Annotated in this window: 47 protein-coding genes and 1 tRNA gene; 8 read left to right on the forward strand and 40 right to left on the reverse strand. The window is 32.8% G+C overall.

Going from position 1 to position 48,011, the window contains the following annotated elements; genetic code table 11:
* Nucleotides 1-27: 27 nt before the first annotated feature.
* Both DER71_RS07125 and DER71_RS11955 read right to left on the reverse strand, forming a co-directional pair.
* Nucleotides 28-822: an L-serine ammonia-lyase, iron-sulfur-dependent, subunit alpha gene (locus DER71_RS07125; protein WP_114458393.1), complete on the reverse strand. Its 795-nt coding sequence runs from the start codon at nt 820-822 to the stop codon at nt 28-30.
* Nucleotides 823-966: 144 nt separating this feature from the next.
* The gene (locus DER71_RS11955) at nt 967-1,128 is read right to left on the reverse strand and encodes a hypothetical protein (protein WP_158531740.1); all 162 of its coding nucleotides are present in this window, start codon (nt 1,126-1,128) and stop codon (nt 967-969) included.
* Nucleotides 1,129-1,722: 594 nt separating this feature from the next.
* On the opposite strand from DER71_RS11955, the gene DER71_RS07130 reads away from it, so the two are divergent.
* From DER71_RS07130 to DER71_RS07160, 7 genes are all read left to right on the forward strand, one after another.
* A tRNA-Glu gene (locus tag DER71_RS07130) sits at nt 1,723-1,798 on the forward strand.
* Nucleotides 1,799-2,098: 300 nt separating this feature from the next.
* Nucleotides 2,099-2,998: an acetamidase/formamidase family protein gene (locus DER71_RS07135; protein ID WP_114458394.1), complete on the forward strand. Its 900-nt coding sequence runs from the start codon at nt 2,099-2,101 to the stop codon at nt 2,996-2,998.
* A 33-nt stretch (nt 2,999-3,031) separates the two neighbouring features.
* Nucleotides 3,032-4,222: an ABC transporter substrate-binding protein gene (locus DER71_RS07140; RefSeq protein ID WP_114458395.1), complete on the forward strand. Its 1,191-nt coding sequence runs from the start codon at nt 3,032-3,034 to the stop codon at nt 4,220-4,222.
* Between the two features lie 64 nt (nt 4,223-4,286).
* Nucleotides 4,287-5,063, forward strand: coding sequence for an ABC transporter ATP-binding protein (locus tag DER71_RS07145; protein ID WP_114458396.1), 777 nt, complete (start codon nt 4,287-4,289; stop codon nt 5,061-5,063).
* Nucleotides 5,064-5,115: 52 nt separating this feature from the next.
* Nucleotides 5,116-5,850, forward strand: a complete 735-nt coding sequence (locus DER71_RS07150; protein ID WP_199505647.1) for an ABC transporter ATP-binding protein — start codon at nt 5,116-5,118, stop codon at nt 5,848-5,850.
* A 19-nt stretch (nt 5,851-5,869) separates the two neighbouring features.
* Complete coding sequence (locus DER71_RS07155; RefSeq protein ID WP_158531741.1) at nt 5,870-6,763, forward strand: branched-chain amino acid ABC transporter permease; 894 nt, start codon at nt 5,870-5,872, stop codon at nt 6,761-6,763.
* 6 nt (nt 6,764-6,769) lie between these two features.
* Nucleotides 6,770-7,798, forward strand: coding sequence for a branched-chain amino acid ABC transporter permease (locus tag DER71_RS07160; RefSeq protein ID WP_114458398.1), 1,029 nt, complete (start codon nt 6,770-6,772; stop codon nt 7,796-7,798).
* Nucleotides 7,799-7,880: 82 nt separating this feature from the next.
* Here the strand turns inward: DER71_RS07160 and DER71_RS07165 are convergent, their stop codons facing one another.
* The 35 genes from DER71_RS07165 to DER71_RS07335 form a co-directional block, all read right to left on the reverse strand.
* On the reverse strand, nt 7,881-9,458 hold the full coding sequence (locus tag DER71_RS07165) for a glycosyltransferase family 39 protein (RefSeq protein ID WP_114474471.1): 1,578 nt from the start codon (nt 9,456-9,458) through the stop codon (nt 7,881-7,883).
* A 224-nt stretch (nt 9,459-9,682) separates the two neighbouring features.
* Nucleotides 9,683-9,943, reverse strand: a complete 261-nt coding sequence (locus DER71_RS07170; protein ID WP_114458400.1) for a lipid-A-disaccharide synthase N-terminal domain-containing protein — start codon at nt 9,941-9,943, stop codon at nt 9,683-9,685.
* Nucleotides 9,944-9,946: 3 nt separating this feature from the next.
* Nucleotides 9,947-10,666, reverse strand: a complete 720-nt coding sequence (locus DER71_RS07175) for a glycosyltransferase family 2 protein (protein ID WP_114458401.1) — start codon at nt 10,664-10,666, stop codon at nt 9,947-9,949.
* Nucleotides 10,667-10,708: 42 nt separating this feature from the next.
* Nucleotides 10,709-11,656, reverse strand: a complete 948-nt coding sequence (locus DER71_RS07180; protein WP_114458402.1) for an NAD-dependent epimerase/dehydratase family protein — start codon at nt 11,654-11,656, stop codon at nt 10,709-10,711.
* The gene (locus DER71_RS07185) at nt 11,653-13,314 is read right to left on the reverse strand and encodes a glycosyltransferase family 39 protein (RefSeq protein WP_114474472.1); all 1,662 of its coding nucleotides are present in this window, start codon (nt 13,312-13,314) and stop codon (nt 11,653-11,655) included. Before DER71_RS07185 ends, DER71_RS07180 begins: the two co-directional genes overlap by 4 nt.
* A gap of 12 nt (nt 13,315-13,326) precedes the next feature.
* Nucleotides 13,327-14,139: a lipopolysaccharide kinase InaA family protein gene (locus DER71_RS07190; protein ID WP_114474473.1), complete on the reverse strand. Its 813-nt coding sequence runs from the start codon at nt 14,137-14,139 to the stop codon at nt 13,327-13,329.
* 136 nt (nt 14,140-14,275) lie between these two features.
* A complete protein-coding gene (locus DER71_RS07195) occupies nt 14,276-15,391 on the reverse strand; it encodes a glycosyltransferase (RefSeq protein WP_114474474.1) in 1,116 nt (371 codons plus the stop codon).
* A 54-nt stretch (nt 15,392-15,445) separates the two neighbouring features.
* Nucleotides 15,446-16,585, reverse strand: coding sequence for a glycosyltransferase family 4 protein (locus tag DER71_RS07200; RefSeq protein ID WP_114474475.1), 1,140 nt, complete (start codon nt 16,583-16,585; stop codon nt 15,446-15,448).
* Between the two features lie 14 nt (nt 16,586-16,599).
* Nucleotides 16,600-17,748: a glycosyltransferase gene (locus DER71_RS07205; protein WP_233487387.1), complete on the reverse strand. Its 1,149-nt coding sequence runs from the start codon at nt 17,746-17,748 to the stop codon at nt 16,600-16,602.
* A gap of 11 nt (nt 17,749-17,759) precedes the next feature.
* Nucleotides 17,760-18,950, reverse strand: coding sequence for an O-antigen ligase (locus DER71_RS07210; protein WP_114474477.1), 1,191 nt, complete (start codon nt 18,948-18,950; stop codon nt 17,760-17,762).
* Between the two features lie 12 nt (nt 18,951-18,962).
* Nucleotides 18,963-19,799 carry a lipopolysaccharide kinase InaA family protein gene (locus DER71_RS07215; RefSeq protein ID WP_147269415.1) on the reverse strand — a complete coding sequence of 279 codons (837 nt, stop codon included), beginning with the start codon at nt 19,797-19,799 and terminating at the stop codon, nt 18,963-18,965.
* 16 nt (nt 19,800-19,815) lie between these two features.
* On the reverse strand, nt 19,816-20,931 hold the full coding sequence (locus DER71_RS07220; RefSeq protein ID WP_114474479.1) for a glycosyltransferase: 1,116 nt from the start codon (nt 20,929-20,931) through the stop codon (nt 19,816-19,818).
* A complete protein-coding gene (locus DER71_RS07225; RefSeq protein WP_114474480.1) occupies nt 20,928-21,686 on the reverse strand; it encodes a glycosyltransferase family 2 protein in 759 nt (252 codons plus the stop codon). Before DER71_RS07225 ends, DER71_RS07220 begins: the two co-directional genes overlap by 4 nt.
* The gene (locus tag DER71_RS07230) at nt 21,683-22,714 is read right to left on the reverse strand and encodes a glycosyltransferase family 9 protein (protein ID WP_114474481.1); all 1,032 of its coding nucleotides are present in this window, start codon (nt 22,712-22,714) and stop codon (nt 21,683-21,685) included. The genes DER71_RS07225 and DER71_RS07230 overlap by 4 nt, the downstream gene beginning before the upstream one ends.
* Nucleotides 22,715-22,748: 34 nt before the next feature.
* Entirely contained in the window at nt 22,749-23,807 is a 1,059-nt protein-coding gene (gene waaC / locus DER71_RS07235) for a lipopolysaccharide heptosyltransferase I (protein ID WP_114474482.1), read from the reverse strand.
* Nucleotide 23,808: 1 nt separating this feature from the next.
* Nucleotides 23,809-25,113 (reverse strand): 3-deoxy-D-manno-octulosonic acid transferase, encoded by a 1,305-nt coding sequence (locus DER71_RS07240; RefSeq protein ID WP_114474483.1) that lies wholly within the window; start codon nt 25,111-25,113, stop codon nt 23,809-23,811.
* Between the two features lie 14 nt (nt 25,114-25,127).
* A complete protein-coding gene (locus DER71_RS07245; RefSeq protein WP_114474484.1) occupies nt 25,128-25,988 on the reverse strand; it encodes a lysophospholipid acyltransferase family protein in 861 nt (286 codons plus the stop codon).
* Nucleotides 25,989-26,003: 15 nt separating this feature from the next.
* Entirely contained in the window at nt 26,004-26,993 is a 990-nt protein-coding gene (locus tag DER71_RS07250) for an SIS domain-containing protein (RefSeq protein WP_114474485.1), read from the reverse strand.
* Between the two features lie 29 nt (nt 26,994-27,022).
* Nucleotides 27,023-27,856, reverse strand: a complete 834-nt coding sequence (gene kdsA, locus DER71_RS07255) for a 3-deoxy-8-phosphooctulonate synthase (protein ID WP_114474486.1) — start codon at nt 27,854-27,856, stop codon at nt 27,023-27,025.
* Between the two features lie 28 nt (nt 27,857-27,884).
* Nucleotides 27,885-28,619, reverse strand: a complete 735-nt coding sequence (gene kdsB / locus DER71_RS07260) for a 3-deoxy-manno-octulosonate cytidylyltransferase (RefSeq protein ID WP_114474487.1) — start codon at nt 28,617-28,619, stop codon at nt 27,885-27,887.
* A 47-nt stretch (nt 28,620-28,666) separates the two neighbouring features.
* Nucleotides 28,667-29,770: a tetraacyldisaccharide 4'-kinase gene (gene lpxK, locus DER71_RS07265; RefSeq protein WP_114474488.1), complete on the reverse strand. Its 1,104-nt coding sequence runs from the start codon at nt 29,768-29,770 to the stop codon at nt 28,667-28,669.
* Between the two features lie 26 nt (nt 29,771-29,796).
* Nucleotides 29,797-30,450 carry a lysophospholipid acyltransferase family protein gene (locus DER71_RS07270; RefSeq protein WP_369834962.1) on the reverse strand — a complete coding sequence of 218 codons (654 nt, stop codon included), beginning with the start codon at nt 30,448-30,450 and terminating at the stop codon, nt 29,797-29,799.
* Between the two features lie 22 nt (nt 30,451-30,472).
* Nucleotides 30,473-32,245, reverse strand: a complete 1,773-nt coding sequence (locus DER71_RS07275; RefSeq protein ID WP_114458418.1) for an ABC transporter ATP-binding protein — start codon at nt 32,243-32,245, stop codon at nt 30,473-30,475.
* On the reverse strand, nt 32,223-32,693 hold the full coding sequence (locus tag DER71_RS07280) for a HutP family protein (protein WP_114458419.1): 471 nt from the start codon (nt 32,691-32,693) through the stop codon (nt 32,223-32,225). Before DER71_RS07280 ends, DER71_RS07275 begins: the two co-directional genes overlap by 23 nt.
* 235 nt (nt 32,694-32,928) lie before the next feature.
* On the reverse strand, nt 32,929-33,549 hold the full coding sequence (gene cobC, locus DER71_RS07285; protein WP_114458420.1) for an alpha-ribazole phosphatase: 621 nt from the start codon (nt 33,547-33,549) through the stop codon (nt 32,929-32,931).
* Between the two features lie 58 nt (nt 33,550-33,607).
* On the reverse strand, nt 33,608-34,357 hold the full coding sequence (gene cobS / locus DER71_RS07290) for an adenosylcobinamide-GDP ribazoletransferase (protein ID WP_114458421.1): 750 nt from the start codon (nt 34,355-34,357) through the stop codon (nt 33,608-33,610).
* Entirely contained in the window at nt 34,354-34,944 is a 591-nt protein-coding gene (gene cobU, locus DER71_RS07295) for a bifunctional adenosylcobinamide kinase/adenosylcobinamide-phosphate guanylyltransferase (RefSeq protein WP_114458422.1), read from the reverse strand. Before cobU ends, cobS begins: the two co-directional genes overlap by 4 nt.
* Nucleotides 34,944-35,879 carry an ABC transporter substrate-binding protein gene (locus DER71_RS07300; protein WP_114458423.1) on the reverse strand — a complete coding sequence of 312 codons (936 nt, stop codon included), beginning with the start codon at nt 35,877-35,879 and terminating at the stop codon, nt 34,944-34,946. Before DER71_RS07300 ends, cobU begins: the two co-directional genes overlap by 1 nt.
* Entirely contained in the window at nt 35,872-36,660 is a 789-nt protein-coding gene (locus DER71_RS07305; RefSeq protein WP_114458424.1) for a hypothetical protein, read from the reverse strand. The genes DER71_RS07300 and DER71_RS07305 overlap by 8 nt, the downstream gene beginning before the upstream one ends.
* Nucleotides 36,657-37,403 (reverse strand): NAD+ synthase, encoded by a 747-nt coding sequence (locus tag DER71_RS07310; RefSeq protein WP_114458425.1) that lies wholly within the window; start codon nt 37,401-37,403, stop codon nt 36,657-36,659. The genes DER71_RS07305 and DER71_RS07310 overlap by 4 nt, the downstream gene beginning before the upstream one ends.
* Before the next feature lie 152 nt (nt 37,404-37,555).
* Nucleotides 37,556-38,989 (reverse strand): glucose-6-phosphate isomerase, encoded by a 1,434-nt coding sequence (locus DER71_RS07315; protein WP_199505589.1) that lies wholly within the window; start codon nt 38,987-38,989, stop codon nt 37,556-37,558.
* A 67-nt stretch (nt 38,990-39,056) separates the two neighbouring features.
* Nucleotides 39,057-39,989 (reverse strand): pseudouridine-5'-phosphate glycosidase, encoded by a 933-nt coding sequence (locus tag DER71_RS07320; protein WP_114458426.1) that lies wholly within the window; start codon nt 39,987-39,989, stop codon nt 39,057-39,059.
* 141 nt (nt 39,990-40,130) lie between these two features.
* On the reverse strand, nt 40,131-41,273 hold the full coding sequence (locus DER71_RS07325; protein ID WP_114458427.1) for a PfkB family carbohydrate kinase: 1,143 nt from the start codon (nt 41,271-41,273) through the stop codon (nt 40,131-40,133).
* A 158-nt stretch (nt 41,274-41,431) separates the two neighbouring features.
* On the reverse strand, nt 41,432-41,788 hold the full coding sequence (locus tag DER71_RS07330; protein WP_114458428.1) for a desulfoferrodoxin family protein: 357 nt from the start codon (nt 41,786-41,788) through the stop codon (nt 41,432-41,434).
* 98 nt (nt 41,789-41,886) lie between these two features.
* Nucleotides 41,887-42,444, reverse strand: coding sequence for a rubrerythrin family protein (locus DER71_RS07335; RefSeq protein WP_114458429.1), 558 nt, complete (start codon nt 42,442-42,444; stop codon nt 41,887-41,889).
* Between the two features lie 252 nt (nt 42,445-42,696).
* Between DER71_RS07335 and DER71_RS07340 the strand changes: the two genes are divergently transcribed.
* Nucleotides 42,697-44,988, forward strand: coding sequence for a family 65 glycosyl hydrolase domain-containing protein (locus DER71_RS07340; protein WP_114458430.1), 2,292 nt, complete (start codon nt 42,697-42,699; stop codon nt 44,986-44,988).
* Between the two features lie 227 nt (nt 44,989-45,215).
* On the opposite strand, the gene DER71_RS07345 is transcribed toward DER71_RS07340, so the two are convergent.
* The 3 genes from DER71_RS07345 to DER71_RS07355 form a co-directional block, all read right to left on the reverse strand.
* On the reverse strand, nt 45,216-45,704 hold the full coding sequence (locus DER71_RS07345) for a GAF domain-containing protein (protein WP_114458431.1): 489 nt from the start codon (nt 45,702-45,704) through the stop codon (nt 45,216-45,218).
* Between the two features lie 133 nt (nt 45,705-45,837).
* Nucleotides 45,838-46,761, reverse strand: coding sequence for a lysine exporter LysO family protein (locus DER71_RS07350; RefSeq protein WP_114458432.1), 924 nt, complete (start codon nt 46,759-46,761; stop codon nt 45,838-45,840).
* A gap of 5 nt (nt 46,762-46,766) precedes the next feature.
* On the reverse strand, nt 46,767-47,840 hold the full coding sequence (locus tag DER71_RS07355; protein ID WP_114458433.1) for an alanine/ornithine racemase family PLP-dependent enzyme: 1,074 nt from the start codon (nt 47,838-47,840) through the stop codon (nt 46,767-46,769).
* Nucleotides 47,841-48,011: the final 171 nt, after the last annotated feature.

The raw sequence follows: 48,011 nt of genomic DNA on the forward strand, positions 1-48,011 counted from the left end.
TTATTAGCTAAACATAATAATTGAAATTCAAAACCGTCTGCTATTTTCTCGGGGCAAGCCCACGAGGTTTGCTAGCAGACTATAACTTCTATCACTTTCGCCTGCCAAATATAGTAAAGCAGCCAACACTCCGGGGGCAGCAGCATAAAAAAGTCCACACAGAGCTGAAAGTCTTCCTACATATATTTTAGAATAATGTCCAATCATATGAGCAAGCATAGTTGCTTTATATATTTCTTCATCTCTTATACCATCAAAAAATAGTTTGGCAGCATAATAGGTAACAAGAGAAATAAATATGCCCTGATTACCGCTTCCAGAAGATGCAAGGGCAGGGTATGAAACTCCAGCCATTCTTGCTCCGGTTCCATCAGCAGCTTTAGCAGCTATTTCGTTGACTTCATTAAAAAATTTACTGCTGCGATAGCTGTTTCCTATCCCACATCCAGTTCCTTTTCGCCCAGCTTCTGCTATCTGACTGTTTAACTTAAATCCATCTTCCAGTAACTGAAAGTGTTTTTGCGAAAACTCTTTTTCGATCAGATCAATCATATCACTTACACTCATTTTTTTTAGTCTGCGGTCAATAAGTGATGATTCTCCTTTTTCTTCACTATTATCATCATTTTGATAAAAAATTTCTTTATCTGTTTTAATATACTGAAGATCATCATGTTTACCTTTAATTAAAGCTTTCACTATATTGTCTGCCTCAACAACTGCCTCAACATGTACAGGTTTTTCTTTATCTAAAATTTTAAATTCTATTTTATCTAATATTTCCAGAGCATATTCCAGCTTATCTTCCAGATCAGCTAACACAGTTAATTTTTTCTGCAGAGGCTTATAATTTTTTCTGCAATATTTTCACCTCTATATTTTTTGAATTTAGAATTTTTCAATTATTAATATTATTCTTCATTAATATGTTATTTCCTCCCACAAATTTATGCTGCTGCAGATCCTTTAATTCAGATATTTATCTTTTAAAAAACCAACTACAAGGTGATTTGCCTGTCTGCTGAGATCTAATATATTATCATCTGTAAAATTTACTATATTCAAATCAAGCATCTGCATTTTTAAGTTTTCAATATCAAGCAAAATTTGTACATCTTTTTTATTCACAGTAAATCTCCTCCATAAATTTTATTACCAAAGCTGGCAGCCATACTATAGAAAATTATACCATTTAATACATATATTATCAAGCTATTATTTGTATTTATTCTATTATTTTACAATTTTTATTTAATAATTGCTGATATATCAGTATTTTAAAAAAACAGAACTTTAGTAATAAAAACATAGTATTTTTATAAAATAATACAAATAATATATATTTTAAACCCTACAAAACTGCAGAAAAAATCAGAAAAAAAACTATATTTTTACAGGAGTTTCCCCAAAATTTATTTTCAAGCTGCAAAAAGGGGGCTTTAGTCATCAACGAAATTTTTAGATTTAGCTAAAACTCAATTCGGGTGTGAAATAGGGCACACTAATCAATGAGTCCTCCTGACTCATGATTAGCTCACTCCATCCTGCAGTTCAACCCTATTTCTTCCTTCATTTCGTTAAGATTCATTGACTAAAAATTTCAATATTCCTGCATCTCCCCTTTTTGCAGCAGTATATAAAAAATGGGGAAAGTCCAGATATTTTTATCCTTGACGATATAGAAATCTTGTGGTATTATTTTAAATGCAGTTAAAAATTTGTGCCCTCATCGTCTAGGGGTCCAGGACACCAGGTTTTCATCCTGGCGGCAGGGGTTCGAATCCCCTTGAGGGTGCCATTATATTGAGATTAAGACAGCTATTTAGGCTGTCTTTTTTTATACAGAAATTATGCCAATATTCTTATATTTTAAAGGATAAATTTTATTTCTAAAGAAATTGAGAACACAGATAAATTTAACCAGTGTGGATGTAATAATATGGAATCTATCCGTAATAAAAATAATATTATTCACAATATTAGTCTAATTTTGTATTGTCTTTACAATTATTTTTTTATGTGTTATAATTTATAAAAATTTAAAGTACTAAAAACTATTAGATTTGACGTAACGGCCAATTTGAAAGGAGGTGTAATTATGAAAATAAGTGCTGATAATGTTATTTACAACATGTCTGCAGAAAATAAAGCTGCTGCTTCCTGTAAAGCTGGAGATACAGTAATTTTTGAAACAAAAGACTGCTTCAGCAATCAGATTCAGAATGAGGATGAGCTGTTTGAAACAACTGACTGGGACACAATTAATCCGGCTGCCGGACCGTTAAATATAGAAGGTGCAGAACCGGGTGATACACTTAAAGTTGAAATTCAAAAGCTAAAATTAAATGATTATGGTGTCATGGTAGTTGCTCCTGAGATGGGGTTTCTCGATAACTTTGTTAAGCTTTCAGAAACAAAGATTATACCAATTGAAAATAATAAAGCTATATTTAATGATAAAATTAAAATAGATTTAAATCCAATGATTGGTGTAATAGGAACCTCTCCCGGAAAAGATGAAGAAGCTGTCCCCTGTGGTACACCTGCCTCACATGGTGGAAATATGGATACTAAAGTTATTACCGAAGGAGCCATTTTATACTTGCCTGTAAAAGTTCCCGGTGCAATGCTGGCAATGGGAGATCTCCATGCTGCAATGGGAGATGGAGAAGTTTCAATAAGCGGAATAGAAATAGCTGGTGAAGTAACTGTTAAAGTTGATGTTATTAAAAATAAACCTATCACTGATCCAATGGTAGAAGATAATAATGCTTTTTATACAGTTGCATCAGGCCCTTCTCTCGGTGCAGCAGCCAAAAAAGCCAGTGATAATATGTTTGAATTCCTAAACGAAAGACTGAATCTTTCAGCAAATGAAATTATAATGCTGATGAGTGCAATCTGTGATCTACAGGTCAGTCAGGTAGTAGACCCGGAAAAAACAGCCCGCATGAGGGTTGACAAAAATGTTCTGTCAGAATATGATTTAAAATTTTAATAGATAAAAGTAAAATATCAGGAGGAAAATAACATGAAGAAGCGCGTATTGAGTATTTTGGTATTAACAATCTTATTGCTGGCACAGTTTTCTATCTTTACACTAGCAGCTGATACAATTAAAATTGGTGGTACATCAAGTATGGTTGGAATTTTAGGATCTATTGGAGAAATGGTGCTGAAAGGTGCACAATTAGCTGTAGATATGGCAAATGAAGATGGCGGTATTCACGGTCAAAAAGTCGAGTATATTAATATTGATGGTCAGAGCAGTCAGACTGTTATTTCTAATGCTGCCATTAGATTGATTGAAGAAGAGAATGTATTAGCAGGTATTGGACCTGTAGATATTAACTACCTCTCAGCAGCAGCACCAATATTTGAAAACAATAAAACTGTACTGATGGATCCTACTGCTACAACTCCAAGTATTGCTGCCATGGGAGACTACATATTTATGACTCCCTTTGGAGACGATGCTCAGGCAAGAGCCCTGGCAAAATATGTAGCTGAAGACTTAGGCTTTGACAGCATTGCGATCATTAAAGATGTAAATGCAGATTACAGTATAACACTGGCAGAGCACTTTATTGAGGCTTTTAAAGAATTTACCGGCAGTGATAATCCTATAGCTGTTGAAGAAAATTATCAAACTGGAGACCAGGATTATACAGCTCAAATGACAAGAATAAGACAGCACAAAGATATTGATGCTCTATTTATTATTCCACCTCTTCCCCAGGATGCTCCAGTTATTGCCAAACAGGCAAGACGTTTTGGAATCGATGTTCCCATTATCTATCCTGATGCTGGAGACTTTGACGAAGTAATCGAAATTGGTGGAGAAGCTGTGGAAGGAGCTTATATTTCTTCTCATTTTGCTGTTGAAGAAGCTATGACAGACCTTGCTTCAAAATTTGTGGAAAAATTTGAAGCTAAATATGATTACACACCAGGTGGCTTTGAAGGTTTAGGCTTTGACTCTGCACAGATTATTTTAGAAGCTATCAGAAAGATAGATGCAGATGAGTGGAAATCCATGAATCTTGCTGCTAAGAGAAAGGCTATCCAGCAGTCACTTAATACCAATGAGTTTAATAACCTGATAGTACCAATAAAATATCAGCCAAATCTTCCACCAACAAAACCTGTAGTTATAAAACAAATAAGGAATGGCGAAAGAGTTTTTATAAAAACTATGTGGCCGGAAGATTTTGCAAAATAAAAGTTATTTCAAGGTGAGCAGTTTATCTGTTCACCTTCTCTATTAAATTAAGAAAGGAGCAATAATGGACAGACCTTTACTAAAACTTGATAAAGTAAGCAAAAAATTTGGTGGGTTAACAGCTGTTGAAGACTTTTCTATGACTTTAAATGAAGGAGAATTACTGGGCTTAATTGGTCCTAATGGAGCTGGAAAAACTACCACTTTTAATTTAATCAGCGGAAATCTGCCTGTCACTTCAGGTAGAATTATATATAAAGAAAAAGATATTACAGATTACCGTCCTGATCAGATTGCTGAGATAGGTATTGCAAGAACTTTTCAGAATATTAGACTTATGTCAGGTCTTACGGTACTGGAAAACATGCAGCTGGCTTTTCATATCTGGAATGATTACACAATCTTTGATTCATTTTTTAGAACTAATAAATTTCTTAAAAAAGAAAAAAAGTATTTAGAAGAAATTGATCAGACACTGGCTCACTTTAAAATATTGCAGCACAAAAACGATATTGTTGATGATCTTGCACCTGGTATACAGCGCAAAGCTGATATTGCCAGAGCACTGCTTTTAAAACCGAATTTAATTTTACTTGATGAACCTACTGCCGGTATGAATCCAGCCGAAACAGATGAGTTAGCTGACGTTATAAAATGGATAAATGAGGATCTGAAAATTTCTACCATACTTGTTGAACATGACATGAGGGTAATAATGAATATCTGTCCCAGGATAATAGTTATGGAACAGGGAAATATTATTGCAGAAGGATGTCCGGAAGATGTTCAGTCAGACAAAAATGTTATAGAAGCATATCTCGGTAAAAGTTATCAGATTTAATAAAATTTTAAATTAGTTTTTAGCTATTTATTTTTTAGAAGGGAGCAGTTTTATGTTTAAGGATTCTAAAGACAACAGTGATTTGTTAGTATTAAAAAATATAGAATCTGGTTATGGACATGTAAAAGTATTACATAATGTTTCCCTCAGAGTAAAAAAGGGACAGATTGTTACTATTGTGGGTGCCAATGGTGTTGGCAAGTCAACAACAATTAAAACCATTATGGGTCTCTTAAAACCGAATAAAGGATCTATAGAATTTAAAAATAAAGATATAGGTGGTCTGCCTGCATATAAAATAGTGGATCTGGGTATAGGTTATTCTCCAGAAGGTAGAGAAATTTTTGGTAATTTAAATGTTTTTGAAAATCTACGTATTGGGGCTTACACAGTTGATAAAAATGATTTTCCGGCCAGACTAAAGGAAGTATATAATCTTTTCCCCAGACTTCAGGAAAGACAAAACCAGGAAGCCGGTTCATTGTCTGGTGGAGAACAGCAGATGCTTGCCATTGCGAGAGCCCTAATGCAGGATCCGGATCTCTTAATTCTGGATGAACCCTCACTTGGACTTGCCCCTATTATTGCTGAAGAAATTTTCAGCCGGCTGGAAGAGATAAATCAGAAGGGTACTACAATTCTGCTGATTGAACAGAATGTAAATTTAGCTTTACAGCTTTCTGACCATGCTTATGTTATGGAAAAAGGCAGGATTGTTCTTGATGAAAAGGCATCTTTACTGGCGGAAAATAATTATGTACAGAAAACATATATGGGTATTGCTTAAAGAGAAGGGAGTATTTAGAATGGATTTAACTTATATTTTGCAGCAGGTTTTGAATGCTTTAAGTTTAGGAAGCATGCTGGCCCTGCTTGCAGTTGGTTATACAATGATTTATGGTATACTGGGATTGATAAATTTTGCCCATGGTGAGGTGTTTATGATAGGAGCTTTTACTGCTATGTATGCAATTACAGGTCTAAATCTTCCCTTAGCAGCTGCACTTCTTCTGGCAATTTGCGCTTCTGTAATTACAGGAGTCCTGCTGGAAAGATTATGTTATCGACCTGTTCAGGAATCTGGTGATATAACCCTATTTATTACATCACTGGCAGCATCCATAGGAATTAGAAGTCTTTTTATTATGCTGCTGGGAAGCCGTTCCCGTCAATTTCCAATGCCCGAATATCTCCAGGGAATTCATTTCTGGGGAGAAATTTTGGTAACAGATCTAAATTTAATAATTTTTATTTTCACCGTTATTATTACGATTGTTTTGAGCATATTTATTAAAAAAACAAAATTAGGTATTGCTATGAGAGGTGTTTCCTACAGCAAAAAAACTGCTGAAACAATGGGAATTAACAGCAATTCTATTATTGTAGCAACTTTTGTTATTGGCTCTGCTCTTGCTGCTGTTGCTGGAGTTGCCTGGGGACTTCAATATGGAAATGTCAGACCAGCTATGGGTTATCATCCAGGCATAAGTGGTTTTATAGCCGCTGTTCTCGGCGGAGTTGGCAATATTACTGGAGCAGCTATTAGTGGATTTTTACTTGGAATAGGACAGGTGCTTTTTGTAGCATTTCTGCCATCTGCTTATTCCGGCTTTAGACCACTTTTTGTATGGATTGTTCTATTTATAATTCTTTTCTATAAACCAACAGGACTTTTCAGAGCCAATATTAAATGGGAGTAGATAACTATGAAACTATTAGATATATATGATGACTTTTTTGCAAACCGCAAAAAATCTGCATTAATTGTACTGTTTCTTTTTCTTATTCTCCTTTTTGTACTGTCCAGAACTTTAAGTGGATATTATCTCAGAATTCTGCTGCTTTTTGGAATTAATGTAATACTTACACTGAGCTTAAATATTACAAATGGATATGCAGGTATATTTTCACTTGGACACGGTGGTTTAATGCTGGCCGGAGGTTATACCACCGCCTTACTAACTCTTCCGGTTCAGTTTAAATCAACTGCTCTTGATCTGCCATTATGGCTGGAGCAGGCACAGCTGCCTTTTTTGTTATCAATGCTGACTGCTGGATTTATTGCCATGATTGTTGGACTAACAATACTGCTGCCTGCATTTAGATTAAAAGGGCATTATTTTATCCTTGCTTCTCTAGGAATAAACATAATTATGATCAATATTGCAGAAAATGTTAGGTCTATTACAAATGGAGCAACCGGACTGAGAGGGGCACCTCCATATACTAATATCTGGTGGATATTTGGGATAGCAATCTTTCTAATTTATCTGATGTGGTCTCTTCTCAGCTCAAGATTCGGCAGAGCAATAAAAGCGATAGGAAAAGATGAAGGATTGGCTAAAGCTATGGGAGTAAACACTGTAAAATATAAAGCTTATGCTTTTATGATAAGCAGTTTTTTTACCGGTATAGGTGGAGCATTATGGACCCATCTTATTTTAACAATAAGTCCATCTTCTTTTGATCTGCTGGTCGTTTTTCAGATAATTATGATGCTTGTCATCGGAGGAGTTTCAAGTATAAGTGGATCAATTCTTGGTGCAGCGGTAATTACCATGATATTAGAACTGCTGCAGCCTCTGCAGGAAGGTATGAATATCTTAGGTTTTGAAATACCGAGGATGTTTGGTTTGACACAGGTTTTACTGTCAGTATTTTTAATCATTGTTATGATATATAAACCTAATGGACTAATGGGAGAAAAAGAAATCAAACTGTTTTCAACAAAATAATGAAGTTAAAATTTTATCTAAACAGCCTGAGTTTTTTAAAGAGGAACTCAGGCTGTTTTTTCATTTTCTGCTTATACCATATTTATTTTTCAATTAAAAGAATATACTCATTCTGCTCATATATTTCTGAGAATTTATTTTTTATTTCTGTCGTTAATTCCTGCCATTCAATTTTTTTAGCAAAAAGCAATAACTTTCCTTTTCTTTCAAGATACTTATTAATATTTTTTTTGCCATCTATGTCTTCAATAAAAAAATCTGTATAAATAGCAAAGCTTTGTGATTCTCCAAATTGAAATGATAAAACATCTTTTACTTCACCTTTTTCCACTAACTTTTTTATCTTTAGTGCAATATCTTTTTTAGCATAATTATCACTTACTGAAGGCAAAACACCTAAAGAAAAATTTAAAAATATTATAAAAAATAAAAATGGAATTATAAAAATTGATAAAGATAATTTTTTATTTTTATAAAAAATTAATAAAATGATTACTGCCAGTACTATTATTATTTTTCCAAATAACAATGATGATAAATCAAAATTTTCAATTTGCCCAGGGATAAATATAAAAGGTAAATAAACAGCTATTGACAAAATTACAGCAGTATTAATTTTATTTACCTTAACAATATTATCAGTTAAATAACCGGCAGAAATTAAGGCTGCAGCAGGAATTATTGGTAGTGTATAAATAATTAATTTACTGCTGAAAAAGGAAAAAAGAATAAGTGGAGATAGCAACCAGGTATAGAAAAATAATTTTTCACCCTTTATTTTTCTAAAATTTCGTAAATCTTTAAATACTGCTGTTAATAATACAAATGTCCAGGGTAAGAAGCTGAGTGGGAAAAGTTGAAAATAATAGTGAAATGGCTGCTGATGATCAAAAGCATCTACTGCTCTGCCAAATGTCTGTACTATTAAAAGTTTATACATATACTCCTGGCCGCCAATCCAGAAAGCAGGTAAAAGCCATAAAAGTAGTATCACAATAAAAGTTATTGAACCTTTAAGCAGTGGGAATTTAGACCAATTGGCATTATTTTTATCCAGCATATAAAAAGCAAAAACTGTAACAAATGGAATTAAAAAACCTGCTGGCCCTTTTATCCAGACGGCAAAAGCAGAAAAAGAGAAAAATCCATAATAATATCTAATACCTTTATTTTTAAAATATGCTAAATAGAAACAGTATAGAGAAACGGTTATTAAAGCCGCCATCATCATGTCCATTCTAACAACAACAGCCATAGCACAAAATAAAATATTGCTAATTAAAATTAAAAAAGTTATTATACCATTTTTAAAATCTTTATTTTTGGCCATAAGAAATGTAATAATAGAAATAACAGCAGAAGAAAATATTCCTGGTAATGTAAATACCCAGGTTTGATAAGTTTTAAAAATACTGTACATAAACTTTAAAATAATAAAGTAAAAAGGTGGTTTATCAGTATAAACTTCACCTGCAAAATAAGGAATAAGCCAGCTGTCGTTAACTTTCATTTCTCTCGCTACTTCTACATATCTCATCTCATCACGATAATGTAATTCTCTAACAATTGATGAGGGAAAATATAAAATAAAAACAAAAATAATGATCATCAAAAAAATTAATATTTTCTTTGTTCTATAATCTAATAATTTATCATCCATTTTTTAAGTCTCCTCCGGGACAGACCACTAATTGCTTTTGTCAAGCGAAAAATATACCACCCTACCAATCGAATTGTATACCACCTGGTTTAAAAAAACAGAGATAAAAGTCCTTTTACTGGACTACCTTTTACCCCTTTTATCTAAAACAGCCAAGAAAACTCCATCTAAATCTTGTTTTTGCTTTAGGTGGAGAGGTTCACTGCTCTGATATATGTTTTAGCTTATTTTTTATTTTCACTTTCTTTTTTAATTAAATATAAATTTCGCAAATATATAAATGAACCTGTTGATTGTCCGACAATAAATACTGGATCCTGACGGTGTATTGCATAAACCAATAAAATTAAACTACCTGCAATACTGAAATACCAAAAGGCCGTGGGAATTATACTTCTCTGAGCCCTTTCAGATGCTATCCACTGAATTAAAAATCTGAGAAAAAACATTGCTTGCCCTATAAAGCCTATTATGATCCATAACATCAATTATTCCTCCCTGATCCTATAATTAATTATTCTTTTTTTCATCCATAAAACTGCAAAAGTATCTAATAGGCCTTTCCATATTCTATTTTTTATGCCATATTTAGAATTTCCATATTTTCGTGGGTAGTGGCTGACTGGTATTTCCTTTACCTTATAACCGTTTATTTTTGCAAGAGTAGGATAAAAACGATGCATTCCTTCAAACGGATAAAAACATCTACTTACTTCGTTTTTAAAGACTTTTAGAGGGCAGCCTGTATCAGCTACTTCTTCACCAGTGATAAAGTTTCTTACCCCATTTCCTATCAAAGAAGATATTTTCTTTTTAAAGCCATCATTTCTATCACTTCTCATACCAATTACTATATCATATTTATCTAAATGGGGTATTAATTTAAACATATCCTCAGGATCAACCTGTAAATCTGCATCAAGTGTAACAATATATTTACCTTCAGCTTTTTCAAAACCTGCAAAAAAAGCTGCACTTTGTCCAGTGTTTTCTATAAAATGAATAGAAAACAAATTATCTATTTTTTTTGATAAATTATTTATCTTTTCACTACTTCCATCAGTACTTCCATCATCTACATAAATAATCTGATAATTAAATTCTCTATCGTAAAGAACTTCTATTATACGATTTGTAAGAAGGTCAAGATTATCTATTTCGTTAAAAATTGGAACTACTATAGAAAGGTCATACCTAAATTCTTTCATAAATTCCACTACCTTTCACAAAATAATTATATATTTTATTTTTTAAGAATAAATAGATTTTAACCATTTTACTTCTTTAGATAGACCAGTTTTAAATTTAACAGCAGGTGAGTAACCAAGCAATTTCTCAGCCTTAGAAATATCTGCCGAGGTATGTTTTACATCACCTTTAACTTTATCTGTGTAAATAATTTCCGTTTTCATATTGGTTAATTCCTGTATTAATTCAATTGCTTCATTTAACTTGATTCCCTCTCCTGCACCTCCAATATTTATTATTGCTCCTGCAGGAGCCTTTTCAGCAGCAAGAATATTTGCTCTAACAATGTCACTTACATAAGTAAAATTGCGAGATTGTTTTCCATCTCCAAAAATATTTATTTTCTCACCTTTTAAAAATGCCCTGATAAATATGTGAAAAGCCATATCTGGCCTCTGTCCTTCTCCATATACAGTAAAATAACGCAGTGAAACTGCTGGGACTTTAAAATTTTTATAATATAGATAACATAAATTTTCTCCAGCTAATTTTGACACTCCATAGGGAGAAACAGGCTGCAGCCGATTATTTTCTTGCATTGGTAATTTGTCTGTATCTCCATATACTGAAGATGATGAAGCATACACAAATTTTTTCAACTCTTTACTTTTTCTAGCAGCTTCCAGAAGTTTTTGTGTTAAAAGTATATTATTACGGCTGTAAATTTCAAAATCTTTCCCCCAGCTCGACCTTACTCCAGCCTGTGCTGCCTGATGATATACATAATCAACTTTATCCAGCAGTTCATTAAGATTCATCTTCAGCAAATCTGCTTCGATAAATTTAAAATTACTATTATTTTTAAGTTCTTTGATATTTCTTTCCTTTAAATCTCTAGAATAATAATCTGTAAAACAATCTACACCTATAACTTCTTCTTCATTTTTAATCAATTCTTTTGCAATATTTGAGCCTATAAATCCTGCAGCTCCTGTTACTAAATGTTTCAATTTAAACCCTCCATTAATTCTTTTTCTATAAGAAGCAGCATATCATCACTTCCTACGCGATATTTTTTTATCTCAAAATCTCTATATTCATTTTCAGATAAATTGTTTAACAATTTATCTGCTTCATTAACTATCAGTATTTGCTTACCTGGACGTTCTAAAAATTCTTTTCCTGATTCAGGATCATCAAATATATAATCATAATAAATTCCATTATAAAATACAAAACCACTGTCATTGTTTAATGACCCCCATAAACCGACTTCAACATTTTTATTGTATGCTTCTGCCAGATCTTCTGCAAGATATCTTTCTGACTTTACCTCATTTACGGCAGGTAAAAAAAGTGATTTTAATAATATTATTAACACTAATGAAAATAATACTGTTATATAAAAAACAAATCTTTTGTTTCGCACTGCTGCTGATAAGAAAAATAATATACCTGTGACAGTAAAAAACAAATATAACCCCTGATATAAATTATAATAATCTGGATTTTCATTCAAATTAAAATCCAGCTCTTCCTGTATAAGCATTTCTCCATTAAAAAATATATAACCCCCCAGTACAGCAAATAATATCCCCAAAATAAGGACTGGAATTACAAGAGAATATTTTTTTCTAATGGTTCCATCAAAATGTAATTTGAAAAACCAGGCTATAATTATTGAAAAGGCTGGATAAAGCTGTAATAAATAAACTCCTCTTTTGCTGCCAACTAAGGAAAAAATTATGAAAACCATAACAAACCACAGCATGGAAAATCTAACTAAATTAGGAACTTTTATTTTAAATTTATTATAATAATAAATGGCAGGAATTAAAAATATTGACCAGGGAAGGGCTAGTACCGGGAAATTTAACAAATAATAGTAAAATGGCTGGGGATGGCCCTGACTACCTGTAGAATAGCCTATAAGCTGGTCTAAAACTGTAATCTGTATATAAGAAAATCCTGCCTTATTATAAGCTAAATAAAGCCATACTGCTGCGGGGATGAGCATAACTACAAAAGCAGAAATCCATGGAATTTCTTTTAATTTTTTAGTCTTTTTATTTAAAAAAGCATAAATAATAACAACCAGTAATGGTAATAAAGATATTGGGCTTTTGATAACAGCACCTAATCCCATAAGGAAAAAAGCTATTAAGGTACGCCATTTATATGAATAAAAAGAGTCAATATGATGGAAAAATATTAGTGCTGAAATTGTAGTGCAAAACACAAGAGGTATGTCAAGATTAACTCGCATGGCAAGCCAGAAAAATTGCCCAGTAGTTGCTAATATAATCCCTGATAATAGCCCAGTATAAAAATCAATTTTTGTAATCGTATAATATGTAAAAAAAGCAATTAATAATACAGCTGTAATTATTACCGGGAACCTTACTGCTGCAGCTGAAAATTCCCCATTTATCAAGCCAGTTAACGCAATAATATTATAAAAAACTGGAGGTTTTTCATAATAAACTCTATTATTTAAATGTGGGATAACCCAGTTACCCTCTACAGCTGTTTCTCGCGCTACCTCTGCATATCTGGGTTCATCTGGAGACCAGAGGTCATAATTCCCAATATTAAAGAAATAAACAAAAAATATTAACAGTGCAAGCAATATAACAGCCGGTACATAATTTTTCCTTATTTTTATCATAATTTTCCTCCACTATTTATTAAATATTGAGCGCAGTTTGTGTTTCAAGTTAATAAATTTTCTTCTTCTTCTCCGAGCTTTAGTAACTTTTTCTTTGAAATATCTCCATCTATCAGGTGAATAATTTTTAAATAAAATTTCTTTTTCATGGTCTGTAAATTTTAATCTTTTTAAATCATTAATCCTTTCTTTATCCGAAAGGTCTGATTTAACTTTACCGCGGTTGAGATCAATATAATATAATTCATTTTTATCAGCGTTTTCTTTAATAAGTATATTACCTGCATGCAGATCATTATGTACTATACCTGCATCATGCATTTTTCTTATCTCTTTTCCTAACTGCGGCATTAATTTTAATATTTTCCCCCTTTCAGGATGATTATAATTTTTTGCAATATCAAGCATATTATAATCATAATCTATATATTCGCTGATATAATAGCTGAATAGGAGTTTATTATAATTTCCTCTTTTCTCTATAACCGCAATGGGTAAAGGAGTTTTTAATCCTACATTAACTAAAGCTCTTGCAATTTCTAATGATCTCTCAGCTTTAGATGGAATAACTCTAAAACGAAGATCGTCATAGGTTCTTTCAAGTTTAAATTTTTTTATTAATATATTTTTATTTAAGATTTTATCTTTAATTTTAAATAATTTATTTCTTTTTTCGTAAATGATTTTGACATTATCATTATCTTTATATTTATCATTATGATAATGTTTAAGAAAATACTCAATCCAGTCTGGATCAATGTTAGCTTTTATAGTAATATCTATTTTATTTTTTTTGTAGCTGATAAAAGATTTACTATTACTCATTTTTAATCCTCACTATTTGATAATAAAATCAACTTTTTAATTTTTAGTTTCTTAACTTATTTTTAAAATATATATCAATTATAAATTTTAATTTAATAGTTTTAACATTATTGTAGAGATAATAATTTTTAAATATTTATAAATTTTTATCAAACAACTTAATCTCAATATTATCTACCATTTTTTCGAAAGTATATTTATTTTTTGCAATTTCTTGTGCTCTTTCACCCATTTTTTCTCTTTCCTTATTTTCAATCATCTTAATTATTTTATCTGCTATATCTTCTGGGTTTTTATCCTCTGCTAAATAACCTGTTTCATTATCTATAACAAATTCTGAAATGGTAATAGCTTCTGTTGAAACAATAGGAACTCCAGCCATCATTGCTTCAATAATAACCCATGGAGCTCCTCCTTCATATATAGCTGTATGTACCATAAAATCTATTTGCTTTAGAATTGAAGGAATATCTTCTCTAAAATCTGTAAATATTATATATTTATCTACTTTTAATTTGCTGGCCAAATCTCTATACTCTTCATATTTGCTGTTTTTACCTCCAACAATTAAAACTTTAATATTCTTATATTTATCAATAACTTCTGGTAATGCTCTAATTAAATATTGTTGTGCTTTTTGCCTGCACAGACGTCCAATATTAGCAATAATTATTTCATCATCAATAGAATTTTCTTTTCTTATATCTGATTTTATATCAGGATTCAAAAATTTATTTTTTTCTACACCTTTATAGATTAAATTTATTTTATCATCAGTTAAGTACTTATCCGAAATATACTTTAAATTTTCTTCACATGTTTTTTGCGAAATTGACATAAAATCTGTTATGCAGTGTTTTAATAATAATTTATTATAAAATTTATTTTTTATTGGTTTAGCAAGAGCCCTGCGATAAATTACTTTTTCTACACCTGCAAGTGTACCAGCTATAGATCCATACTTAAAATGTGACGATTGTGATAAGAACATAGCATTTATTTTATTATTTTTTAAATATGATTTCAGCCAGAGCTGCCTCTTGATATTTAGAAATGTACCATTAGCTATTTTTTTTATACCAGTTACATTCATATTCTTCTTTTTACACTTATCATAAAACATTGAATTACTTCTGGCTAAAATAAAGATATTGTAATTTCTTTCCTGAAGTTTTACTGCAGTTTTATAATGCCATTTTTCTAATCCCCCCCAACCAGTGCCTGTATTAACAAATAGAACGTTTTTGATCATAAAAACCCCCTTAGCAATCATTAGAAAACAATTCAATAATAATTTTATAAACACTTATATTATACTCTTATATATAGTAATCATTTTCTCATAATTATCCTTTTTACTATTATTCAGCATCGATTTTCTGGCTTTTTCAGCCATCTTTTCTCTTAAAGCAGTATTATCTAAATTACTAATATAATTCTTTATGTTAATAATATCATCTGGAGAATCTAAAATATAACCATTTTCTCCATGTTTTATTACTCCAGATGCACCATTGCTTTTGGTTGTTATTGTTGGCAGACCAGAGGCCATAGCTTCAAGTGTAACATTTGCACATGGATCATAGATAGAAGGAAAAACAAATATATCTGCTGATGCATAGTACTTCTCTACTTCTCTTACCGGACCAGTAAAAACAATTCTATCTGAGATAGAAAAGTCTTCTGCCATTTTTTTAAATCTATCAATTTTCCCCTTGCCAACAACCATCAATTTGCCTTTCCCCAATCCTTTTAATGCTTCAATGACATATTTTAACCCTTTACGTTGAAATCCAGTTCCCAAAAATAATATTAAATAATCCCTGGGTGAAATTCCATACTTTTTTCTGATTATTTCTGAATATTTTTTCTTATTATCTGGATGAAATTTATCTATATTAACACCATTATGGTTAACAATAATATCTTCTTCTGGAATATCATAATTATCAACTATCTCTTCTTTTACCATTTGCGAAACAGCTACTATTTTTTTATAATTTCCCTTTTGGAAATCTTTTTTTTCAAAATATCTTGTAAAATAATCATTTAAAGATAGCTTATATTCTATTTTCTTTTTCAGTTTATACATTGTGCTGTCAATACTTCTCAAATATTTATCTAAAAATATCTTATGACAGCCACCACCAATTCTTATAACATCACCAAAACCTACTCGAGAAAAAGTTTGAACTATATCGAAATCATATTTTTTCACAGACTGAAAAGCATTTTTAGCAAAAATATATTTATCAATTCCTATATGTTTACCCCAACCAGGTATTCTATGAAATATTATATTATCTTTTTTTGTCTCAGAATCTATCTTTGCAGTAAAAACATGGACTTCATGTCCTTTTCTAATTAAATATTTCGATAAGCCCACCATATATCTTTCTGTTCCACCATGAGTGGTATATTTTTTATGCACTAATGCTATTTTCATATTTACACCTGCTTTTATTCTTTAAAAAACTCCAATAATTTTTCTCCGCGGTTTTCCCATGTTAATTCTTTAGCCCGTTCAAATATAAAATTTGAAGTCTCTTCATATAAACTATTTGATGAAGCTAATAAATCAATTGCTGAAGCTAGTCCTTTTATATCTCCTTTTTTATAAAAAAATCCACCTTGTCCTGTAACAATCTCTCTTACTGTTGGTAAGTCACTACCTATTACTGGTATGCCATGTGAAAAATAATCAAAAATTTTCATGGGGGAAGTTATATATCGATTATAAAATGTGTCTCTTGCAGGTACAATACCTATTTTAATTTCTTTTAAATAATTATTTAATTTCACCCTATTAACCCATCCGGTAATTACTAATCTATCAAGTATATTAAGTTTTTTAGCTAAGTTTTTATACTGATTAACCTTATCTTCAGTTTTTCCTCCAACAATTAACAAATATAGGTTTTTATTATTTATTTCCTTAAATGCATAAAATAAATCTTTTACTCCTTTTGAATCATCAAGAGATCCTATATACCCAATATATTTATTATTAAAAGGTTTATTATTATAAAATATTTTGCTTATTCCTGTTCTAGCAACACAATACTTACTCTTAGGCAGAAAATCACTAATTAATTTTTCTTCAACTTTTTGCAAACAAATTATACCATCAACCAGTCTTAAAAAAATATTTTGAAACCAATATTGTTTTTTCCTATTGTTTTTTTCTCTCAAATTTTTAGCTAAATAAAAATGTTGTGCTTCAAAATATATCTTGGCTTTAATTCTTTTCTTTAAATAATATAAATACGGCAAGAAATTAGTATTTCTAGTTATTATAACATCAACTTGTTCTTTTTTATTTAACTCAATAATTTTACTTACAGCTTTAAAATAAAATCCCGTGTGTTTCCCAATTTTTTGACTATAGTTTAGTCTATATATATTAAAATTGTTGTTAGGATTTTTAATATGAAAATAATTTTTTAAAATTTCTTTACTATTTTGTTTTGAATATTTTGTATCAGAACTTTGAGTCATAATTAAATTAACTTTATTATTTTTATCTACTTTACTTAATCCATTGCAAGTAAATGTACAAAAATTTGCCCCAGGTATTTTAGAAGGCCACTCTTTATTATACACATACACAATATTCAAATTTAATCACCTCTTTCATTTAAATTATTGTCTTGTACTTCAAACATATTAATTGAAAAAGCAATAAATATCCATACTATTATGTTCATATATCTATCAACTAAATTATATTCAGTCATTCCTTGTAGAAGATAATTTATATAAATTCCTAAAGTTGAATAAAAATAAAATTTATTTAATTTAAAATTAGAATTTTTAATTTGATTTAACAATTTAGAAATAACATTGTAAATTAAAAATATATATGATAGTAAACCCACAATGCCTGTTTCTGCTGCAATACTCAAATAATTATTATGTGTATGCACAGTCGAAACCATTGGTTGTTTATAATAAGGTTTTAAATTTATGATTTGACTAAAATTATTAATTCCTATCCCATTAAAAATATTGTCTTTAAAAATTAAAATAGCTCCTCTCCAAAGATTCAAACGAGTTATATTACTTCTATTTTGAGATAAATCAAATATACTCATAAATCTATTTGAATAATAATCCGGCAAAAAAATAAACAAAACTATTATTATTATTATAAATAACAAAGAAAACTTTAATAATTTCTGTTTATTTAATAAAAAAACTATAATAAAAATTGATCCTGTTAAAGAAAGCCATACACCTCTTGTTCCTGTCATAATTAAGCCTATTGTTGAAACAATAAATAATATAGACAACAAATATTTAAATTTTTTGTCTATATTTGGATTCCATATATAAATGAAACAAACAATAATTAAAAAAGCAAGTAATCCTGCAAATTCCATAACAAATAAAAAACCATGAATACGCTTTATTCCATTAAAATATTGATAATATCCATAAACAAGATTCAAAAAAATACTAAATAAAATAAGTATACTATATTTTTTAATCTTTTTAATTGGTAAATTACTAAATCTAATTATCGAAAACGCAATTAGAGGATAAATAAATCTATTTAAATAATCTAAACTATTTTCAATATTTACAGAATCTATTATTGAAAATATAATCGCTAAAATAAATAAAAAGAAGGATAATAAAACTTTATTATTCTTTATGTTTATTTTTTTCTCTTTTATAACTTCAAAAGTAGTTATTATTAATGCAATACCTAAAGAAAAATTAATCATAGCTAAAGAAAGAGCAGACGAAATTGAATATAGAGTTAAGCAAAAATCTTTAAACTTTATTATAAAATTGTTGATTTTCATTTATTTATCACCTTATAATCTATTTATGAAAAAATGTTCTTTATCCCATTCTTTTAAGAGTTTATATGTTTCTCTACATATATAATCAGATACCTTTACAAAATTTATTTTTTTAGAATCATAAAATTTAATAAAATTCTTTAAAAAGAAGATTCTATCTTCATGATTTAACTTTTTGCCATTTAATTTTCCTAATCCAGAATAACTATGTGCATTAAAATTTGCCATATTTTTAAGAATAATATTTTTATTTATATAAAATAATCTCCTAATATTATCTATATCAACAAGACAAATATGAATATCATTATTAATAACTTTTATTAATATTCCTGGGAGATTAGGGTCTCCATTAACAAAATTTTTATTATACATCTGTGCCCATATTTTAGCTGTTTTCTTTATGACTTTATTTTTGAAATTTTTATCATATTCTCCAAAGGCAATAAATTTCTGCATATTTTCTCCACCAAAATCTTCAGTAACAAAAACACTATCATATGTCCATAAATTTTTCTTAAAAACAGCTGCTAAAACCGGCTTTACAACTGGTATTCCATTATCAAGTAACTGATAGGTCCTCTTAAGAGATCTATATGCTGCCGGTCTTCTAATCAAATTTTTTAACTTTTTGTCAAAATTGCGGTAACTATACTTTTTAAAATAATATCCTTTAGAATTAATATTAGTTTTATATATTTCACGCCCATTATCCTTTTTAATTAGCTGCATATTATTAGTTTTGCCTTTTAGAAGATCTAACGTCAAATTAATATGCTTTTTAGAAGGCTCTTGATTTTTATAATAAATACTTATCTTATTTTTAAAAGAAACTTTATTAAAATCCATAATATTTAATCCTTTTTTATTCAAAATTATTGATCAGTTCTTTCAACCCTTCATTCATTTTATCTAAAACAAAATTATTTTCAACATATTCTCTTCCCTTTTTACCCATTTTTAAACGTGCATCTCTTTCTAAATCAATCATTTTTATTGTTTGTCTGGCAATATCTTCTGAATTTTCAGCTTCTGCAAGAAATCCATTCTCACCATCAGTTATTAATTCAGAAATATTGCTGACATCGGTACTAACTACTGGTTTTGAAGCTGCCATAGCTTCTGCTATAACAAAACCAAAACCTTCCCATCTGGCAGTATGGAGTAAAAAGTCGATCCCTGGTAAAATTTTATAAATATCATCTCTAAAACCTGTGAAAATTATATTATTTGATACATTATATTCCCGGGCCAGCTTTTTTAGCTCCTGCTCTCGCTCACCACTACCAATGATTAAAATAACAAAATCATTTCTTTTTTCTTTAATTATAGCTGCTGCTTTTAATAAAAATTCATGACCTTTTTGATAATTCAACCTGCCTATATTTGCTATTATAACCTTATCCTGACTTATTTTAAACTCTTCATGCAAATTAATGGCTTCTTCTCCTGCTTTATCAATTTTAGAAAGATTAATACCATTATAAATAATTGTTATTTTATCTTCACTAAGCCATTGAGATGTATTTTTTAAAATGGTATCTTTAGTTGCTCTGGAATTAGCTATTATATCTGTAACACAATCTTTTAATAGATATTTATTATAAAACCTATTCTTTATAGGTATTGCACTGCCTCTCCGGTAAATAATCCTATCCAGACCAGCTATTTTGCCGGTTATACCGCCAAATTTTAAATCCTGAGACATATTTAAAAACATTATATCTATATTCTTCTTTTTTAAAAAATCTATAAATCTTTTACTTTTAAATGGGTTTAAAACTGATATACCACTTCTTATCTCCACTGCTTCAGTTTTAATACCGGCATTTTTTGCCCTTTTAAACAGTTCTGTTTCAGACCCTGCTGCAATATAAATATCATATGCTGGATCCTGATTTAAAAGTCTGGCAGTTGTAAATGTCCACTTTTCTCCTCCACCCCAGACAGGGCAGCTATTTAAAAATACTATCCTTTTCATTTAACTTCATCCTCAGAAATATTGTTTAATTCCCAGAGTTTAATGCTTTTTAAGAATTGATAATATGATGAAAGAAGAGATAAAATAAGCCCCTGAACTCCAAGTAAAAATCCCTTTTTCAGAAAAAATTTTTTAATAAACTCCAGAACAGGTCTAATTAATATATATGAAACTCCTATTTTTTTGCTTTTTTGATATTTTTTTTCTGCATCAAGACTGGTATATTGATTCATTTTGCTGACATATTCTTTTAAATTACTGTAAGTATAATGAATAAAATCATTCTCAAGATTATCTACTTTTCCCTTTATCTCAGGTGATTCGTGAACAAGCCCCTGGTATCTATAAATTGATTTAAATAACCTCAATGTATAATCAGGATACCAGCCGCAGTATTTAATCCATTTACCTAAAAAGTAATTTTTCCTGGCAATATTATATCCTTCTGCTTTTGGATTGGAAAGTATTTTTTTTATCTCGTCCTGCAGAGAATCTGTAATTCTTTCATCTGCATCTACCACCAGAACCCATTCTGTATTAATCTGTTCTAAACCATAATTTCTTTGAGAAGAAAAATCATCAAATTCTCTTGCAAAAAAACTAACATTTTTATATCTTAAACAGATTTCATCTGTTTTATCACTGCTTAAAGAATCAACTACAACCACTTTCGGCACCCACTTTAAGGTATCAAGGCATTCAGCAATATTATCTTCTTCATTATATGTTAAAACAAGGGCTGTAAGATTATTCATTTTATCATTCCTCTGTTCTTTAACTCAGCAAATATTAACTCGGGAGAAATATCTACCATACATTTATGGTGTTTAAGTGGACACTGATGTTCCCCACATGGTCTACAGTCCAGATTATTATTTTTTACTATACTGTTATTACCACTGCCTTTTGGTTGATATTTTACTTCATCTGATGGCCCAAAAATGGTAATCGTATCTGTTCCGACAGCAGCTGCAACATGAATTGGACCGGTATCACCACTTATTACCAGCCTGGATTTCTTCATCACAAGTGCCAGTTCTAAAAGACTCGTTTGACCACATATATTATCTGCCTGAAATTTCATTAAATCCATTATTTTTTTAACTCTTTTGACATCTCCAGGGCCGCCAACAAAAAGTGCTATGCTCCCTGCACTTATAATCATATCAGCCAGCTGAGCAAAATATTCTTCTGGCCACTGTTTGGTCGGCCAGCTTCCACCTGTATTTAAAACAATATAATCTTTACCAAAGCTGAGGTTTTTTTCTTTTAACTTCGAATAAAGATTTTTTTCTATTTGATCAGTCTTATCAGCAAAATTTATGACAGGTACAATCTCCTGACCTGATATATTACAGCCTATATCTTTGAGAAAATCAAGATAAACTTCTGTCATATGTTTATTATCTGCTGTTTTAAGTTCTTTATCAAGAAAAACTCCTCTTCCTTTACCACCATAGCCGGCAGAATAATCAGGAGCAATCAATTTTAAAAGTAGAGCAGTTCTCCAGTTTCCGTGAATATTGAGGCCCAGGTGATAATTATTTTTTTTTAATTTACGGACAAAAGAAAAAGAACGGGCAGCAGGCCATTCTTTATTAAAAGAATAAACATGATCTATATTGTCATTTTCTCTTACTATTTCTGCAAATTTACTGTTTGCTACCAGATCAATCCTGGCTTCAGGATAGTTTTTCCTGAGTTCTTCAAAAAAAGGATAGGCAAATATTAAATCTCCAAGATACAGCAGATCAACAACTATTATTCTATTTATATCATGCATAAGATCATTCCTTTATATCTTAAAAATAAAGTGGTCAGTCATCTAATTTCTTTTTTGCAATTCGCAGTACCTGTTCAACAGTAATAAGCTTCATGCACTTCATATCTCTGCTGCAGCTTTTCTCCCAACAGCCAATACACTCCAGGCTGTTGTCCTGAATAACTGTATTTTCTTTACCATAAGGACCATGTGTATCAGGATCTGTAGGTCCCATAAGAGAAATTACTTTTAGTCCAAGTGCAGCTGCCAGATGAGTTGGCCCTGTATCTCCGCCGATATAAAGAGCTGCCCTTTTATAAACAGCCGCTAGTTCTTTCAGCGAAGTTTTAGCGGCAAGATTAACATAGTTTTCATTATTTCTTTCCGCGAAATTTTCAATTTTTTTTCTGTCACTTTTCGAACCAGTAAAAATTATATAGTGACCTTCGTCAATCAGCTTTTCTGCCAGTTCAAAATATCTATTTAGATACCAGTTTTTGGACTCCCAGGTGGTGAATGGATTAATAACAACAAGTTTCTTGTTTTCTGGAATTCTATAGGTATTAAAAACAATATCAATATTATTTTTTAGATCATCTGGAATAACTAAACCATAATTAATCTCCTCTGTCTCAACTCCAACAGCTGATGCCAGGTAAAGAGCTCTTTCCACCTGATGCATTTTTCTATCCGGTATATCGATCTTTGCCTGATAGAAAAAAGTACTCATCTCCCTCCCATCTTCAGGGCCAAGCCGCAAATCTGCTTTTATTAAAAAGCCCGCAAATGCACTTTTAAATAGGCCGTGCAGATCAAGAAATATATCATATTCTTTTTTCCTCATTTTTTTAAAAAAAGCAGCAAAGGATTTGATTGCCTTAAAATATCCTTCCTCTCTGCGCAGTTTTTTCCACTCTTTTCTGGGCAGAATAATAACATTATCTATATAGGGATTTAAAGTTACAAGCGGATAAGCTTTATCTTCAACCAGCCAGTCTATCTGTGCATCAGGATATTTCTGCCTTACAGCATAAGCTGCCGGTAGAGCATGGATCACATCTCCTATTGCACTTAGACGGGTAATAAGTATTTTATCAGGATTATCATTTTCCATATTAATCGACTCCCTTTTTTAAAAGGAACTCAGTTAGCTGAAGATGTTTGTCCACTGCTCCTCTATTTTCTGCCAGAATCTTTCCGGCATTCTGACCAATGTATTCCATTTCATCTCTATTTAATAAAAGTTCATAAATTTTTTGATATAACTCTTCCTTATTTTTCACTTTAAAGCCAATATTGTTTTCCAGCAAAAAATCCCTTTCTTCCTTAAAATTATACATACTGGGCCCAAAAAGAACCACCTTTGATCTTGCAGCAGCCTCAATAACATTATGACCACCTCTTTTAATTAAACTTCCGCCAACAAAAATAATATCAGCAAAATGGTACAAATCTGACAGTTCGCCCATTGTATCTACAATTATGATATCTGCACTGTTATTTCCCTCATAAAAACCCTTTTTCAATTTTGTATATAATACAGAATTAAAATTATATTCTCCACAGAGTGACTGCAGTTCCTCTCTTCTTTCAACATATCTGGGTGCCAAAAACAACTTCAAATTGCTGAAATCATTTTTTAGTTTTTTATAAACTTCCAGTATTTTTTCTTCTTCTCCTTTATGAGTACTTCCGGCAGTTAAAACAGGGGTATCATCTTTAAGATTAAATAATTCTTTTTTTTTCTCCAATTCATCTCTACTTAGATTATCAACATATATGTCGTACTTTAAATTTCCATTTATACAGACATGATCTTCTGGTGCTCCAAGTTCAATAATTTTATCATAACCTTCTCGATTCTGCATACTTATAATATCTATTCTGTGCAGCATATCTTCCATAATAGCTGACATATATTTATATTTATTGAAAGTATCATCACTAATTCTACCACTGGCAAGCATTATAGAACAATTGGTGCTGTCCAGTTCTTTTATTAGATTTGGCCAGAGTTCTGTCTCTATTAATACAAATAGATCTGGAGAAAAAAATTTGACAGCTCTCCTGACAATCCACTTTAAATCTAACGGCAGATAAATATAGCAGTCAGCAGAATCAATCTTTTTTCTGGCAATTTTCCTGCCAGTAGGTGTCATATTGGAAAATATAATTCGAGATGATGGATATTTTTTTCTTATACCATCAGTAAATTCCTTAGCAGCAAGTGTCTCACCTGCTGAAGCGGCATGAATCCAGATAACTCTATCAGCAGGAAAAATTAACTTTAAATCATCTCTGTAAAAAGCAAATCTTTCTTTTAATCCCAGCTCTTGTCCACTCCGAAGACCATTATAAGTATAATATGGAATTAAAAGCAGTGTGATAATATTTAACAGTATGTTATATAAAAAATACATAAAATCCTCTCCAGCTATTGATAGGTTTTCCAGCGCTTATGCAGCCACATCCACTGATCTGGGTATCTCCTTATAATCTCTTCTGTTGTGTCCAGTAAATCCTGAAGTATTTTCCTCTGCACAGCTTTATCTGCTTTTCTATCAACAAAAATAGGTGAATAAAATAAAAATCTGTGCTTTAACCAGCCTTTCCTAATCAAAAATGCCGGCACAACAGCAGCACCTGTTCTCTCTGCCAGCTGCACAGCTCCTGTATATGTGGAGGCAGGTTTATCAAAAAATTCCATCTTCCAGCCTTTTTCTCTTGCATCCTGATCTCCTAAAATAACTACTATTTCTCCCTGCTTTAAAGCTTTATACGCCTTTCTTACAGAAACTTTGGGGATAATACTAATACCTATATTTTTTCTGATTAAGTTGATTTTTTCGTCCATAACAGAATTGTTCTGGGTTCTAACTATGGCATTTACCTTATATCCTTTTAAAGTTAAGGCAGCACCCATAAGTTCCCAGTTCCCAAAATGTCCGGTATAGATAATTACACCTTTTCCTTTATTTAAACATTTATCCAAATACTCTATATTCTCATATTCAATAATATTATCTATCTCTTCTTCTTCTATATTTTCCTGCAGCAGAAATTCCGAAAGTGTCATACCGAGATTGCTGTAAACTTTTGCTAACATTTTATCTGCTTTATTTTTATCAACTTTAAAAGCCGCCATAATATTCTGGCGGGAATTTTCTCCCCTGGAGCCAGATAATTTATAGGCAAGCTGGCTTAAAAATTTGCCGGGCAGATATGCCCTGGATAAGGGCATCTTTTGTGTGATAAGTTTAAATAAATCAAAAAATAAAGCTATTAATCTTTTCAATATAATTATTCCTTTCTAAAAAACTCTGGCCCGCAGCAGATCCTGAAAATTAAGCATTGCCACAGGTTTACTGCCTTCAACTACTGGAAGATCATTGATCTCTCTGTCTTCCATTATCTTTAGAGCCTCTGCTGCAAGTTTATCTGCTTCAATAGTTACAGGATCAGAGGTCATATATTCTGAAACAGGTCTATCAATAAAACCAGATGATCTCTCAAGCAGCCTTCTTATATCTCCATCAGTAATAATCCCTTTTAGATTACCCTCACTGTCAATTATTGAAGCTGATCCCATTCTGGTTGAAGTCATTTCAAAAAGAGCCTCTCTTACAGATGCATCTTTTTCTACAGTCGGGTTTTGCTCTCTTATCTTAATTACATCAGCCACTTTTGTCAGCAGTTTTCTGCCCAGAGAACCTCCCGGATGAAACACCGCAAAATCTTCTGGAGTAAATCCATGAAAATGTGATAGAGCAATCGCAAGTGCATCTCCCAGTGCAAGTACAGCTGTTGTACTTGCTGTTGGTGCAAGATTATGCGGACATGCTTCTACAGGTACACCGGCCTCAAGTACTAAATCAGCATATTCTGCCAGCGTAGATTCCTGATCACCAGTAATTGCAATAAGTCTGGCACCAATCCTCCTTATAGAAGGGATTAAATTTATTAGTTCTTCTGTTTCTCCACTGTTGGAAATAGCTGCTACAACATCTCCTTCTGTAATCATTCCCAGATCACCATGAAGAGCTTCAGTGGCATGAACAAAAAAAGCAGGGGTTCCTGTGCTGGAAAATGTAGCAGCAAGTTTCTGCGCAATAAGTCCGGACTTACCCAGACCTGTAAACACAACTCTGCCTGGAGAATCTATAATTAACTCCATCGCTTTTTTAAACAGACCATTAACCTTTTCCTTCAATGAAAATACAGCTTCTGCTTCTATCTGCAGAACTTTTTGGGCCTGGTTTAAACTTTCTTCCATTTTTTCTGTTTTATTTTTTTCTATCATATCAGACCACCCTTAAAATTTATTCTCACTTATCTACCTTTAACAGTTCTATCGATTTCCAGTCCCTTTTTAAGCAGTTCTTCCAAATTATCCAGCCTCACCATATTTGCTCCATCACTTTTAGCCTCTTCTGGTTTATCATGAACTTCCATAAACAGTGAATCTATACCAACAGCAAGGGCTGCCCGCATTAGATGAGGCACATATTCTCTCTGCCCATCTGATGTATCTCCAGCTCCCCCTGGAAGCTGCACACTGTGGGTGGCATCAAAAACCACCGGATAACCTGTCTGCCTCATTCTTGGCAGTGAACGCATATCGACCACCAGATTATTATAGCCAAAAGAAACACCTCTTTCGGTGAGCAGAATATTCTCATTACCTGTACTCTCAATTTTTTTTACAACCTGATCTATGTCCCAGGGAGCCAGAAACTGTCCCTTTTTAACATTTACAATTTTACCGGTCCTTCCAGCTGCAGTAAGCAGGTCTGTCTGACGGGAAAGAAAGGCAGGAATTTGTATAATATCCAGCACTTCAGCAGCCGGTTCTGCCTGTTCTGGCAGATGTATATCAGAAATAACGGGTAAATTAAATTTTTCTTTTACTTCTGCCAATATCGCCAGCCCTTTTTCCATTCCTGGCCCTCTATATGACTCAATAGATGATCTATTGGCTTTGTCGAAAGATGCTTTAAATACATATGGTATACCCAATTTTTCTGTTATTGTTTTGATCTGTTCTGCTATCTTAAAGACCCTTTCCTTCTCTTCCAGCACACATGGGCCTGCCAGAAGAACAAAAGGACTGCTGTCTTCACCAAAAACTATCTCTTTATTTAGAATTACTTTTTTAACTTCCATTATTTTTCACTCACCCCAAAATGCTAAATTATTCAGCACAATCTCTCATCACTGCTTCTACTTTTTTAATATCCTCTTTTCTATCAACACCGATAAGTTTTCCTTCTATCTCAATTACTTTTATTCTGTATCCATTTTCTAAAACACGCAGCTGTTCAAGAGACTCTGCTTTTTCCAGTGGAGATGCTTCCATCTGGCTGTATTTGAGCAGAAAATCCCGCCTGTAAACATATAATCCAACATGCTGAAAATAATCTGCCTCTCCCGCCTGCAGATAGGGAATAGGAGAACGCGAAAAATATAGTGCATTATCATTTTTATCACAGATAACTTTTACTATATCAGGATTTTCAGCTTCATCTCTATTCATTTTTATCTTAAGTGTACTTATCTGCAGATCTTCTTCCTGTAAAAAAGGTGCTAGAGCTGAAGCAATCATTTCCGGTTTTATTAAAGGTTCATCTCCCTGAACATTAACTATCAGATCTTCTGTCAGATTTTCTGCAGCCTCGGCAATTCTGTCAGTACCAGATCTGTGTTCAGAAGATGTCATCACTGCTTCACCTCCAGCAGCTTCTACAGCTTCTTTAATCCGCATGTCATCAGTTGCTGTTATAACTCTATCTATTTTTTTAGCTTTTTTTACCTGCTCAATCACTCTTACTATCATTGGAACTCCATTAATTTCTGCAAGAGCTTTACCGGGGAAACGAGTTGAACCATAGCGGGCCGGTATTACTGCTGCTGCCTTTAAATCTGCCATAATTACACCTCTAATTAATTTAATTAAAATATAGAAACATTACAGATTTAAGCTAAAATCTGCTGGACAGACTCCATAAATTCATCCTCTCTTTTTAAAGATATCTTCACTGCCAGCTTATAAATGGGGAGTCCATCAGTAATTTTTCTGTATTTTTTAATTTTAACCGAATCTTTTTCTGTAGTTATCATTATTTCTGCAGCTGAATTTTGAAATTTTTCTGCTAAATTCAGCAGGTCCTCTTCACTATAACTATAGTGGTCAGGAAAAGCTGTAAATTCTGCTATATCTGCATTTAAATCTTTAAGTGATCGTTTAAATGCATCCGGTCTGCCGATCCCGCAAAAGGCGAATATCTTTCGCTTTTGTAAAAACTTTAAAGAAAGTTTCTGCAGGCTGTCCAGTATCAAAATACTGTCGTTTTTTGTTTCTGCCCGAAACACTGGTTTTTTTTCATCAGTACAGCTGTTCAATTTTTTTTCTATCCTGTCAACTTCATCTTCACCCAAATTTTCTGTACGTGTAATTATTATTATATCTGCCCTTTTTATTTCAGAAAGAGGTTCTCTCAGAAGTCCTGCCGGAAGCAGTTTTCTATTAGAAAACGGGTCTCTGCCATCTATCAGGAGAATATCTAAATCGCGCGCCAGCTGATAATGCTGAAATCCATCGTCAAGAACAATTAGACCTGAAAACCCTTTTTCTTCTGCCATTACTCCACCGGAATACCTATCTCTGGCTCTGATAAAATTTACATCTTTTATCTTTTCGGCAAGCATATATAATTCATCACCTGACAGTTCAGGACCACAGAGCAGCTCTCTTCCACTACTTATCTGTACGGGTTTTTTTATTTTTTTCTCTGCACCATAACCCCTGCTGATAACTGTAATATCATTATCATGTTTTAACTTTTCCACCAGAAAAGCAGTAAATGGTGTTTTCCCAGTTCCACCAACTGTTATATTACCAATACTAATTACTTTATTATTAAGCTTTTTGCTTTTTAAAATTCCACTTTTGTAAAGAAAGCGCCTGCTCTTTACAATTATATAATAACCAATGGAAGCTGCTTTGAGAAATATTTTTATCAAAAAAGCTGCAGCTCCCCTTTTTCTTCCATAAATTATGTCCAGTAGATAATCTTCCATATCATTTCTCCTCAATTAAGCAGAGGTTATAATAATTCTGAAGCTCTTTTTTCTGCTTTCTGCATTTCCTCTTTTAAAAGCTGCTGTTTTTCTTCAATCGTTAAATTTTTATCAAATTTAACTGCTTCTCCAAATACCAGTGCAGTTTTAGAAAAAGGTAAAGGAAGCATGTAATTGTCCCAGCTGGAAAAATTCTTCCTGTGAGAAGAATCAACTCCGATAGGTATAATCACACCATCTGATCTTTCCTGCAGAAAAATAATGCCAGGCTTTACTTCGTGAATAGGACCTGTTGGTCCATCAGGAGTAAGAGCAGCTTTTTCTCCTTTTTTTAGTCTGCGGAAAAGAGATAAAAGAGAACGGCTGCCCCCTCTGCTGCTTGAGCCTCTGATGACATTCCATCCCAATCGTTTGAGAACACCGGTCATATAGCCTCCATCTCTGCTCATGCTGGCCAGAGTATAAATACCTCTCCTGCGCAAAAAATAAACAGGTACCCACATTTTCCCGTGCCAGGCCGAAAAAATAACTGCACCACTGCTATTCAAATATTTTTCTGCTTTATCCCATCCTTCCACCTTTATGTTAAGGGTGGAATTAATGAGGCAGATAAGCGAATAGGCTGCTGCAGGTATTATTTTATCTCTAATCTTATTAACTAACTCGCGCAAAAAGTTCACCTCATTATTACTATTTAACTCACTATTTCTCAATAAACTGGCCCTGATATAATGATGCATACTTTCCATTTTTATTCAGCAGTTCTCTGTGGCTGCCCTGTTCAACAATTTCTCCATTTTCCAGAACAACTATATTATCTGCATTTTTTATAGTGGAAAGCCTATGTGCAATTATAAAGGTGGTCCTATTCTGCATCAAGTGATCCAGTGCTTCCTGAACCAAAGCTTCCGATTCTGCATCAAGTGAGGAAGTAGCTTCATCAAGAATTAATATTTTTGGATCCTTCAAAATAGCTCTTGCAATAGATATTCTCTGCTTTTGACCTCCAGAAAGCCCGACACCTCTTTCACCAACCACTGTATCATATCCATCCGGAAATTTCATAATAAAATCATGTGCATTGGCAGACTTTGCCGCTTCATGTATCTGTTCATCGGCTGCATTAAGATCTCCATATGCAATATTGTCTCTTAAAGTACCGCTGAATAGAATTGTCTCCTGTGGTACAATACCGATAAAACTGCGCAGGCTGTCAATCTTAATATCCTTAAGATCATGACCATCCAGTCGCATGCGTCCTTTGACCGGATCATAAAAGCGGGGGATAAGATCTACCATGGTAGTTTTTCCTGCTCCACTGTGGCCGACAAGGGCGATTACTTCTCCTGGAGATGCAGTCAAATTAATATCTTTGAGAACTATTTCGTTTCTGTTATAGGCAAATGTAACATTATCATAAACGATTTCACCATCTACATTATTTAAAACAATTTTGTTTTCATCATTTTCTCTGAGTACACTCTCTGTATCCATTATTTCAAATACTCTTTCTGCTGATGCAAAAAGCTGCTGCAGCCTTTTGCTTAATTTGGTTAGTGACCTTAGTGGATCACTAATAGTAATTAAAAGAGTAAAAAAGGCAATAAGCTCTGAAGCCCGCATTCTACCTTTCATAACTTCATAGCCTCCAAACCACAGAATAGCTGTAAAAGCAATTGCAGCTATAAATTCCACCAGTGGTGTAAGAATAGCTCCATACTGAGTCTTTTTCATTTTAGCTCTAAAATTAGCCTGATTTTCCGAGCTGAAGCGGTCAAATTCGTATTCTTCCCTTCCAAATGATTTGACAACTCTCACTGCAGATAATGTTTCCTGCAGAACATCAGATACATTTGCTATTTTAACCTGAACTCTGCGGCTTACCCTCTTTAGCTTTACATTAAATTTTGTCATAACATAAGTTATTAAAGGTAAAATCAGCAGCAAAAATATTGTCAATCTATAATTCAGATAGACTAAATATCCAATACCACCAATTAACGTAAATGTTTTATCGACTGTACCTACAGTTGTATTTATCATCGAATTTTCCAGCTGTGAAACATCATTGGTAACTCTGGAAAGAATATCACCTGTTTTGTTTTTGCTGTAAAAACTGAGTGACAAATTTTGAAGATGAGAATAAAGTTCATCTCTCATATCTTTAATAGATTTTTGTGATACATATGACACCAGATAGTTCTGCCCATAATAAGCTATACCTTTGAGAAAATATATTAAAATCATAAAAAGAGCTATAAAGGTTAGCTGAGTAATTCCTTCTTCCCCTGCAGAAATATCTGAGATAATTGTTTCCAGCAGATCCTGAAAAACTTTTATAAAAAAAACTGTTAAAAAGGCGTGAACCATCATGGAGAAAACTCCTCCTGCCAGCCTGCCTTTATATGGTAAAACATACTTAAATACTCTTTTGAGTATATTTATAGAACCATTATTTTTCCGGATTAAGTCCATAATAATGAATCCCCATTCCTGATATTTCGTGATCTACATCAAGACCTGGTATTCCCAACTTTCCATAAAGTGCAACAGCCAGATGTGGTGATTTACTTACTATACCAATTTTTATACCTGCTCCAGAAATACCTGAGAGCGGATTATCAAAATCAACCATGGCTCTTTCAACACATCTGGTAAGAATACGCTGATCCTGTACAGATTCACTTATTACATCACCTTTTATTGCTGCTCCAAGGCAGTTGCGGAGAATCTTATCTTTCAGTTTTTCTCCTTTTCCTCCCGCTCTAGTAATTACTGCTTTATAACCTTCATCTTTAAATGCCTTAATGATTTTATCATCAAACTCATCATTAACTATTGAAAGAAGCAGTGCAGCTTTTCCAATAGATTTTTCTCCATCAATAATTGTAAATTCGTCAATTGTAAAATCTGACAATTCCATGATATCACCTCTTAATCTTATTATCATTCTTATATCTTTATTTCAAAAGGTCATTAATTTCTTTTCTGCAAATCAATAATTCAACAAAAAGAGATTATATCCTTTTTTTAATATTCGATATCAGCTCTAGGCATAGAACCAATATTATTTGGATATCTAATCTTCTGCATCTGTGTTATATAGTCTGATATAATACGATATAATAAATAGGCCAATCCTTTCTTAAATATCCAGACTATGCTCCTTCCAATTCCAAATGTGGTACTGCATTTAAAAGACTAAATATTGGGTCTCCATCATAAATTTTTACTTTACTCATAGATGTATTCTGAACTTCAATCTGCCAGAATTTATCTACAGGCATATTAAATAGTTCTGAAAGCCATACTTTAATAACTCCTCCATGTGTGACAACAATAATTTTTTCCTTCTGATGTTTTTCTATTAATATATCAAAAAATTCGCTTATTCTGCTGCTGAATTCGCGCAGAGTTTCTCCACCAGTAGGAGCATTATTAAGCGGGTCCTGCCTCCATTTTTTTAGTGATTCTGCATCATGTTTACTTATTGCAGAAAAATTTGATCCTTCCCATTCTCCAAAATCCATTTCTCTGATTTCGCTGTTTTCTATAGGTTTAAGATTTACTTCTTTACCTATGATTTCTGCAGTTTTAAGCGCTCTTTTTAAGTCACTGCTGTATAAAAATTTATATTTTTTTTTAGATAGATATTTAGATAATTTACAGGCCTGTTTGATGCCTGTACTGTTTAGTTCAATATCTTTTTTCCCCTGAAATATATGTTTTCTGTTCCATTCTGTTTCTCCGTGACGTATCAAAAGGATTTCTGTTTCCATTATTTCCTCCCATATAATTACATAAAATTAACACAGACAAAATCATAACTAATTGGATTTAAAAAATGACAAAAACTAATAATATAACAATTTCGCTCACTTCAACTATTGTACCATAAACATCCCCCGTTAGACCACCTATCTTTTTTGAAGCCCGGCTGGCTACAAAAAAAGCTGTTAAAATAGCTGTTACAAATGCTGTTAAAATCGGTATCATATAATTAAATCCAAAAACTACCAGCAGAATTAATAAAATAAAAATTGTAAAAAGTCCTGCAGTAAAAACATCTCTTTCTTTCGCACTGCTGTGCAGCTTTTCTGCCATTACACTTCCCTCTGCAACTTCACTTTTAGCAGTAATAACAGCCAGTATGAATCTGCTCAGCACAGGAAAAATCAGAAAAAAAATAAGATTATCGGCTGTGTACAGTTCAGAAAACAGGAGATATTTTAAATAAATAATTAATATTAGCCCTATAACAGCAAATACCCCTGTATTAGAGTCATGCATAATTTTAACTGTCTTTTTTCTATCCCTTCCTGCAAAAAAACCATCAAAAAAATCAGCTGTACCATCAAGATGAACCCCACCTGTTAAATAAATATAAAATATAATAAGCAGAAAAGATGCTATTTCAGGTGGGAAAAAATTATTAAAAACAAACCCAAAAATAGAGATAATTATACCCAGTAGAAATCCAACCGGTGGAAAATAAACAGTAGAAAGTTCTGTAAATTCATTAACCTTAACCGGTACTCTGCTTAAAAAAGTTAGCGCTGTCAAAAAATCATTCAGGATCTTTTTCAAAGAACATCTACCTCCTCATTATCAGAAAAAAGTTTTATTATTTCCAGGCCTTCTCCCTTTATCTCTCTCGGAAGACCGGCTGTCATGGTAAAAACCCTTTCAGCAGCAGAAGCACAAATTCTGGCTGCTCTTCCAGATATATCACGGAAGTATCTTCCCAGTTTATGAGGAGGCACAACACCCTGTCCTATTTCATTTTGAATGATAATAAATTCAAGTTTTCTTTCTTCTGCAGTTTTTAAAATATCTCTTACTTCTTTTAATAGAATCTTTTCTATTTCTCTGTACTCTTTATCCTCTTCTCTAATAAGAAGATTGCTCAAATAGGTAGTCAGGCAGTCAAAAAGAACAACAGACCCTTTAGAAATTTTTTTCAGTTCACTGCAGATATTAATTGGTGCTTCAACAGTTTTCCATCCATCCGGTCTGGATTTTTTGTGTGCAGCAATTCTTTCTTTCATCTCCTGATCTACAGCTACACCACTGGCAATATATATTACTCTATCTCCGCCCAATTTTTTGGCGATTAATTCACCAAAGCTGCTTTTGCCGCTTCTTGCTCCACCAGTTACTAAAATAACCGACATCAGATTCCCTCCAATTTGTCTTTAAGTTCTGGAAAAATAGCTGCAGCAATTTCTTTTAATCCATCTATTATTCTTGGTGAAGGTCTGCTTATCTTATCCTGGTCAACCAGATAAACTCTCTCTTTTTTGACAGCTTTAAGCTCACTAAATAATGGTCGGTTAAGTATATCCTTAATAGTAATACCTCCAGCTGCACTGTGGGGACTGGAAATATAAACATCTGGGTCAGCCAGTATCAGGCTCTCAATTCCAAATCTCGGCCAGGCACCTTCTGCATTTTTTCCAATATTATTTCCACCTGCTGTCTCTATTACACTATTTATAAATGTATTATCTCCAGCTGTGTAGAGGGGATCAGACCATATTTCATAAAAAACATCAGGTCTTTTAGTGTTCTGAAGCTTTTCAGCAATTAATGATTCTATTTTTTTTAGCCTGAAATTCATTTTTTCTGCAATCTGTTCTGCTTTTTTAGAACTTCCTGTAAGCCAACCTATTGTTTTTATCATATCAATAGTTTCTTCAATATCAAGTGGATTAAACCCAACTGCTGCAAGGCCCAGATTGTTTAATCTCTTTAGAGCCTCACTTTTATTAATAGAATCAGCAATAATTAAATCAGGTTCTAATGTAATAATCTTTTCTATATTCACTTCAGTAACTGATCCGATTTTTTCTTTTTCCGCTGCTTCTGGAGGATAATTAGCATATGTTGTTACACCAACAAGTTTATCTTCCAGACCTAAAAAATATATTAACTCGGTTATACTTGGGGCCAGTGAGATAATCCTTTCCGGTTCTTTTTCCAAAATTATCTTATGCCCCAGTTCATCTTCATACTGTACTGGAAAACCAGTTTTGTCAGCAGTATAAGCTTCTGCAGTAAATATTATTACAAACATGACGAGGAAAATGGCAAATATTTTTTTACTCATCTTTTTCCAGCCTCCCGATTATATTAATCGGTTTAGATGTAATCTTTTTTAATAAATCTACTGATGGTGCGGCTACTGCTACCAGCAGAACAGTTGCCGGTCCACAGCTTTTATCAAGGGGAATCTGACATGAACCAGACTGCCTGAGTTTAAGTTCCGACATCTCTGCCAATACTCTACTCTCATAATTTATTCCTTTTGAACCAGCCGCTATAACCTCATGTACTCCTGTACAGGAATTGATTCTCCGCAGTGATTTTATATCTGCAATAATGTCCAGTGATTCCATTACTTCATTTCCGACTCTGGGCAGACCTACTGCTACAACTAAATCTCCCGGTTTTGCATTACCACTTCTAATTTTATTTTTAGAAGTTATACCTATTACAGTAAGACCGGCCCCTGTTTGCGAGGTGGGAATGTTTTCTTCTGTACTGCCATTTAAAAAAATATCATTTTCTAAATCAGCTTCTCTGAGTTCTTCTTTTATTCCTGCAAGGATTGTACGACCAACAGGTTCATAAGCTATAGAAAGTGTGTCAATAAGTCCAATCGGCTCTGCTCCAATCGACATTATTTCCATAAGGGGAACTCTTGCCAAAAATCTTCCCACAATTTCTCCAGGTACATTGATATGATCATTCTTAAGTGGACCTATACCTCCAGAAGAATCACAGGCTATAACAAGAACCTGTCCTGAAGGAAGAGAAATCAATGAAATATCTCTAGAGTTTATTTTTTTGTCATCAGAAATAATCAGCAGATTTTCCTCTTCACTCATCTGATAATCTCCTCTCTGACCGGTACAGGAACTGGTTTGAGCTTATGTGCATTTTTTTTCGCTAGTTTTTCTATTTTTTCTTTTATTTTATCTTCAGCCTCACCGGTAAGAATATAATGATCCAGCTGTTCATAACTAAAACCCATTTCTTCTTCATCTGTCTGGCCCTGCCATAGACCTGCAGACGGTTTTTTCTCAATAATATTTTTAGGAATCCCGAGATGTTCTGCAAGTTCTCTAACCTCTGTTTTAACCAGCATCCCCAGTGGAGCAAGGTCAATACCTCCATCTCCATATTTGGTAAAATATCCTATTTTTAGTTCACTTCTGTTGTCTGTTCCCACCACCAAATAGTTTAAAGATGAAGCATAATAATAAAGTGCTGTCATCCTCAATCTGGGTTTTATATTGGCAGCTGCAAGCTCACCACCTTTAATACCTGATTCATTCAGCTCGGCATAAAACTGGTCAAATACATTAGAAAGATCTGTTTCAATATATTTAATAGAAAATTTTGATGTCAGACGGTGAGCATCTTCTATATCCTGCTGGCTGCTGTGACAAGGAATAACAATTCCAAGAACATTATCTCCAAAAGCTTTTTGAAGCAGTACTGCAGTTACAGCAGAATCTATACCACCACTTAAACCTACAACTGCACCATCTGCTCCCGCCTCTTTTACCTTTCTTTTCAGCCAATTAACTATATTTTTTTCCACAATTTGATAATCAATATTCAATATATTTTACTCCTTCCAGGGATGATTTTCAGCAGCTAACACAGCCAGGCTGCCTTATCTTCCATCTATCATTTTCATCTTTTATAGATATTTTATCATTCATCTCAGCTGTCTGTATACTCAAACAGTTTAATTTAGAGTTTAATTAAACTCTATTACAAAATTAGATTTTCATCATGTGCCGGAGACTGGTTAAATTCTTTTCTCATTTCTTCATATCCTTTTCTACCAAAAATTCCATAAGTATAATTTTTCCCCAGCTCTACTCCCGGCTGATTAAAAGCATTTATGTTAAATAATTCTCCTGTAACAGCTGTTTGATATTCATAAAAATAGAAAAGCTGTCCTAAAGTAAATTCATTAACTTCAGGCACTTTAACTGTCTGGTTAAGCCTGTTTCGCTTTGTAAGTGCCAGTTCAGTGGCCTTTTTCTCGGCTGTGATAAGTTCTGCAAAACTGTGTCCGCCAAGATATCCTAGGCCCTGAAGATCCTCATATGCTGCTGGTATTTCAATATCTTCACTAAAATTCTCTACTTCCAGAAATGTAATTATTTTATCATAAGGGCCTTCCATATATAGCTGCACCTGTGAGTGCTGATCTGTAGCACCTAATGCTTTTATTGGAGTTGGACCTACATTTATTTTATTTCCTTTTCTATCATTTTCTTTACCAAGTGATTCTGCCCAGAGCTGCCTATACCAGTCTGCAAAATCTCTCAATTTATCAGAATATGGCATCATTACTGACATAACTTTACCGCGTTTAAATGCTAGATAATGCAGCACAGAATTCAGCAGTACAGGATTATCCCAAAAATCCCGCTCATTTATAATTTTATCCATATAAGCTGCTCCCGCTAATAATTTTTCTAGATCCACTCCGGTAAATGCTGCTGAAAGAAGCCCAACTGGTGTTAAAACAGAAAATCTTCCTCCAACATTATCCGGAATATAAAATTGTTTCATTCCTTCTCTGGTAGCAATCTCTATTAAATAACCGGAATCTCTGCTGGTAGTGGCAATAAAATATTCGCCCACCCGATCTTCACCAACTGCTTCAGCAACGATTTTTCTGGCCAAAAGAAACTGACTCATTGTTTCTGCAGTGCTTCCCGATTTAGATATTACATTGAATAATGTTTTTTCTGGATTCAATTTTTCTAAAAGAGAACTAATACCGGATGGATCTACATTATCTGATATAAATAATCTTGGATAACCATTCCTGACTTCAGAAAAAAGGTTGTACTGGCTGTCATTTATGGCTGTCTGCAGTGCAGTATTACCCAGGGCAGATCCACCGATTCCAAGCACAACAAAATTTTCGAACCTATCTTTTAATTTTTCTGCAGTTTCTTTTAATTCTTTAATAATTTCTTTTTGATTATAGGGAAGTTCCATAAAACCCATTTTCCCTTCTTCTTTTGCTTTAAGAATATTTTCTCGAGCTTTAAGTGCTTTATCTCTATAGGCATCAATTTCCTCTCGGCTGAAGCCTTCTTTCCCTACCTGGTCTGAAAACATATTGTTTATATCCAGTTTAATTCTCATATCTTCCATCCGGTTTTCAGTCATTTCTTCAGTCATTTTTATCAGCCTCCTTATATTTAATCCTAACACAAGTATATATTCTCAAAGTTTTTTTTGCAACATTTTACTCAACCTGTAATACAGCAGCAAAAGCAGAGGCGATTTTTGCTCCAACTGCCGCATTATTTTTTACCAGAGATATATTTGTTTCCAAACTTTTCCCATCTGTAATTTCTTTTATTCTATCAAGTAAAAACGGAGTCAGCTTTTTACCGCTGATTTCTTTTTCCTCGGCTTCAGCTAATGCCTGCTCTATTTTATCGTTAATCACTTCGTATTTAATTTCGTCCTCTTTTGGTACCGGATTGGCAATAAGCACTCCACCTTCCAGGCCCAGATCCCATTTTGCCATGAGAATATCTGCAGTATGTTCAGGATTTTTTACCATATAATCACATTTAAAACCACTGCTGCGGCTGTAAAAGGCAGGCAATTCTTCAGTTTGATATCCCAGCACCGGCACTCCAAAAGTTTCCAGCTTTTCCAAAGTTAGTCCAAGATCCAAAATAGACTTAGCACCTGCTGCAATAACAGCTACAGATGTTTTCTTAAGCTCTTCTAAATCAGCAGAAATATCAAAACTTTTCTCTGCTCCTCGGTGGACTCCACCAATTCCTCCTGTAACAAAAATTTTGATACCAGCCAGATCAGCTGCAATCATTGTTCCAGCAACTGTGGTAGCCCCATGTTTTTTTTCTGCCAGAACTACTGGAAGATCACGGCGGCTTACTTTTACTACTTTATCGGATTCACCTAAAAATTTAATCTCTTCTTTAGTTAAGCCAACTTTTATTTTGCCGTTAATTATTCCTATTGTTGCAGGTACAGCACCATTTTCCCATATTATATCTTCTATTTCCAGGGCAGTTTCTATATTTTGCGGGTAGGGCATACCATGAGCTATTATAGTTGATTCCAGTGCTACTACAGCTTTTCCATGTCTCATAGCTTCTTTTACATCATCTTTGATTTCCAGATATTTTTTTAAGTTTTTCATTCTCTTACCTCCATTTTGTAATTACATTACGTCAAATCTAATAGCTTTTTTAAAAATATTAATAGTTTGCTATCAAATTTAATCTGCTGTTTGAATATATTAATATCTATCAGATTTAATCTGATTATAGAACTGTATTATTTATTTTAATTTCGCCAGATCTGGACTGCATGTCAGCTCAGTTTTTACTGTAAAAGCTGAAGCCTTAATTCCCAGTTCTACCGCTTTATCCACAGGATATTTATTCATTAGCCCGGCTGCAAATCCAGCTGTAAGTGCATCTCCGGCTCCTGTTGTCTCAACAATTTCTTCACTTTTTATTTCTGCAGCTTTAAAATGTTTTAAACTGATTTTATCTTTATTTCTACTTAAATGATAGGCTCCGTTTTTACCAGTACTTATAATCATCTCTGGCAGATCTTTATTTTTAGAATAATACTTTACAATTCGCTTCATTCTCTGATTAATACTCATTTTTTTTGCTTTTTCTGAATCTTCTATCTTTACAATATTCAGAAGGATTTCAATTTCATCCAAATTACCTCGCAAATAATCAAGTGTTTTTATGCTGCTCTGTAATTTGAGTGCTTTTTCCACTGAAACTGTATCAGCTATTTTTATCATTTTTCCTCCGGAACAAAGACTGAGCAAATTTTTTATAGAACTCTGACTCAGATTTGTATCAAATATCAGTATTGATGAAGTTTCAATGATTTTTCTTTTTTCATTTAAATAGTTTTTATCTATCATATCTAAAATTCTCATATCATTTACCGCCCCAATCAAATCTCCATCCTGATTAAGGTGAGCAAGATATACCCCTGTTTTATATTCTAGAGAGGGAATAGTTTTAATATGAGAAACATCTACTCCAGCATATTCGGTTTCTTCCTTTATTTTCTTGCCAAAATGATCACTGCCGACTACTGTCAGCAGGACTACTTCCTGTCCTAAAAAAGCAAGATCTTCTGCTATATTCCTCCCCACCCCACCTGGGCTTTCTTTTATCCAGCCCGGACTTGAACTTCCTTTAATATAATTAGGGCTATATCCTTTTATATCAAGATTAGCACCACCAACAACCACAATTTTTTTTTCTGGAGCAGTTATATATCCTCTACCCAAAATATATCCTTTTGTACTTAAGTGATAAATATAAGTGCCTACAGCTGATTCAGAAATAGACAGTTTATCTGCTATTTTTTCTCTGCTTATAGTAGCATCATCTTTTATCAATTCCAGAACATCTTTTTCGCGCTCTGTTAATTTTTCTATTGCCAGCACCTCCGTATATTTAAATATTTATTTAATCTATTAAATTATTATTTAGATAAATTATAGCAGATTTAATTTCATATGTAAATAGAAATTTTAATTTTTTATTAACAAAAAACCGCCCTAAAAAGGGCGGCAGTTAAATATTCATATTTTATTAAAATAATTTATTCTACAACTTTAATTGCTTTTGAACCTTCCCAATGGCCGTGCAGATTGCAGAATGCATATACATTTAAATCACATGATTCTTCTAATTTAAGATTTAATGTAGCTTCTGCTTTCATATCAGGAGTAAAATCCACTCTGGCCAGGCTTACATAATCAGCATATAGATCAAAATACTGAATATAGTGATCTGGTCCCATTGGATGAGTAATTTCCTTACCAAAAGTTACTTTCACCTCAAAATATTCACCTTTTTTTACTTCATCAGGACACTGAATATAAGGAACATGTTTTTTCTCAAGTGCAGTCTTGTCTTCACCAGTGTTTTCCAGCTTTTTAAGATCATAATAACCCATCTTTTAAATTCCTCCTTTTAGATTATATTTAATTATGGAAAAGATAAATATTTTCCATAATTTAAACATTGTTAAAATACATCAATTATAAAATTTATTTACTTAGTGAATTTTCGGAATTTTTCTGCCGGTTCACCACAGATAGGACACTTTTCAGGTGTGCCATCTACAACTGTATGTCCGCAGACTTCACAGATAGAAACATATTCAATATCAATATCTTCTCCATTATCTACTGATTCTTTAGCATCTCTAAAGAGTCTGCTGTGAATTTGCTCTGCTTCCAATGAATAATGGAAAGAACGAACAGCCGCGTTTTCCCCCTGCTCTTTTGCCACAAGGCTGTATGTAGGATACATCTGTTCTACTTCAAATTCTTCTCCTGCAATAGCACCTTCAAGATTTTCTGAAGTTGTACCTAGACCAAATCCTCCACCAGATGCAACAAGAAAATCTCCTTCAATATTATCATGTGCTTTAAAGTGATTGCCTGCATGAACTTCTTCTGCATAGGCAATTGCATCAAATAAAAGTGCTACATTTTCAAAACCTTCTTCTGCAGCTTTTTTACCCCAGACTTTATAGCGCTGATAGGCCATACTTTCTCCCCCAAAAGCGGAGCGGAGATTCTGGGCTGTCATATCATTGTTTACCATAAAAATTACCTCCTTTTATAGTTTATTAATAATAGTTATTACTTATAATAGAATTATAGCATTGTCAGAGCTGTTATGTCAAATTTTTAAATTGGCTGATAATACCTGGTCTTTTGTATGAATACTATATTTAAATGTAAAAATTCTTCTTAAAGAAGTGGTAATTAATTGGAAATTAAAATAAATATCTTTAAATATTATCATTACAGCAATAATCTGATATACTTTTATTATAAAGGTAGGTGAATATAATTGAAAAAATATTTTAAAGTTGATAAATGGAATATAATTGAGGAAGGCTTTGATAAAAAATATAATCGAACATCTGAAAGTATTATGAGTCTTGCCAACGGTCATATGGGAATTCGTGGGAATTTTGCAGAAAAATACAGTGGTGACAGCCTGCAGGGAACATATATTGCAGGTGTCTATTATCCGGACAAAACTGTTGTCGGATGGTGGAAAAATGGATATCCTGAATATTTTGCTAAAATAGCCAATGCCGCTAATTTTATTGGAATAAATGTACAAATAAATAATCTTCAGGTTGATTTAAACAAATGTAATTTTATAGATTTTAGCAGAACTCTAAATATGAAGGATGCATTTTTAAAAAGAGAATTCACATTAATACTGCCTGGCAGCAGTAGAGTAAAGATAAGGGAAAAAAGATTTCTGCATCAAATAGAAAAAGAGCTTGCTGCTGTTTCATATCAAATTAAACCTCTTGATAAAAAAATAAATATTCAGCTGACACCATATTTAGATGGTAATGTAAAAAATGAAGATGCCAATTATGGAGATTTATTCTGGAATAATATTGAACAAAAAAGCAGAAAAAAGTCCGCTTATTTGAGTATGGAAACAAAAAAATCATTTTTTCTTGTTTCTACTGCTATGAACTGGGAAATTAATTCAGAAATAAATTCTTCTGAAAATATTGAAAAGAAAAATTTTACAGGAAATAAAATCAATCTAACTGCTGACAGAGGTGAAGAAATAATATTAAATAAATATATTGCCGTCTGTACAAGCCGTGATTACAATAAAAACAGAGTTAGAGAAAAAGCAGTAAAATTAGCGGCAGAAGCTGCTCAAAAAGGTTATGCTGATCTTTTTGCAGAACATAAAAAAGGCTGGTCTGAAATCTGGCAGGAAAGTGATATCAAAATTGAAGGAGATCCAGAAGCACAGCAGGGTATTAGATTTAATATTTTTCAGTTAAATCAAACTTATACAGGTCATGATCCCCGCCTAAACATTGGTCCAAAAGGGTTTACCGGAGAAAAATATGGTGGATTAACCTACTGGGATACAGAAGCATACTGTCTGCCTTTCTACCTTGCAACCCACAGCAGCAGTGTTGGTAGAAATCTCCTCCTTTACCGCTATCACCATCTGGATAAAGCTGTAGAAAATGCTGATAAGCTGGGCCTTAAGGGAGCACTTTATCCAATGGTAACTATTACTGGAGAGGAATGCCACAATGAATGGGAGATTACATTTGAAGAAATTCACCGTAATGGAGCTGTTGCACATGCTGTAAAAGATTACATAGATTATACAGGTGACAAAAAATATTTAAAAGATTTTGGGTTTCCAGTTCTGGCAGAGATATCAAAATTCTGGGAAGATAGGGTAACATATAATCCCAGAAAAGATAAATATATGATTCTTGGCGTAACCGGTCCAAATGAATATGAAAATAATATAAATAATAACTGGTATACAAACAAGATAGCTGTCTGGACCTTAAAATATACTCTTCAAGCAAAAGATTTTATAAAAAAAGAATTTCCTAAAAAATACAGTGAATGGATAGATAAACTTGATCTTACAGAAGATGAGTTTAATCACTGGCGGGATATTGTAAATAAAATGTATTATCCCTATCTTGAAGATTACAATATTTATTCACAGCAGGATGGATATCTGGATAAAGAACAGAAAACCAGAGAAGAACTGAAAGATGAAGATATCCCTTTATATAAAAACTGGTCCTGGGATAGAATTCTCCGCTCACCTTATATTAAACAGGCAGATGTTCTGCAGGGCATATATTATTTTAAAGAAGAATTTGATAATGACAGTATAAAACGGCATTTTGAATTTTATGAACCAAGAACAGTTCACGAGTCTTCCCTTTCTCCCTGTATATATTCTATCATAGCTTCAGAAATAGGAAATCAGGAAAAGGCTTATCAGCTATACCTCAGAACTTCCAGGCTGGATCTCGACAACTACAATTATGATACTGATGAAGGCCTGCACATAACCAGTATGGCCGGCACCTGGATGTCAATTGTAAAGGGATTTGCAGGTTTTGAAGTAAAAAATAATAAGTTGTATTTTAGACCTTTTCTGCCGGAAAAATGGCATTCTTTCAATTTTAAAATTATATTTAGAAATCGAAGGATTAAGGTTCATATTGGAAAAGAAAAAATAAAATTTGAACTTGAAAAAGGAAAGCCTTTAAAAATATCTGTTTATGGACAGGACAGGATTGTGGAACAAAGCAGCTGTATTACTCTAAAAAACAGGTAAATCACTGCAGCACATCCAGCAAGCTTAAATGAAATTTTACCGGCTATTTTAGATATTTTAATATTTAAAGTTTTTTCTTTACAGTGTGACCTCTCCACCTAAAGCAAAAAAAAAATTTAGAGGGGGTTTTCTTGGCTGTTTTAGATAAAAATATCAGAACAAATAATTAAAAGGTTAATCCTTTCTGTCAGCATACAAAATATCGGCAGAAGAATTAACCTTTTTATTTAACTTTTTGCTGTTAAAGGCAAAAAATCAGTCTCATCTATCAAAATTTCAACAAATTTCTCAAGATATTCTCTATCTATTTCATTAAAGCGTCCTGTTATAGGACTATCTATATCAAGAATAGCTATAACCTCTCCTGCAACTATTACAGGTATAACAATTTCTGACTGAGAGGCAGCATCACAGGCAATATGACCAGAAAATTTATGAACATTTTCAACGACAATACTTTCTTTTTTCTGATAGGCAGTACCACAGACCCCACTACCTGCTCTTATACGCACACAGGCAGGTTTACCCTGAAAAGGTCCCAAAACAAGCTCACCATTTTTCCAGATATAATAGCCAGCCCAGTTTATATTATCCAGAAATTGAAACAGCAGTGCTGAACTATTGGCCAGATTAGCAAGCCAGTCACCTTCAGCCCCTATCAGTGATTTTAAAGTTTTATTTAATTCCTCCATATTTTTTCTTCTTTTATCATTCATTATTATCCTCCTTCTAGTGCTGATTTTTTACTATAAAAAAATAGAATTTCCCCAAAATTATTTTTAGAGCTGCAAAAATGGGGAAAGTCTTTATAAAAAATTTATCTTTAAATATGCAGTCAAAGGGAAAGATTCATATAGTTATCAGAAAGGGCACAAGCAGCGGTACTAGTGCTGTAAGCACTACTCCACTTATAAAAGCCGGTATGACAACTGCTTCTCCTCCAGACTGCTTTACAAGTGGTAAAGTTACATCCATAGTTGTGGCCCCACCAGGAGCAATTGTTGCCATTCTCCCAAAATATTTTGCCACAAAAGGAAGAATTAAAACAGTAAGCAGCTCCCTAAATACATTGGACAGAAATGCAACAGAGCCAAGCTGTGCACTGTGTAATTCCGAAAGCAGTACACCTGACAGGCTGTACCAGCCAAAACCTGCTCCCACTGCTGCTGCCTGATTACCTGGATAACCCATCAGCAGACCTGTCAGTACAGATCCAACAAGACTGCCCACAGCAATAATAACAGGTATCAAAAGAATCTGCCATCCCATTAATTTTAAATCATTAATAACTTCCCTGCTGGCTCCAATGTCAATTCCCACTCCAAAAAGAAGAACAGCCAGAGAATAATTTGTGACAGGTTCTATCAAAACATAAAAAGCTTCCGACAGCCAAAAATATCCTGCCAGAATTCCTAAAATGACTGAAAAAAATATTATTAGAGTCATGCTGCTGTCATTATTTTCTTCAATAGTTTCTTCTTTTCCACTCAGCAAAAAACTTTCAAAATTTAATTTTTTACTAAAAAATATTAAAAATATGAGGCTAAATCCTATACTGGCAGCTGCAAAAATAAATGACTGTAAACCTATTCTGCCGAGCTGACGAAAAATTTCATCCTTGCTGCCCAGATTGGTTCCCATAGCGATCAAAAGTACAATAAGTCCAAAATTACTAATTTTATCTGAAATTTTTACTATAAAATTATCGTCACCGGACTTAAAACCGATAAATATTCCGCTCAATAGAAAAGCTAAAATCAAATAAAAATCCAACTTATTCACCCTTCAATATAATTTTTTTCCACATATTTTGAAGTCATTGCCTGCAGAACAGCACTGTAGTTCATCTTAAAGGAAACTATATCTCCAATTTTAATTTCTTTTTCTGCATTTGTTAAATCCAGTATAAGATGATCACTGCTTGCTCCCAGCACCTCAATTCCTTCAATTTCAGGATATAGCCCTGTATAATCTATATCCTGTTTACCTGCGGCCGCAATTGCCCTCATACGCAGACCTCTATCAGTAAATCTCTTTTTTCTGCCAGAAAAATCTCTACCTGTGCTTCCTTCAGGAAGTGAGGGTTTGTTTTTTAGCTCTATAATCTCAGCTTTAAGTCTAAAATTGTAGTGGTGCATAGATTTGAGTGTGCGCTGATTTGTTATATCTGTACCAATTAAAATCCCCTCTCCAATACGGAGATTATTTATTTCTGCAACTAAATTTTTCTCTCCAAATAATTTAGTTGTGGCAGTATTACCTGCAGATAACCTGCTGATTTTGATATTAAGTTCTTTTTCTGCTTTATTTTTTAAGTCAATTAATTTTTTAGTGTTTGTCACATCAGGTAAAATTCCAGCAAAACAGCCTAAATTTGTTCCTAGTCCTTCTATGTAAACACCTTCAAGTTTATTTATTTCTTTTAGAAAATCAATTAATTCATCTGGCATTATTCCTTCTCTTCTGTCACCGAGATCTATCATAACTATAACTCCAATTTTTTTTCCTTTTCTTAATGCTTTTTCTGACAGATAGCGGCAGATTACTATTTCACTGATTAGTGTATGATCTACATATTCTACCAGCCGATCAATTTCTGACAGCATGGGAATTCTAAGCAGCACAGCTTCCTTACTGTAGCCGAGTTCTCTAAATTTTTTTATATTCTGCAGCCGAGAATCCGCTATACTGTCAATATCTATATTTAATAGTGATCTAAAGATATTTTCATCTCCAGAAAAAGCTTTGATAACAGCTGTCAATTTTATATTTTTTTCTGCACAGATTTTTTTCATTTTTAAGTAATTTTCTTTGATTCGATTTAAATATATATCTAATCTTGGATATGACAAAATAACACCTCCCATTAAAAATAATTTCTGCAATAACTAAGTTTTTCCTGCAAATATTTTTTTAATAAAACCGGGTAATAGAGTAGGACCAGCCTTTCAGCTGGGACCCCTCGTCAAACTGCACGTACGGTTCTCCCGTATACAGCTTTCCGTCAGTCGTTGCCCCGTCTC

Origin of the sequence: Halanaerobium sp. DL-01 (assembly GCF_003338615.1) — a bacterium.
Taxonomy (GTDB): Bacteria; Bacillota; Halanaerobiia; order Halanaerobiales; family Halanaerobiaceae; genus QPJE01.

Excerpts from the sequence above, each read along its gene's own strand:
- DER71_RS07155 (WP_158531741.1), top strand. The coding sequence starts at position 5,870 with ATGGATTTAACTTATATTTTGCAGCAGGTTTTGAATGCTTTAAGTTTA.
- DER71_RS07165 (WP_114474471.1), bottom strand. The coding sequence starts at position 9,458 with ATGGATGATAAATTATTAGATTATAGAACAAAGAAAATATTAATTTTT.
- DER71_RS07215 (WP_147269415.1), bottom strand. The coding sequence starts at position 19,799 with ATGGATTTTAATAAAGTTTCTTTTAAAAATAAGATAAGTATTTATTAT.
- DER71_RS07170 (WP_114458400.1), bottom strand. The coding sequence starts at position 9,943 with ATGTTATGGATCATAATAGGCTTTATAGGGCAAGCAATGTTTTTTCTC.
- DER71_RS07145 (WP_114458396.1), top strand. The coding sequence starts at position 4,287 with ATGGACAGACCTTTACTAAAACTTGATAAAGTAAGCAAAAAATTTGGT.
- DER71_RS07305 (WP_114458424.1), bottom strand. The coding sequence starts at position 36,660 with ATGAGTGAAGAGGAAAATCTGCTGATTATTTCTGATGACAAAAAAATA.
- DER71_RS07150 (WP_199505647.1), top strand. The coding sequence starts at position 5,116 with ATGTTTAAGGATTCTAAAGACAACAGTGATTTGTTAGTATTAAAAAAT.
- DER71_RS07330 (WP_114458428.1), bottom strand. The coding sequence starts at position 41,788 with ATGGGTTATTATGATCTTAAAAAGCTGGAAAACACTGGTGAAGACAAG.
- lpxK (WP_114474488.1), bottom strand. The coding sequence starts at position 29,770 with ATGGAAGATTATCTACTGGACATAATTTATGGAAGAAAAAGGGGAGCT.
- DER71_RS07175 (WP_114458401.1), bottom strand. The coding sequence starts at position 10,666 with ATGAAAGAATTTAGGTATGACCTTTCTATAGTAGTTCCAATTTTTAAC.
- DER71_RS07250 (WP_114474485.1), bottom strand. The coding sequence starts at position 26,993 with ATGATAGAAAAAAATAAAACAGAAAAAATGGAAGAAAGTTTAAACCAG.
- waaC (WP_114474482.1), bottom strand. The coding sequence starts at position 23,807 with ATGGAAAATGATAATCCTGATAAAATACTTATTACCCGTCTAAGTGCA.
- DER71_RS07335 (WP_114458429.1), bottom strand. The coding sequence starts at position 42,444 with ATGGTAAACAATGATATGACAGCCCAGAATCTCCGCTCCGCTTTTGGG.
- DER71_RS07280 (WP_114458419.1), bottom strand. The coding sequence starts at position 32,693 with ATGGAATTGTCAGATTTTACAATTGACGAATTTACAATTATTGATGGA.
- DER71_RS07230 (WP_114474481.1), bottom strand. The coding sequence starts at position 22,714 with ATGCATGATATAAATAGAATAATAGTTGTTGATCTGCTGTATCTTGGA.
- DER71_RS07315 (WP_199505589.1), bottom strand. The coding sequence starts at position 38,989 with ATGACTGAAGAAATGACTGAAAACCGGATGGAAGATATGAGAATTAAA.
- kdsA (WP_114474486.1), bottom strand. The coding sequence starts at position 27,856 with ATGGAAGTTAAAAAAGTAATTCTAAATAAAGAGATAGTTTTTGGTGAA.
- DER71_RS07210 (WP_114474477.1), bottom strand. The coding sequence starts at position 18,950 with ATGAAAATCAACAATTTTATAATAAAGTTTAAAGATTTTTGCTTAACT.
- DER71_RS07200 (WP_114474475.1), bottom strand. The coding sequence starts at position 16,585 with ATGAAAATAGCATTAGTGCATAAAAAATATACCACTCATGGTGGAACA.
- DER71_RS07190 (WP_114474473.1), bottom strand. The coding sequence starts at position 14,139 with ATGAGTAATAGTAAATCTTTTATCAGCTACAAAAAAAATAAAATAGAT.
- DER71_RS07185 (WP_114474472.1), bottom strand. The coding sequence starts at position 13,314 with ATGATAAAAATAAGGAAAAATTATGTACCGGCTGTTATATTGCTTGCA.
- DER71_RS07320 (WP_114458426.1), bottom strand. The coding sequence starts at position 39,989 with ATGAAAAACTTAAAAAAATATCTGGAAATCAAAGATGATGTAAAAGAA.
- DER71_RS07345 (WP_114458431.1), bottom strand. The coding sequence starts at position 45,704 with ATGAATGATAAAAGAAGAAAAAATATGGAGGAATTAAATAAAACTTTA.
- DER71_RS07195 (WP_114474474.1), bottom strand. The coding sequence starts at position 15,391 with ATGATCAAAAACGTTCTATTTGTTAATACAGGCACTGGTTGGGGGGGA.
- cobC (WP_114458420.1), bottom strand. The coding sequence starts at position 33,549 with ATGGAAACAGAAATCCTTTTGATACGTCACGGAGAAACAGAATGGAAC.
- DER71_RS07220 (WP_114474479.1), bottom strand. The coding sequence starts at position 20,931 with ATGAAAAGGATAGTATTTTTAAATAGCTGCCCTGTCTGGGGTGGAGGA.
- DER71_RS07275 (WP_114458418.1), bottom strand. The coding sequence starts at position 32,245 with ATGGACTTAATCCGGAAAAATAATGGTTCTATAAATATACTCAAAAGA.
- DER71_RS07240 (WP_114474483.1), bottom strand. The coding sequence starts at position 25,113 with ATGTATTTTTTATATAACATACTGTTAAATATTATCACACTGCTTTTA.
- DER71_RS07225 (WP_114474480.1), bottom strand. The coding sequence starts at position 21,686 with ATGAATAATCTTACAGCCCTTGTTTTAACATATAATGAAGAAGATAAT.
- kdsB (WP_114474487.1), bottom strand. The coding sequence starts at position 28,619 with ATGGCAGATTTAAAGGCAGCAGCAGTAATACCGGCCCGCTATGGTTCA.
- DER71_RS07160 (WP_114458398.1), top strand. The coding sequence starts at position 6,770 with ATGAAACTATTAGATATATATGATGACTTTTTTGCAAACCGCAAAAAA.
- DER71_RS07140 (WP_114458395.1), top strand. The coding sequence starts at position 3,032 with ATGAAGAAGCGCGTATTGAGTATTTTGGTATTAACAATCTTATTGCTG.
- DER71_RS07300 (WP_114458423.1), bottom strand. The coding sequence starts at position 35,879 with ATGAGTAAAAAAATATTTGCCATTTTCCTCGTCATGTTTGTAATAATA.
- cobU (WP_114458422.1), bottom strand. The coding sequence starts at position 34,944 with ATGTCGGTTATTTTAGTAACTGGTGGAGCAAGAAGCGGCAAAAGCAGC.
- DER71_RS07135 (WP_114458394.1), top strand. The coding sequence starts at position 2,099 with ATGAAAATAAGTGCTGATAATGTTATTTACAACATGTCTGCAGAAAAT.